The sequence below is a fragment of the Cryobacterium sp. TMT2-15-1 genome (assembly GCF_004402345.1).
Classification (GTDB): Bacteria; Actinomycetota; Actinomycetes; order Actinomycetales; family Microbacteriaceae; genus Cryobacterium; species Cryobacterium sandaracinum.
Window position 1 is genome coordinate 1 of sequence record NZ_SOGD01000019.1, and the last position, 57,671, is coordinate 57,671.

A 57,671-nucleotide genomic window follows, 5' to 3' on the forward strand; every position below is an offset into this window, starting at 1 on the left:
CGGGGCTGCCGGCTGGGCCGCCTGGGCCGGGGTGACCGGCCGTGACGCGGGCTGCTGTGCTGCGGGCTGGGGCGCGGGCTGCCGGGGCGTGCTCTTGCCGCCCGCGGCCTTCTGGGCGTCGGCTGCGGTCTTTTGGGCGGCCGCCGCCTGCGACCGGGCGAGGGCCTCCGTCGCCGCATCGGCATCCTGACCGGCTCGGTAGGCGCGTTCGGCCTCGGCCGTGGTGTCCTTCAACAGGGCCAGCTGCGCGAACAGCTCGGTGGAGCGCCGTTGCTCGGTCTCGTAGGCCGTCGCGGCGGCCTGCGCGGCCACATTCGCCGCCTCGTACCTGGCCAGCGATTCCGCGCTGAGCCGGGTGCGTTCCTCGGCAGCGGATGCCGCCTGCTCCCCGAGCGACTCGGAGGTGTTCTTATCCTGCAGCGCTTCGCGGTAGATCGTGTCCGACTGCTCACTCAGCTTGCTCGCGGTGCCGAGCCGCCCAAGCAACTCATCGGAGTTGTCGCCGTTGAGAAACAGGCTCAGCGACAGATCCTGGGCGCCGGTCTTCGCCAGGTGGGCTGCGATCAGGCCAGCCCGCAGCTTCGAGGTCGCGGCACGGGCCTCCGCCGTCTGGGCCTGCTTCGCCAGGCTCGCTTCACGGGCCGTGGCCGCTTCGAGGTCGTCCAGCGCGACCCGGTAGGCCTCCGCCGCGATCAGCGAGGCTTTGGTGGCCGCCGTCGCCGAAACCTGCAGGCCCTGGAGAAGCTCGGTGATCGATTCGATCTCGGCCTGCTTGGTTGCTTCGCTGAGCTTGGCCTTCGCCACCTCGTCCCAGCTGGGGTAGCCGGGCTCGGCGAACGCCGCCGGCGCCGCGACGCCCACGGATGCCGAGACCGCTCCGAGGGCGACCGCCGCGAACAGACGGGAGGGCTTCTTGCGCCACCCCCGTCGGTCGGTGTCCCTAGCCAAGGGACGCGCCCCGGTCCGACATGAACGGAACCGGGTTGATCTGGCTGCCGTTGGTGCGCACCTCGAAGTGGAGGTGGCAGCCGCTGGCCGCACCGGTCTCCCCAACGCTGGCAATGTTCTCCCCCGCGGAGACGCTCTCGCCGTTGGAGACGAAAATGCCGCCCGAGCGAATATGGGCATACCCGGTGGAGATGCCGTTCGCGTGCTGGATCAAAATGAAGTTGCCGTAGGTTCCGTAGAGACCGGCGTAGACGACGGTGCCGCTGCTGGCCGCGTAGATTCCCGAGCCGCAGCCGGCGCCGAGGTCCGTGCCGCTGTGGAAGCCCTTGCTGCAGCCGTCGTTGCCGCAGATCTGCGCACGCGGGCCGTAGCCGTCCGTGATTCGCCCGCCGGAGGGGACCGCCCAGCCACCGCCGCCGACGGAGCCGCCGGAGCTGCTGGACGAGCCTCCCCCGTTGCTCGGCCTCGCGGCCGCTGCAGCCGCGGCCGCTGCGGCCGCCCGCGCGCTGGCCGCAGCGCGCTCGACGCGCACCCGTTCCGCTTCGATGGCGGCCAGTCGCGCCCGCTCGACCACGCCGGCCTCGTAGCCGGCCGACGTGGTTGCCTGCGCATCCTGCATGAACGCCAGCTGGGCGTCGAGTTCGACTCTCTTCGCCTCCGATTCGGCCAGGGCATTGGCGGCCGCCTGCGCGGCGGCCTGCGCGGCGACGAGCGCTTCCTCCGCCGCGATGCGGAGCTTCTCGCGCTCGGCTTGGGCGACCTTGGCCTGGTCACCCAGAGACTCGGCCACGTTGGTGGCGGTCTGCGCCTGCTCGTAGACGCTGCTGCTGCGTTCGACGAGCTTACTCATGCTGCCGAGCTTGGACAGGAGCGCATCGGCGTCTTCGCCGCGCCCCTCGCCGTCGAGAAAGAGGTTCACGCTCAGGTCGGTGCCGCCGGTGCGGTAGAGCTGGGCGGCAAGTTGGCCGGCCTGGCGAGTCGCGGTCGCCGCCACCGCGGAGCTTGCAGCGGACTGCGCCTCGAGGTCGGCGGCGCGCCGGCTGGCCTCGTCGAACTTCTCTTGCGCCGCCTGCAGTTCCGCTCCGCGGGCCTCGGACTCGGCTTGGGTCTGCGCCACCTGGGTCTGCAGGTCGGCGATCAGACCCTGGATCTGGCTGACCTGCGCCGAGGCGGCGGCCGTGTTGGACTTGGCGTTCTGCACGTCCTGCCACGTTGGATAGTCGATGGCCTGGGCCGGGCCGGCCGGACCGATGAGGGAGATAAAGAGGGAGAGGGCAGCGACGAAACCGGTCGCCAGGCTGACACGGTAGCGGCGACTGCGCCTGCTGCCCGCGGATCCGTCACCCCCCTTTCCCGCTCGTGCTTCCCGGCTGAAGAGAACTGCCGTGCGCTTCATTACTCCCCGATCGGGCTCGTTACACACATCTGCTACTGCTTGAGAACGGCTCAGAGTAACAACTACAGGGCAAAATCACCCCCCTTGAATCTAGCGGCCCGTCAAGCGAAACCGGGGAAATTCACGGGCTCAATGCCTGCGACACCCCCGGGAGGAACACTTTTTGCTCTCGATTTGAGATTCCCGGGCGGTAGACAGTATGCTTATGCGTCGGAAGCCATGAGGTCTATGGCGTCTCGGCCCCATCGTTTAGCGGCCTAGGACGGCGCCCTTTCACGGCGTTAACACGGGTTCGAATCCCGTTGGGGCTACGCATCCTGCCGGTCTGGGATGTGCAAGAATAAGAAAGTACGAAAACAGCTAGACAAAGTTCCACTCTCGTTAGTTCTTCTTACGAGGCCCTGTAGCGCAGTTGGTTAGCGCGCCGCCCTGTCACGGCGGAGGTCGCCGGTTCAAGTCCGGTCAGGGTCGCACAGGCAACAAGCCCTTTCGGAAGAAAGGGTTTTTTTCCTTGGAGCGGCTTTTCGAAGCCACTTCTGGCCCTGTAGCTCAGTTGGTAGAGCGTTCGACTGAAAATCGAAAGGTCACCGGATCGACGCCGGTCGGGGCCACTGAAATCCTCGTAAGGCTCTACTTACGGGGATTTCTTTATTTGTGCGTGAGTTTTTCAGTCGGCCACCCCGCATAAACTCCGCACATTCAGATCAAGCCCCCAAGTTGCTGCCCCATCACTTCAGCAGCCCGCTTCGACCCCTTAATCGTGTTCATGTAGACGTCTTGAGTCATGGACGGGTTTTCGTGACCGAGGTAGTCGGCAATCTCAGTGGCTGACAACCCCGCGTTGTCGAGGATCGTCGCCACGGTCTTGCGAAATGAATGCGTGGAAAGTGCCGGATAACCAAGCACATCACGCCGGTCGCGAATCTCGCGCTGAGTGTTCGACGGATCGCGTAGGCGCATCAACGGCGTCGGAAATAGCAGCGTCGTGAACTCCCGCAGTACTTCGTGACGGCGGCGGAGCAGCTCCATCGTCTGCGCCGGCAGGGGCGTGATGCGTGCTGACTTCTCGGTCTTGGGGAAGTTCTGCCGCACAACGCCCTGGCCCTTCACCCGAACGTTGATGGCCTCAACGGTGGCCGTGCCGGCTTGAAAATCCACTGAGGCCACATCGAGGGCGCAGGCCTCCGCAACTCGCCAGCCTGACGAAAGCATGAACTCGATCAACCCGACAGTGTCCCACCTCGTCAAGTCTGCATCGGCTCGGACATGGGCGGAGAACGCGGGCAGTTCGTCAAGAGGGATGGCTGCACTGCCTCGCCTCTTTCCCCTGCTTCGGGAGATTCGCTCACGTACGGGGTTCTTGTCTATGGCCCCGTTGACTACAGCCATGGCCATCATTCCGCTCAGTGTCGAGCGGCAGTTTTTAGCAGCGCCAGCCCCGCTCTCTTTCTCGATGCGGTTGAGGAACGGCTGCAGACGCTCCGGCTTGGCCTCAGCGACCGTGAGGTCACCGATCTTCGGGATTATGTGGGCCGACACCGCATAGCCGGACGTTTCCAAGGTGCCTTCGGATCGCCCCACATCACGTTTGGCGTCCAGGAACATCTGCGCGAGGACGCGCAAGGAGGTGGTCGGCTTCAACTCGCCGCCCCAATCCGCTTCAATGGTCGTGATCGCTTGTTTCAGCGAAGAGGTCGCCTTTGCCCTACTTGCACCGTACTTTTCAACTTGGCGGGCCCTCCCATCACTGAATCGGTAGCGGGTGCGTGCGCGCCATTTCCCGGGCTGGACTTCACTCGTATTAATGGTGCCGTACGTTCCAATTCCCATCCTTTGTCTGGCCATCAGCGCACCTCCTCCATAGACCCACGGATCTCGTCAACGAGCACGCGAGTTGCACGGCCGCGCGTCTGCGGCGTGCTGTCAGTGCCGGCACGCCGCGACGACTCTTCTTCGCGCGAACGCGCCCAGAGGTCGAGAGCTAGCTGCCGGAGTTGGGCGATGCTTATGCCGAGTTTCTTGGCTGCGCGTTCCTCTGCCAGGCTGCCTGCATCGTCCTTGGCGGGGTTCCTTGTCGCCGGCTCAGGGGGCATCTGGGACTGGTCGAGGAGCTGAGCGACTTGGTCGGCCATCTCGGCACGCGTCGCCTCTCGACCGCGCATCTCGCGCATCTTGCGCAGAACCTCGGCCTCGAGCTCCTCGTCCACCTCGTGGTCGTCCTCGGCACCGACGCGCTCGACGGAGCGCATGGTCACCTCAGCGCCCTTCAACACTCCAGCGACCCACGAGCGCTTCACAGGGTGCTGGCCGCCGGATACCAGAGAGAACGTGGCCCGGTCGCCGTGTTACGAATTGGTAACAGGCCAATAAATAGGTTGTTCTCTCTTGCGCGCATTCTGTTCGTAAGGTTTACTAACAAACATGACAGCCATCGGCGCCCCGCAGATGATCCAGGACCGAGCCCTTCGCCCAACGGCGAAGGGCTTGCCGGAGCACATCCGTCTGAACAACCGCACCTTGGTTCTGCAGACGCTGTACCGCACCGGACTGCAGAGCCGCGCCGATCTGGCCCGCGAGACGGGCCTCACCCGGGTGACGGTGTCCGACCTGATCAGCGAGCTGATGGGGGAAAATCTGGTCGTCGAACTCGGCCAGCGCCAGGAACCCCGCCCCGGCAAGCCGGCCACGCTGCTGGACATCAACCGGGTCGCCTTCCAGATCGTCACGCTGGACCTCTCCGGTCACACGCGGTTGCGGGGTGCGGTGCTCAGCCTCGACGGCGCGGTGATGTCGAGCTCCGGACTCGACTTGTCTGGAGCGCGCGGCGAAGCAGCCTTCGACAAGGTCGCCGAGTTGCTGTTCGAGGTGATCGCCAGTGCCACCGCCCCGATCCTCGGTGTCGGGATCGGTTCCCCCGGCATCGTCGACCGGGCTGGTGTTGTGCGCAATGCGCCCAACCTCGGCTGGCGCGACGAGCCGCTTCAGACCCGCCTGCAAGATATCACCGGCCTGCCCGTGCGGGTTGTCAACGATGCGAACGCCGCGGTGCTCGCCGAACACAGCTTCGGCGGCGCCGATCACGACCTGCTGCTGGTCAAGGTCGGTCACGGTGTCGGCGCCGGCCTACTGATCGGCGGTCGGGCCATCTTCGGTGAGCGCTTCGCCGCCGGAGAGATCGGCCACGTCGTCGTCGGCACCGACGACGGCCCGATCTGCGTTTGCGGAAAATCCGGCTGCCTCGAGGCCTGGCTGTCGGTGCCGCGACTGACCAGTGCCATCCGGGACGCCACGGCCGCTGCCGCCACCGCGACGGATGCTGAGCTGGCCACCCACCAGATTCTTACCGAGGCAGGCCGCCGCCTCGGCATCATCCTCGCTCCGGTCGTCGGTGCCCTCAACCTGCTCGAGATCGTGCTGAGCGGACCACCCGAACTTCTCGATGGTCCGCTCTCCACAGCCACCGCCCAGACCATCCTGTCGAGAACGATGGCCACCGAAACCGGCGATCTCACTCTGCGAATGACCGCGCAAGGACAGGACATCGTTCTGCGCGGCGCGGCCGTCATGGTTCTCTCCGCACAACTCGGGGTTTCCTAACCGAATCCTCACCCCCGCACCAACGATGTGGCGCCCGCCCACGTCGGCAATCCACGAAAGGAAGATCTCATGAAGAGAAAGCTTGCATCTCTCGCCGCGCTGGCCACAGCCTCAGCCCTCGTGCTGGCCGGATGCTCGTCCAACGCCGATGGGGGCGCTGATGCCTCTGCCGACAACAGCGGCAAGACCATTACCCTGTGGCTCGCCGGCAGTGACACTCCCGATGAATTGCGTGAGTATCTCAAGACCGAATTTAACAAAGAGACTGGCGCCACGCTGAACATCCAGCAACAGGACTGGGGAGACCTTGTCACCAAGCTGACCACTTCACTACCGGACGCCAACAACACACCGGACGTGACCGAGCTGGGCAACACCCAGTCGTCGACCTTCACCAACGTTGGTGCGTTCCTGAACATCACCGACATGTACGACGAGCTCGGCGGCAGCAAACTTCTGCAGTCCTTCGTCGACGCCGGAATGGTGGGCGATAAAAACTACTCGTTGCCCTACTACTTCGGCTCCCGGGCCGTGTTCACCCGCTCCGACGTTTGGGCCGCTGCCGGAGTCGAGCAGCCCAAGACCCTCGACGAGTTCAACGCCGGTGTCGCCGCGATCAACGCAGCCAACCCGCTAAACATCCCGGATTTCTCCGGTTTCTACCTCGGCGGGCAAGACTGGCGTAACGGCATCTCCTGGATCTTCGCCAACGACGGCGAGCTCGCCACCGTCAAAGACGGCAAGTGGACCTCTACGCTCGCGTCGGAGAACACTCTGAAGGGCCTCGAACAGCTGCAGCAGCTGTACAAGTCCGCCTCCAACGCGCCCAATGACGCCAAGGACTCCAACCAGTACATCTACCTAAACGACAGCGACGAGATCAAGGATGCAGAGGGTGCCGTCACGGCAAGCACCTCGCTGTCCGCGGCCTCGATCATGGCGCCCACCTGGGCGCACTGGTCGATCGGAACACTCGGCACCGACGACGCCGGCAAGGCCACCCGTACTTGGGACGACACCAAGAACGCCGTCTTCGCCCTCCCAGGCAACGACGGCAAGCCCGCCCCGGTCTTCGCCGGTGGTTCTAACATCGGCATCTCAGCGAAGAGCAAGAACCCGGAACTAGCTAAGAAACTGATGAAGATCATCTTCTCCAAGGACTACCAGGCCATGCTCGGCACGAACGGCCTTGGCCCGGCGAATAGCGACCATGTGGACTCTCTCGGCGACGACCAGTTCGCCAAGGCCCTGATCGCGTCGGCCTCGAACTCGAAGCTCACCCCTGCAGCACCCGGCTGGGCCACGGTGGAAGGTTCACTCGTGATGGAGGAATTCTTCAACAAGATCGAAGCCTCGACCGACCTCAAGGCCCTCGCGCAGGAGTATGACAAGAAGCTCACTCCGATGCTAAACGGCGAGTAACCACGCGGCCCGGCAGGCTCGACCATTCACACTCGTCGAGCCTGTCGGCTCCCCGACCGCCTGCACCAAGACACCAGAACAACGAAAGGAGGCTCGGCGTGACCACAAAGAACCTAGTATTGGCCCAGGCCGATCCGCCTCGCCCCGCCAGGCCCCACAAGAAGGGCAGATTAACGCCGTACGTGCTGGTCATTCCGGCCTGCGCCATCCTGATCCTGGCGCTCGGCTATCCGCTGGTCTGGCAGTTCACCACCTCGATGCAGAAGTTCGGCCTCGCCCAGCAGTTCGGCCAGCCACCGGAGTTCGTCTGGTTCGACAACTACGTGACTTTGTTCACCGACCCGTACATGTGGGCCGTTGTCGCCCGGTCGCTGGCCTTCTGCCTAATCACCGCCGGAGTCACCATGGCCATCGGCACGCTGATGGCACTCCTCATGAACGCCGTGCACAACGCGGTGCGCATCACCCTGCAGATCTCCCTGCTGCTGGCCTGGGCGATGCCGGTCGTCGCGGCGATGACGGTCTGGAACTGGCTCATCGACTGGCGCCGCGGCGTGCTGAACTCGGTCTTGAGCGGAATGGGCCTGGACTTCCAGAACCACAACTGGCTGGCCAACCCGCTGTCCTTCTTCCTCATTGCGATGGTCATCGTGGTCTGGATGAGCGTGCCGTTCGTGGCCTTCTCCATCTACGCCGGCCTCACCCAGGTATCCACAGAGGTGCTCGAAGCCGCCCAACTCGACGGAGCCAGGCTGTCCCAGCGGCTCCGATTCATCATCGTTCCGATCATCCGGCCGGTGCTGGCCATCATCCTGCTGCTGCAGGTGATCTGGGACCTGCGGGTATTCACCCAGATCCGGCTGCTGCAGGATGCCGGATCGATCGCCTCGGAGACCAACCTGCTCGGTACCTATATCTACCAACTCGGCGTCGGCTCCAGTGACTTCGCGATGGCCAGCGCCGTCTCGATCTTCGTGCTCGTTCTAACCGTCGCGCTCAGCTGGTTCTACGTGCGCAGCATGCTCAAGGAGGACGAATCATGACCTCGACGGTCCAATCCACCGGAGCGGCCGCCGTGCCGAGCGGTACCCGACCTCAGCGCACCGCTCCTCCGGTGCGGCGGCAGCGCGTCGGCAGCGGAAACCGCAGCTTCCGACCCGGCCGGATTGTGCTCGGCGTCGTGGGTATCGTGGTCTCGCTGATCTGGGTCTTCCCGGTCTACTGGATGCTCAACTCCGCTCTACTGCCCAATGTGGTGCTGCAAAGTACCACCCCCACCTGGCTGCCGTTCGGCGGCTCCTTCGACAACTTCATCGCAGTCTTTTCGGGCGGCACGTTCCTGCCTGCCCTGGGCATGAGCACGGCCATCGCCATCATCACCGTAGTGTTCTGTCTGTTGTTCGCGTTCCTCGGGGCGCTGGCTATCAGTCGGTTCAGGTTCCGCGGCCGCAAGGCGTTCGTCCTGGCCGTGCTGCTCATCCAGATGCTGCCCGCAGAGGGACTCTTCATCGCCCAGTACAAGCTGATGGGCAGCCTGAATATGCTCAACTCGATCCTGGGTGTAAGCATCATCTACATCGCCGCCGTCGTTCCCTTCACCATCTGGATGCTGCGCGGTTTCGTCGCGGGTGTGCCGGCCGACCTTGAGGAGGCGGCCATGATCGACGGATTGAGCCGCACCCAAGCTTTCATGCGCATCACCTTCCCGCTGCTGGCGCCCGGGCTGGTCGCATCCGGCGTCTACGCGTTCCTGCAGGCTTGGAATGAGTTCACGGTGGCCCTGGTGCTGTTGCAAGACAACTCCAGCCAGACTCTTCCGCTCTGGCTGCGCGGCTTCATCCAGGCCAGCGCCAGCCGGGCCACCGACTGGGGCCAAGTGATGGCGGCCTCGACCCTGGTGGCCATCCCGGTGATCATTTTCTTCCTCTTCGTGCAGGGCAGGATGACCAGCGGACTGGTCAGCGGGGCGGTTAAGGGATGAGCGCAAACGAGACCGAGACCGAGACCACCAACACACTGCTGCGCCGAAACATCAGGGCCACCCTGATGCCGGGCTTCGTCGGCACCGTGCTGCCGGACTGGCTGGAGCTGCGCCTGCAGGACGGGCTCGGTGCCGTGTGCCTGTTCGGGCAGAACATTGTCTCGATCACGCAGGTGAAGGCCCTGACCGACGCGATTCGCGCCGCGAACCCGCTCGCGGTCATCGCGATCGACGAGGAGGGTGGTGACGTCACCCGGCTCTACTTCTCCTCAGGCTCGCCGTATCCCGGCAATGCCATCCTCGGCCGCATTGACGATGTCGACTGCACCGAGGAGGTCGGCCGGCTGGTCGGCTGGGAGCTGCGCAAGGCCGGCTGCACGCTCACCTTCGCGCCGGACACCGACATCAATTCCAACCCCGACAACCCAGTGATCGGCGTGCGGAGCTTCGGTACCGACCCGGCCAGGGTGGGCCTACACTCCGCCGCCTGGGTGCGCGGGGTGCAATCCACCGGCGTCGCCGCGTGCCCCAAGCACTTCCCGGGTCACGGTGACACCGCCCGGGACTCCCATCTCGCCATGCCCGTCGTCGATGTGCCCCTCGCGACCCTGCGCGAGCGGGAGCTGGTGCCCTTCCGGGCCGTGATCGCCGCGGGAGCGAAAACCATCATGACCTCGCACATCCTGCTCCCCCGGATCGACCCCGAGAACCCGGCAACGCTCTCGGCCGCGGTGCTCAACGGGTTGCTGCGCATCGAGCTGGGTTTCGAGGGGGTCATCGTCAGCGATGCCCTGGACATGAAGGGAGCCAGTGGCACCCTCGGCATACCGGGGGCCGCAGCATCCGCCCTCGCCGCCGGGTGCGACCTTCTCTGTATCGGCACCGAGAACACCGCAGAGCAGCTCGACCAGATCGAGGCCGCCGTGGTCGTCGCCGTCGGGGCCGGAACAATCGACCACGGCCGTCTTGCCGACGCCGCCGGTCGGGTTCACCGCCTGGCCGCCGGAACCATCGACGAGTTGCAGAACACTACAGTCCCGGCTGCCGCGCTGGCCATGTCAGAGCCGAGCTTCGATACCGGGCGCATTTTGGACTCCTTCGCCCTGAATGACTATGCGAAGAAGTGGCTCGCGTCGACGCCGGAGACCTTCACGGTAGTGCGACTGGACACCGTGACGAATATCGCCGTGGGCGGTGCGCCCTGGGGTCCCTTCGCCGAGGTGCACGCCAACCCGGACTCAGACCTAGCAGCGCTTTGGCGGGCCAAGCTCGTTTTCGAGCGGGCCGCAGACGACGGTTCAGAGCTCGTGCTCCCCGCGGCAGCGCCGGTCATTGTGATCGGAAAGGACAACCACCGACATCCATTCAGTCGCGACCTGGTCGATGCGCTGCGGGCCGGGCGCCGTGATGTGCTCGTCGTCGACATGGGCTGGCCATCTGACGACCTCCGGTACGCGGACATCGCGACCTACGGCGCGTCCAGGCTGGCGGGGCGGGCGCTGCTCGAACTGCTGGCATGCCGCCGCGCTGCTGCGGTCTAGCTCACCAGAGCGCGGGCGCGCAGGGCGCCACCGAGCAGGCCGGCGTTCTCGCCGATCGAGGCCGGCACGATCAGGGGCCGGCGGTGAAAGCTCAGCAGGGTAGTCATTCGCTCACGCAGGGGCACGAACAGCGTCTCTCCAGCCTGCGCCAGCCCACCGCCGATCACCACGGCTTCCGGGGCGAGAACGGCGGCAAGCTGGGCGATGCTGAGGGCGAGCGCGTCGAGTGCCTCGCTCCACACAGCTGTCGCTGCCACGTCGCCGGCCTCGGCGAGGGCCAGCACTTCCCGCGCACCGCGCAAGCGAGCGCCCGTGCGCTGCTCATAGCGACGCACGATGGCGCCGGCCGAGGCAATGGTCTCCAAGCAGCCCCGGGAGCCGCATCCGCACAGCGGACCGGCGGGATCGATGATGGCATGGCCGATCTCGCCGGCGTAGCCGCCGCCGGTGTGCGCGTGGCCATCGATGAAAAGCGATCCGGCGATACCGGTGCCGATGACCAACACGACTACGTTGCGGAACGGGCGGGCAGCACCGAGCCTGAACTCCGCTTCCCCAGCGGCACGCACATCGTGCGTGAACGTGGTGGGAAGGTGAATAAGTTCTTCGGTGAGTTCTTTGAAAGGAACGTTCGACCAGTGCAGGTTCGTGGACAGGACCCCGATACCGGCGTCATCGTCAACCACGCCCGGAACAAGCAGCCCCAGCGCGCGGGGACGGACCGCCGGGAACGTCGCGGCGAACTGCAGCCGGAGTTCCTCCACCCGGTGAATCACCGAAAGGGCCGTGCCTCCCCCGTCGCGTGGAGTCGGAGTGCGACTGAGACCGAGCATCCGGCCCGATTCGTCAAAGAGAGCGGCCTTAGTGTCGGTGCCGCCGACATCGACGGCGATCACGGCCTCGCCGTTGCCGAGGGGAAGCGCCTGGTCGACCATCAAAGCGAGGGTCACGGCAAGAGAGCGACTAGGCGCGTCACCGAGGTGCGAGCGCGGCCATGAGGTTTGGTGTGGACGGTCATGGCGGTCTCCTCAGCGGTGGGCGAGTGTGGCAAGGCAAGAAACCGGCCAAGAGTGCGTAAGTGCTGATCGTCAACTGCCTGTGAGGAGATTATCCCACGAGCCGAGCATGTTTGTAAAGAATGGTAACAATTCTCACGACTCGTTCCCAAACAGCACTCGTTCCCAAACAGCACTTGGAAACTAAGGCAGGACACGACTCATGCCCCTGATCGTGCCTACAGCTCAGGCACCCACCGGCGTTGGTCCGTCTCGCGACGCGTGCGGTGCTCTTGATCACGACGGTGCACGGCATAAGAATCAACCCGAGCACGACCAAAACAAAGACGACCACAACGCCGATCCACCACACATCGGAGGTATTCATTCGTGCTCCATATTTCATAACGCAAGCGCCGACGGTCCAGATGGCTGCCCTGGAAATGCACTACGCATGGCAGCCACCGAGTGCACCCGCCGCAGATGTGCACACAGGAGATTGGTCCCATAGTGATTGCGAAAACGAGAGGACCATGAGCGGAAGGGACAAGATCGAGAATGAAAATGGAAAAAGTCATCAGGATGACGAAGGAAGCGGTGGGTGCTGCCACGAGCAACGAGAAGCTCCAAGCCGAAGGCAAGACCGGTCACAAAATCCGAGCCAAAGCAAGCAGGAAAGATAGTCGCTTTTTCAAGAATGATCATGGGAGCGCGCCAGAACTAGGCGACTCCTCGGGAGGTCGCAGCGGACAAGGCGTCACTCTAAACGTTAGGCTTCCCAACAGAACCCCTGAGATCGGAGGACCAGCATGAATGGTGATGGCACACAGAATGAACCGATCCAAGACCAGCATTCTCAATCGGACGAGGACAAGGTGGCGGGGATTCTCGCACAGGAGGAAGCTGACCTCGCCGGCCACAGCGAACACCAAGTCCTCGACGCGCTGCGTGAACGATTCGCAGATGCTGGACACACTGTGAGCGAAGAAGCACTCCAAGACCATGCGCGTCGAATCGCCGGTCTCGACCCGAACGATTTCTCCAGCAAGACACGATGACTTCCTAGCGACGATGCAGCGCCACCATCGCGGAGGCCGACAGGTTCTGCGTGAGCACTCAGGAACGGCGTAGGAACCGAATCAGAACCGCGTACCCAGGCCAGCGACATACAATTGCGTCGCCGCTGACGGCCGAGCACCCCTCGACATGTGCGAGCCCTCAGCGCGCCGGCGTCGGGATCTGGACGGGGCAGCCTGGGTGCGAGCCTCCGCCGCCACCCCACTCTCGGCCAGCGGATACGGCTTACTGCCCATCGAGGTGGCTTCCAGTCGGCGGTGTTCCAACTGCGATGCTCACAGATCCGCGCTGGAGCTGCACGAACATCGCAGCTGCGCGATCGACTCATCAGCGAACATGCACGGATCTCAGAACAAGTCGACGCCTTGCGCGTAACGCTGGCATCCCTGGGCACCGTCGTGGGCGCACTGAGAACTAACGACTCGTCCAACTGATTCCATTACTGTGCCCGCAAGCGGAACGATAAGGCCACAACGGGTCGAATTGGCCGGGCTCGGATACCGGGATCAATCAATCACCCACGCATGTCACCCAACGTCCAGCCTGCAGAGTCGCCGTGACTCGAAGTCCTGCGCCGAGTACGTTCAGATCGGCGCGGTTGCCGGCCGCGAGGCGGCCCCGGTCCACGAGCCCGATCATGTCGGCGGGATTCTGGGTGGCCGCCCGCACGGCGACCTCCGTCGGCACGCCTGCCGTGTGCACGGCGTAGCGCACAGCATCGCTGAGGGTGAGCACGCTGCCAGCGATTGTGCCGTCCGCGAGGCGCGCTTGGCCACTGGAGACTCGCACGTCGAGGGCGCCGAGTTTATAGTCTCCCTCGTCCGCACCGGCGGCGGCCATGGCATCCGTCACAAGAACGGGACGCGAGGGGCTTTCGATGATGAAACGCACGATGTCCGGGTGCAGGTGCACCCCGTCGGCAATGAGCTCGGCGAACACCGCGGGGTCCTCGAGCAGGGCGAGCGCGGGCCCGGGCAAGCGGTGGTGGATCTGCCGCATCGCGTTGAACACGTGGGTGCCGGCCGTGGCCCCCGCGGCGATCGCCTGCCGGGTCATGTCGTAGTTCGCATCGGTGTGCCCGACCGCGGCCACGGCCCCGAAGCCGACTATCTGGCGCACGGCGGCGAGGCCGCCCTCCAGCTCGGGAGCGATTGTGACCATCCGCACGGTGCCACGGCCCGCGTGCATGAGCCGATCGACGCTCTCGGCATCCGGCACGCGCAAGAGGTTCTCGTCGTGGGCGCCGCGGTGGACCGGGCTCAGCCAAGGGCCCTCCAAGTGGATACCGGCCAGCACACCCGTCGCGACCAGCCCCGCCAGCGCGGATATGGTTTGATCGAACTCGTCGATCGGGCCAGTGACGAGGCTAGCCAACATCGTGGTCGTGCCGTGGGCGCGGTGGGTCGCTGTTATCCGTGCCACAGCTACGGCCGTATCCGCGTCGTTGAAGCTGCTGCCACCTCCGCCGTGGGTGTGGATGTCGACTTAGCCGGCGGCCAAGGTGCTGTCCGGAAAACTGAAGTCAGCCTCCCTGGGCGGCCCACCCGAACCGCAGCCGACGATCCGGTCAGCCGAGATGTCTACCCAGCCCGGCGAGTACACCGCATCCGGGGCGATCACCGTCCCGCCAGAGATCAGCATCGGCACCGCCCGGTCTACACCGCCCGCAATCAGCGTGTCGGAAAGCTCGGCCGGGGCCACTCCAGTCGTGGGGGAGGTGAACGGGGTCATGAAGGCTCCAAGAACTCAGGTATATGGTTCGGGCTCGAAGCTAGTAGACGGGCCCAGACAAGGTTCAGTGCGGGTGGAAACGTAAGGACCTAGATCCCCGGAAAGGGCTTGTGGGCCCAGGCGTACCGGTAGTAGTCCAGGCTTTCCAGCTTCGAGGCCGCGGCCTCGTCCACGATCACGGTCACGTGCGGATGCAGCTGGATCACAGAACCCGGCTTGCTTGAGCTGACCGGACCCTCGATAGCAGCCGCAATGGCGTCCGCCTTCTCTGTCCCGAAGGCCAACAGTATGAGGTGCCGCGCGCGGCGAATGGTGCCTAGGCCCTGCGTCATGCAGTGGATCGGCACCTCGTCGATCGAGGGGAAGAAGCGGGCATTGTCGATGCGCGTCTTCTCGGTCAGGGTCTTGATGCGGGTCAGGGAAGCGAACGATGAGCCGGGCTCGTTGAAGCCAACGTGACCTGTGCGGCCAATACTAAGGATCTGCACGTCGACGCCGCCGGCGGCGACTATGGCGGCTTCGTAGTCGAGGCCCGCCGTGCGGATGGCGGCCGGGTCACCGTTGGGAACCTGGATGTTCGCGGGGTTGAGTCCCAGCGGCACGACGGCGTCACGTGCAATGACCGAGCGATAGCTTTCGGGATGGGCGAAGGGTAGGCCGACGTATTCGTCGAGGGCGAAGCCGCGCACCCGGGACACGTCGATCGGGTCTGCATCGAAGGACGCGGCCAGCGCGGCGTAGACCGAGAGTGGCGTCGAGCCGGTCGCGAGGCCGAGCACGGCCTCGGGCTTTCGCAGGATCAATGAACGAATGGATTCTGCCGCGAGCGTCCCCGCCTCGGCTTTACTATCAACGAAAACAACTTCAGCCATCGCGTACTCCAGGTTCGAATTGCGGGCGTTTCGGTCAGTGCCGGCGTCCGAGGGTGAGGGCGGGCGAATTCAGGTCCCACGGGCGGACCCGGAGGTTGAGTTATCTAGTGCTTCCGGCCGTGGCTAGTTCGGTGACGTCCTCCTCCACGAGATCGGTCTCGGCCGAGGGTTCACTGTTCAGAGAGGCAAGGCTGTCACGGGTGAATCCGAAGAACCAGGTTGCAACGAAGCCAACGACGTAGGCGACGAGCAAGCCACAGGCGTAACCAAGAGCGGCGATTCCCTGGCCGTGATTTCCGGCAAGCAACGGGAAGAGTGAAAGGTCGCTCGCACCGATCGCAACCGAGCCGATCGTGTATCCGAGCTGGTCGGAGAGGCCGATGACCGCGCCGCCAAAGGCACCGCCAACACATGCCATCAGGAACGGGCGGCCGAGTGGAAGAGTGACGCCGTAGATAAGCGGCTCGCCGACACCGAGGAACCCGGCGGGCAAGGCGGACTTGATGATCTTCCTGATGCCGGTATTCCGGCGAAGCCGAAAGTAGACCGCGATCGCAGCACCAATTTGTCCCGCGCCGCCCATTGCGAGCACGGGAAGGAGGATGGTGTACCCGTTTTGCTCGATCAAGGTCGCATGGATGGGCGTCAGGGTCTGGTGCAGGCCGGTCATGACAAGTGGCAGAAATGCACCGCCGAGAATGAAGCCGGCACCGATACCTGCGTTGCTGAGCAGCCATGTCGCGCCTTCACCGATAAAGACCGAGAGTCGGCCGGCGATCGGCATCAGGAAAAACAGGGTCGCGAGGCCGGAGACGAGGATGGTCACGGTCGGAACCACAATAAGCGCGAGGACCTCAGGTGCCCAGCGGCGCGCCCACCGTTCCACGTAGGCGGCCAAGATCGCCGCGCCCAGCGCACCAAGGACACCGCCCTGCCCCGGAGCGAGCACCTGCCCAAACACTGTGACATTCGCGACGGCTGGAGCGACGATGATCGCACCGACAACACCGCCAAGAATCGGTGTGCCGCCGAATTCCTTGGCCGCGTTCATACCGACGAATACCGAGAGCAGCGCGAAGAATCCGGATGACATGACGGCGAAGAGCGGCGTTATTGCCGCCAGCCAGGGTACGCCCCCGCCCGCCGCGAGGTTCGTCAGAGTGCCATTGATACCAGCAATCAGACCACAGCCGATCAGCGCCGGAATAAGTGGAACGAAGATGTTCGAGATGCGGCGCAGGGCGTTCTTGACCGGGGTGTTGTTGCGCTCAGAATTGCGTTGCCTAATCGCGGCCCCGGCCGAAGCCAGCTCCTCGGCGGAGTTCCCGGACGGCGAGTGACTCGCCGTCAGTGTCTTGGCTGCGCGGGCGAGTGCCGCATTGAGGTCGTTTGCGACCTTGTCGACCAGCCCGGGGCCCAGGACGATCTGGCAGTTCAGTCCAGGTATATACGCGAGCACCTTGTCGGTTTCGCGGATTGACTGCGCGTTGATTGGGCGGAGATCGCGCACGCCGATTCGGAGTCGGGTCATGCAGTTTTCGACGTCGACGATGTTGTCGGCGCCACCCAAAGCGGCGAGGAGTCGCTCCGCGATTTGTTGTGAATCAGTCATGGTTTTATCCTTCTCAGCGGTGAGTGAATTTTGGGCGCGTCGGGACCAGCGCGTGGTTTAGTGGGTCGACGGGTCGATTGCGGCTCGGACGTGGCCGCCCGAGAGTCGAAGTCGCTCGGTGGCTTCCTCGGGACCCAGCTCGGCAAGCAGCATCACCACGGCCGTTTTCGCATGCCCGCCCGCCGAATCAATTGCTGCGGCCGAGGTATCGGTATCGGCGCCCGTGGCGGCGCTCACGATGCGCCGCGCGCGATCAACAAGCTTCGCGTTTGTGGGCTGAACATCAACCATGAGGTTCTGAAAGACCTTGCCGGTGCGGATCATGCTCGCGGTCGACAGCATGTTGCAGACCAGCTTTTGTGCCGACCCGGCCTTGAGACGGGTCGAACCGGTCAAAATCTCGGGCCCGGTATTGACCTCAATTGCCACGTCCGCATGGGCGCTTATCACCGAGCCAATGTTGCAGGAGAGCGACACTGTCGATGCCCCGATCTCTCGGGCATAGTCAAGGCCGCCGATGACGTAAGGAGTTCGCCCGCTGGCCGCGACGCCGACGACGACATCGGCGGCGCCCAGATCCACACTGAGCAGGTCGGCGATGGCGAGGTGAGGGTCGTCTTCTGCACCTTCGACCGCGCGGAGGAAGGCCATCTCGCCTCCCGCAATCAGGCCCAGCACTTCGCCAGGGTCGGTACCAAATGTCGGTGGACATTCGACGGCGTCGAGAATACCGAGTCGGCCGCTCGTCCCGGCCCCGATGTAGATCAATCGGCCACCGCGATGGCGAGCCGCGACGATCGCGTTTACAGCGAGCTCGATCTCGGGAAGCGCAACGCCCACAGCGAGCGGCACGGTGCGGTCTTCGTCGTTCATGACCGCCAAGAGGTTGGCGACGGACATCGTGTCGAGGTCGCCGGTGCGCTCATTGGCGGTCTCGGTGGTCAGTGCTGCGAGCATCATGCGTGGGGATCCTTCACATCGGCACGCATGCTTCGCTTTGCGCGGTGCGCGAGTGCGTCATGGGTGCGTTGCAGGGCCGAGCGGGCGCTCGGCAGAGACTGGGCGACGCCAATGAAGATGCCGTCGACGATAAGGAGCTGTCCGGTCCGGCTGGCCATCGCCGCCGACCGGAACCCGAACTCTCGTCCGGCAGTCGCGAGAACATGATCGGCGATCCGAGCGAGTGTTGACCGTTGTGCGCCTGTGATTGCCACTGTTGCTGCCCCGAGAGACCTGGCGAGTGCCAGTGGTTCGACCGCGCCCGGGTTCTCACCAGAGTGGGAGACACCGATCGCAACATCAAGCGGGCCGAGCAGGCTCGCACTCACCATCGCGGCGTCGTACTCGGTGTGCGCATGACAGGTCAGACCGATGCGGCCGAGCTTCTGGGCAAGGTCCGTTGCGACGAGCCCGGAGGCGCCAATGCCATGCACCGTGATGTGTCGTGCAGTGCTAACGAGGGCGATGACCTTCTCGAGCTCGACCGGATCGACGAGCTCGGCGGTTGCGCGTACCTGCTCGGCCTCAAACGATGCAAGCTTGGCAAGGGCCACAGCAACTGAGTCACCGTCGACGATATCCGCGCCGAGCGGGACGGTGGCCTCACCACTCACAGAACCAGTATGCGCGGCTAGGGCCAGGCGCAACTGGGGGTAGCCGCCGAATCCGAGACTCCGGGCCGCGCGAACCACTGTCGCCGTGCTGGTCTCGGCGCGTGCAGCAAGCAGGTTTACCGAAAGGGCGGCTACCGCCGCCGGGTCGGACGCGACAATGCGGACGATGCTGGCTTGGGCCGGGGAAAGAGTCGGCAGCACTGCACGGATGCGAGCCGCCAAGTCTATGGGGATCGGCGGGTTCGGGCCGGTGGCATCCTGTAAGACGACCATGAACTTCCTTCCGCTAATCGCAAGCACTGAACATCAGTGTGTCATGAAGTACCAACAGTATTGCAGATCTATGTCAACTATTTTCACATATGGGTGAAATTGTCCGCATGGGTAATGTCTGAATTCCTCCGCGGTCGAACGACACCCGAGAGCCACGGCGTCCATTTTCGCAAAAGGACTCGGCCCTTTCTCTACCTGATCCGCATGAAGGCTCACGTGGACGGACGAGGCGTTGACCTACACGGTTCCCACGAGGACGAATTTACGGTCACGACTTCGCTCGTCCGATCCGAGTTCTACCACTCGCGGCCGTCGTCGCTCATGCGCTGGCCCTCGTACGGTTTCGGCTCGTCGCACTGGGTGGCCTGACGGGCCTTCACAATGAGGCCGGCGGCACGCTGCGCGCTTCGCCGCCCGCATCGCGTCGAGCGCGGTGACCGGGGTCACGTCCCGCTGAGTGGTGGAGTTTCTCGACACTGTGCGGGTCAGTGGTTCCACTTTAGGCGGCGGCGAGTTCGGGGAGTATCACCGCCTCGTCGATGACCTCGATGGGGTTGTTCATGGTGGCCAGCTCGAGCATTGATGCTTCGGAGAAGTAGCGTCGTTCTCCGGCCTCCCACTCGTCGTGTTGCTCTATCAACACCGACCCGGCCAGGCGCAACAGAGCTGCAGCGTTGGGGAAAACGCCGACGACGTCGGTGCGGCGTTTGATCTCTTTGTTGACCCGTTCGAGCGGGTTGGTCGACCAGATCTGTCGCCAGTGCCGCCGCGGAAACCCGGCGAAGGCGAGTAGGTCGGGTTGCGCGTCGACGAGCATGGCAGCGACCTTCGGGTGCGATCGGCCGAGCATGGTCGTGACTTCTCGGAACTGCTTCTCGACGCGATCGCGGTCCGGCTGGGCGAAGATGGTGCGGATGATCGAGGCGACCATCTCCTGGGATTCCTTCGGCACCACGGCGAGGACGTTGCGCATGAAGTGCACCCGGCAGCGCTGCCAGCCGGCGCCCTGGAACACGGTCCCGATGGCCTTCTTCAGGCCGGTGTGAGCGTCAGACATGACCAGCTTGACCCCGTCGAGACCGCGAGTCTTCAACGACCGCAAGAAGCTGGTCCAGAAGCCCTCGTTCTCGCTGTCACCAACGTCGAAACCGAGTACTTCACGGCGTCCGTCGGCGGCGACGCCGACCGCGACGACGATGGCCTGGGACACGATCCGGTGGCCGACGCGCGCTTTGCAGTAGGTCGCGTCAAGGAACACGTAGGGGAAGTCTTGTGCGGCGAGGGTGCGGTCGCGGAACTCGGCCACTTCGGCGTCCAGGCCGGCGCAGATCCGGGACACTCCGGACTTGGAGATCCCGGTGTCCGCTCCGAGGGCTTTGACGAGGTCGTCGACTTTGCGGGTTGAGACGCCGTGGACGTAGGCCTCCATCACCACCGCGAACAGGGCCTGGTCGACCCGGCGGCGCCGCTCCAATAGCGCCGGGAAGAACGACCCGGCGCGCAGCTTCGGGATCTTCAGGTCGAGGTCCCCGGCCGTCGTCGTCAACGTCCGCGGCCGGGTGCCGTTGCGGTGGGTGGTGCGGTCACCGGAGCGCTCGAACGGGGCGGCACCGATGAACGCGGTCGCCTCCGCATCGATCAATTCTTGATACAGAGTTTCGGTCGCGACGCGGATGCGGTCGGTGACATCGGTGAGTTTGAGTTCTCCCAGCAGGTCAAGCAGGGCAAACTGGTCTAGAGCCATCGTGTGGTGTCCTTTGTGAGTTGCTTTAGTCGGTACTCACTGACCATCCCACGGTGGCTCTTCACGTTGACGAAGCAACACTCAAGAGCGGGAAACCACACCACTCACGGGGACGTAACCATCCCGCAAATTCAGTGGCAGCCAGTGAAAGCAGATAACAGCGGAAAACGGCAGTGATCAGGGAGGATCGAAGAAGCTGGCACTCCGCAGTAAGCCCTGAAAGAGCCGTACTCTTACTCGAAAGGTCACCGGATCGACGCCGGCCGGGGCCACTGAAGGTCACTCCCAGGCTGCTACTGGGGTGGCCTTCTTTTTTTCCTCGAAGCCCGGTCCGTAGGCCGCTCGGGGAAGACTCCGGCTCGCAGCGCGTTCATCTCCCGAACCAGGCTGTCCCCCGAAGAGGTCCTAGTAGCTCGCGTCCGAACGGGGGTACATTCCGTGCTGTGACACGCTGAGAAAACGTCAGATTGTTCGCAGATGTCGTGCGAGGATTCCCGGCAGCGGCGCACGCGGCACCCACCGCGGCAGCACTTCTCCGACCTGTAACCCGAAATGCAGGGAATCACCGTGAATACGCTTCTGCTGAGTCGATTCCTCCGCCCCCTCGCGGAGCACCCGACCCTTTTCCTGCCGCCCGAGGGGCCGTGATGGGAGTCGCGGCGTCGGCCGAGATCGATCCGAGCGCCGTCATCGGCCCCGGTTGCACGATCCGCCCGCTGGTGCAGGTGCGCGAATACGCGCGGTTGGGCCCCGAGTGCGTTCTCGCCCGCGGCGCCTATATCGGACCCGGCGTCGTGGTTGGGCGGCACTGTACGATCCAGGACTACGCCGTCATCTACGAGCCGACCCTCCTGGAAAACGGGGTCTTCGTGGGCGCCGCGGCGGTCTTCACCAATGACGCGCATCCTCGAGCCGTGACTCCCGACGGGACGATCCGCGTCATCGACGACCGCGATCTCGTGGGGGTGACCGTGCGTACCGGCGCTTCTATCGGCGCCCGCGCGGTTTGCATCGCCCCGCTGACGATCGGACGATGGGCCATGGTGGCAGCCGGCGCGGTCGTTACCGAGGATGTCCCGGACTACGCCCTCGTGGTCGGAGTGCCTGCCCGGCGCACCGGCTGGGTCGGGCGCAGCGGCCTGCCCCTGCGGGCCGAGGGCGACGGCCGGTTCGTGTGTCCGGTCACCGGCGAGGAGTACACCGAACTCGACGGCATACTCAGGCGAAACTGACCAGCCCGCTCTACAGCACCGCGTCGGCCGGAGCGAACGTGTCGCAGCTACCGGCGCCTTCGTCGAAGCCGGTCTGGAACCACCGCTGGCGCTGTTCGCTGGAGCCGTGGGTCCAGGCCTCCGGGTTGACCTGGCCTTGCATGGACTCCTGGATGCGGTCGTCGCCGATCGCGGATGCCGCACTGAGCGCATCGTGAATCTGTGCCGGGGTGATGGGCTTCAGGAAGGGCACTCCGCCGGTGTCGCGGGTGTCGGAGGCGGCCCCGGCCCAGGCGCCGGCGAAACAATCGGCCTGAAGTTCGACGCGCACCGCGCTGGAGCCGGCCCCGGTCTGTCCTTCCTGGGAGGCCGCGAGGGTTCCTTCGAGATTCTGGATGTGGTGGCCCCATTCGTGCGCCACGACGTACATTTCGGCGAGCGGGCCGCCCGACGAGCCGAAGCGGGTGCGCAGGTCGCCGAAGAACGCGGTGTCGATGTAGATGGTCGCATCCGGCGGGCAGTAGAACGGCCCGGTGGCGCTGGTGGCACCGCCGCACCCGGTTCCGACACTGTCGGTGAACAGCGCAACCGGCGGTTGCTGGTATTCGGCTCCGCGGGCGGGCAGTTCCTCAGCCCAGAATACGTCGAGGGACGCCGCGGCGCCCTTGATCCGGCACTCGACGTCTTCGTTCGCCTGGGCGCCGGTCGTGCACTCAGCCAGGTTCGACACGCTGCCGCTGTCGACGGGCTGCGTGCCGCCGCCGGCCAGGCCGCTCAGGTCGACACCCAGGAGCTGTGAGAGCAGAAAGAGGGCGATCGCACCCACGCCGCCGCCCACTGCGATGCCCGTGGTGCGGCCCCTTTTGCTGACCCGGCCGCCGCCGATGTTCGCGTTGTCGTTGAATGTCATGAGAAAAAGCTACCCGTCGAAGTGGTCCGCTGCCGCGATGATGGCGTCCGGGTTATGAAGCTCGCTAATGCAACAGCAGGTACCTTGCGCAAGATGTGCCCGCCCGCCAAAATTAGTGAGCTCCGCCCGCCCCGTTACTTTCTTCGTAGCCCTTGATCGCGTAGTTATGTGAGGGTGTTGGCCTGTCAGGCCCGGCATGGTTCTTGCCCCCAGTCGCCCATGATCCGGGGGGGGGTGTTGTCACCGGGCCTGACTGGCATCAGGTGATCGCTGATAGGGGCAGGACCGGGACTCGTCCCAGGCCATTCGTAACGTGGATGCCGAGACTTGATGCCGCGGTTCAGGCCGACTTGTCGAACCTGAGACGGAGGATTCATGATCGAGAACTACGACAGCTTCGACGTCTTCATCGGCGTGGACGTCGGCAAAGGAGAACACCACGCGGTCGCCCTCGACCGGGCCGGCAAGCAACTCTTCGACAAGGCACTGCCCAATGACGAAGCGAAGCTCCGCGAGCTGATCGGGCAGCTGAAACGACACGGCCAGGTCTTGTTCGTCGTCGATCAGCCCGCGACCATCGGCGCCCTGCCGATCGCCGTCGCCCAGGCCGAAGACGTGCTCGTGGGCTACGTGCCGGGGCTGGCAATGAGGCGCATCGCGGACCTGCACGCGGGCGAAGCCAAGACCGACGCCCGCGATGCCGCGATCATCGCCCAAGCCGCGAGGGGCCTCCCGCACGCGCTGCGGTCACTGCAGCTGGCCGATGAGCAGGTCGCTGAGCTCTCCATGCTCTGCGGCTTCGACGATGACGTCGTCGGCCAGATCACGGCCACGAGCAACCGTATCCGGGGCCTGCTCACCCAGATCCACCCTGCGTTGGAGCGGGTCCTAGGCCCGCACCTGGACCATCCGGCGGTGCTGGATCTGCTGCAGCGCTACCCAACGGCAGCGGCGATGAACGCGTTTGGCCCGACCCGCCTCGACAACCAGCTCGTGAAGCTAGCACCGCGCATGGGCCGCCGCCTCGCGGACAAAATCACCCAGGCACTGGCCGAGCAGACCGTCGTCGTGACAGGCACAAACGCGACCAGCATCGTGCTGCCCAAGCGCGCCGAACAGCTCGCCGCGCTCCGCCGGCAACGCGACGAGATTGCCATCGAAGTCGAACGGCTCGTGGAGGCACACCCTCTTCACCCCGTCCTGATCAGCATGCCCGGAGTCGGGATCAGGACCGCAGCCAGACTCCTCACCGAAGTCTCCGGCAAGGACTTCGCCACTGCCGGCCACCTCGCCGCCTATGTCGGCCTCGCCCCGGTAACCAGGCGCTCCGGCAGCTCCATCCGCGGCGAGCACCCGTCCAGGCGCGGGAACAAGATCCTCAAACGCGCCCTGTTCCTCTCCGCCTTCGCCGCGTTCCGCGACCCGGTCTCACGGGCCTACTACGACCGCAAGATCGCCCAAGGCAAGCGCCACAACCAAGCCCTGATAGCCCTCGCCCGACGACGCTGCGACGTCCTCTATGCCATGCTCCGCGACGGCACCCTCTATCAAACCGACCATCAACTCGCCGCTTGACAAGAACATAGGGGCACCCCCCCCATTCGGGGTCCGAGCCGACTTGGGCGTTCGGGGGTATGGTCACCTCGCAAGCAGTTGAAGATTCATCACTTGTTTGTTTGTTCGGGTTGTCTCGTTCCCTAGACAGGCTTCCCGGGCGAATCCCATCCCGCTCTGTACACCCGAAATGCAGAGGATTCACGTGAAGACGTTCGCGACGTGTCGACCTATTCGTCGACCCATATTCACCGGCCCCACCCAGGCCGAGTACCGAGCGCTCCACCGCGTCTTGCTGGCGGGGTGAGCAGACGGTGACGCACCCACAACCGCGCCTACCCCTCGCCGGGCGCCTCCCCATCGCCCAGCCTAAGCTTGCCCTGGTTCCGGCACCGGCTCTCGAGAACCCGGTCAGCGTCGACGCGAAGTCGTCCGGCCTGGTCTGGGCCAGACAGTTTCGGACGAAACTTCTGATGAGCGACGTGGGCATCGTTATGACCGCCGTCGCGACGGCCCTGCTCGTGAGATTCGGCGGAGAGGGTGCCCAGGCATCCGTCGGCGGATATCAGGCAGACTACTGGCTCGTCGCGCTGCTCATCGCGCTCAGCTGGATCGCGACCCTGGAGGCATTCCACACCCGGAACTCGCGCGTCATCGGCATCGGCGCCACCGAGTACAAGCAGGTGATCAACGCGAGCGCGCTCACTTTCGGGCTGCTTGCCATCGGCTTCCTGGCGTTTCAGGTCGATGTCGCGCGCGGCTTCTTCGTGCTCGCACTCCCCGTCGGTATGTGCGGCCTGGTCCTGGAACGCTGGCTGTGGCGACGGTGGCTGCTGCGCCAAAGGGCCTTCGGCCATTACCTTGCCCGAGTCATCGTGGTTGGGAATCGCGCCGATGTCGAATATGTGGTCGGCCAGATCGAGAACGCCGGCGCCACCTACTACGTGGTGGGGGTCGCACTCGCAAATGGCTCGAAGTCCCCGGTCAAGGTCCGAAACCGGACCATCCCGGTGGTTTCCGACCTGGCCCATGTCGGGGCCGCAGCCACGAATTTCGCCATCGACACGGTGATCGTCGCAGGCGCTCCCAGCGGAGGGAGCGAGTATATCCGCACCCTGGGCTGGGAGCTGGAGGGGACATCCGCCGAGCTGGTACTGTCCAACCAGCTCACGGACGTCGCCGGTCCCCGCATCCATTTCCGGCCGGTCGAGGGGCTGCCCTTGATCCACGTGGAGATCCCCCAATTCGAGGGCGCAAAGCACGTACTCAAGCGCATCCTCGATATCGGCGTGTCCGGGATCTCACTTCTTATCTTCTGGCCGCTCCTGGTGGCCATCGCGATCGTAGTGAAGCTCGACTCGCCTGGGCCCATCCTCTTCCACCAGGAGCGGTGCGGGCGCAATGAGCGTACTTTCCAAATGGTCAAGTTCCGTTCCATGGTGCAGACGGCGGAAGACGACCTGGCCGGCCTGCTCGACCAGAACGAGGCCTCCGGGGTGCTGTTCAAGATTCAGAACGACCCACGGATCACCAAGTGCGGGCGACTCCTGCGCAAATATTCGCTCGACGAACTTCCCCAGCTGTGGAACATTTTCGTCGGTGAGATGAGCCTGGTCGGGCCGCGCCCGCCGCTGCCCGAGGAAGTCAAATCCTATGACACTCACGTTCGGCGTCGCCTCTACATCAAGCCTGGCCTGACCGGCATGTGGCAGATCAACGGTCGGTCGAACCTGAGCTGGGAAGACAGCGTGCGCCTCGACCTGTATTACGTCGAGAACTGGTCGCTAACCGGCGACCTCTACATAATCTGGCGCACATTTCGCATGGTCATGCGGGCAGAAGGAGCGTACTGATGGCGAACGAAAGCGTCTCGATCAATGAAGGAAGCGCCTTAGCAAAAACGGTCGGCTACGCTGGCGGAGCTTTCGACCTCTTCCACATTGGCCATCTCAACATCCTCAAGCACGCGAGGAGCCAGTGCGATCATCTGATCGCCGGGGTAGCAACCGATGAGATGCTCCTCGTGACCAAGGGTTCGCTACCCGTGGTGCCGTTGGCTGAGAGGCTTGAGATCGTTCGTCATATCGACTTCGTCGATGAAGCGATAGCTGAAACGGACGAAGACAAGTTGGATACCTGGCGCATGCTTCGTTTCGACGTTTATTTCAAGGGCGACGATTGGAAGGGCACGGAGAAGGGTCGCCGACTTGAGCGCCGATTCGCCGAGGTGGGCGTAGAAATCATCTACTTTCCGTATACCGTTTCGACCTCGAGCACGGCCCTCCGCCTTGCGCTGAAGGCCCTGTCCTCCAACGCGCCGAGCAACCAACCGGTTCATGACTTCAGCAACAGCGAGCGATAGGACGACCATGGTTCCGAAAAGGGCACTCATCACCGGGGTGACTGGCCAGGATGGTTCGTATCTGGCCGAGTTTCTCCTGTCCAAAGGCTACGAGGTTCACGGCCTCAAGCGCCGGTCGTCGCAGCTCAACACACAGCGAATCGACCACATCTATCAGGACCCGCACGAGCAAACCGCGCGTTTCTTCCTCCATTTCGGGGATCTTTCCGACTCATCAAACCTCACCCGGATTATCCAGGACGTGCAGCCGGACGAGATCTACAATTTGGGTGCACAGTCCCATGTGGCGGTGAGCTTCGAAATGCCCGAATATACCGCTGACATCGATGCTCTGGGCACCCTGCGCCTACTGGAGGCGGTGAGATTGCTGGGGATGACGGACAGGGTCCGGTTCTACCAAGCCTCGACATCTGAATTGTACGGACTGGTCAGGGAGACACCTCAGAGCGAGATCACGCCCTTCTATCCCCGTTCTCCGTACGCGGTCGCCAAGCTGTATGCCTATTGGATGACCGTGAATTACCGAGAGTCCTACGGGATGTACGCCTGCAACGGGATTCTTTTCAATCACGAATCCCCACGCCGCGGTGAGACGTTCGTGACGAGGAAAATCACCCGGGCCATCGCCAACATCGCGCAAGGTCTCGAGTCCTGCCTGTTCCTCGGAAACCTGAACTCTCTTCGCGACTGGGGCCACGCACGCGACTACGTTCGGCTGCAATGGATGATGCTCCAGCAGGGTTCACCGGAGGACTTCGTGATTGCCACGGGAGTCCAGTATTCTGTGCGCGAATTCGTCGAATGGTCGGCGAGCGAGCTCGGTATCACCCTGAGATTCGAGGGTGAGGGACTGAACGAGATCGGCATCGTCGACAGCGTCGTCGGCGACATCTCGCCTGCCGTTCACCCCGGTGACGTCATCGTGCGAGTCGATCCTCGTTACTTCAGGCCAGCCGAAGTCGACACCCTGCTCGGCGACTCGACACGCGCGCGGCTCAAGCTCGGCTGGCTGCCGGAGATCAGCGTGCGGGAGATGTGCGCGGAAATGGTCGCCTCCGACCTGATGATCGCGCAGAAGGCCGCCCTCCTGAAAAGTCTTGGTTTTCCCTCCCTCGTTTCCTTGGAAAGCTGGTGAACCGCAACACCGGCGCTGCTGTCTATGTCGCGGGGCACAACGGAATGGTGGGCTCGGCGATCGTGCGCCGACTCACGTCGTTGGGTTACGTCAACATCGTGACCGCCAGTCATTCGGAACTCGACCTTGTCGACCAGCGAGCCGTTCGGGCCTTCTTCGCGGGCAATCGCATCGATCAGGCCTATCTCGCTGCCGCGAGAGTCGGCGGGATTGAAGCCAACAACTCCTCGCCGGCGGATTTTATCTACGACAACCTCCTGATAGAGGCCAACATTATCAAGTCAGCACACGACTTCGGCGTTCCGAGGCTCCTCTTCCTCGGCTCGTCCTGCATCTATCCCAAGTTCGCCAACCAGCCGATGGCCGAAGATGCGCTCCTGACCGGCGCACTCGAAGCCACCAACGAACCGTATGCCATCGCCAAGATCGCCGGAATCAAACTGTGCGAGAGCTTCAATCGCCAGTACGGGCGGGACTACCGAAGCGTGATGCCCACAAATCTCTATGGTCCCGGGGACAACTATCACGCATCCTTCAGCCATGTCATCCCCGGTTTACTCAGGCGGTTCCACGACGCACGAGAAGGCGGGGAGGATAAGGTCGTCATCTGGGGCAGCGGCAGCCCGCGACGGGAATTCCTTCATGTAGACGATATGGCGGCGGCCAGCGTGCACATCATGGAACTGGACCGGGAGGTGTACCAGACCAGTACTACGCCGATGCTGTCGCACGTCAACGTCGGGACCGGCTCTGACTGCAGCATCAGCGACCTGGCATCGGCGATCGCGAAAGTCACCCGCTTCACCGGCCGTCTGACCTTCGACACCAGCAAGCCCGATGGCGCTCCTCGGAAGTTGATGGACGTCACTCGCATCCAGGCGCTCGGATGGAAGCCGACGATCGACCTCGAAGACGGCTTGGAAGACGCTTACGCCTGGTTTGTTTCCCATCAAGCAGATTTACGCGGGCGGTGAGCGGGCAGATGAAGGTCACCATCATTGGACTCAACTATTCCCCCGAGCCAACCGGCATCGCCGTCTACACCGCTGGGCTCTCGGAAGCACTGACCGCGACCGGTCACCCGGTCACGGTGATCACCGGCAATCCCCATTACCCGCAATGGCGGATCTACGACGGCTACGGCGGCCACAAGCGCGGAGACGGGCGCGAGCATGAGCACGAAAGAATTAGAGGCGTCAACGTCACCAGGGTCCCTCACGGTGTGCCGTCTAAACCGCGTCTGTGGAACCGCCTGGGCTTGGAACTCAGCTTCGGGATTCGGGCAGTATTCAGCAAGTGGGACAAGCCCGACGTAGCCGTGCTGGTTACACCTGCCTTATTCTCCGTGGGCGCGGCAATGCTGCGCGCGCGCCTGGTCCATACCAAAACCTGTATTTGGGTGCAGGACATTTATAGCCTCGGAGTGTCCGAAAGCGGAACAGGGGGCCACCTGGCCACTTGGCTGCTCCGTGGGATCGAGCGGTCCATCCTCCGCAGTGCAAATACAGTCGTCGTGATCCACGAGCGGTTCAAGCGCTATCTGGTTGAGGAGATGGCCATCGACGCCGACTCCGTCGAGGTCGTTCGCAATTGGTGCCACACCGGCTACCCGAACGGTGACCGTCGGGAAGAAGTGCGCACCACACGCGGCTGGAAATCGGATGATATCGTCGTTCTCCACGCGGGGAACATGGGTGCCAAACAGGCCCTCGAGAACGTTGTCCACGCTTCGAAGATCGCAGAGCAGCGGGGATCGAAAGTGAGATTCGTTCTCCTCGGCGACGGAAACAAGCGTCATCAACTCGAAGCCATGGGCGTAAATCGCCGTCTTGAATTCATCGATCCCCTACCCGAAGAAGCGTTCCAGGCGACCCTCTCAGCCGCGGACATCCTGCTCGTCAATGAGCGGCCTGGCTTGACGGAAATGTGCGTACCGAGCAAACTCACGACGTACTTCAACACCGGGTTACCTGTCATCGCGGCAACTGATGAATTCAGTGTCACCGCCGATGAGCTGGCGTTGGCCGGCGGCGGAATCAGAATCAACGCCGCGGTCCCCGGCGACCTTGTGGACGCAGCGGAGATGCTCGGTCGTGATGCAGAGTCTTCAGCCGCCTACGGAGCGGCCGGGCGGCGGTTCTCTGCCGACTTCCTTTCCTCAGACGCTACAATCAGCCGGTTTCGGCGAATTCTCGAGCAGGGAGCATGTGACAGCGGCGTCGAGAGAGGTCGGTTGGCACGTCCGTTTCTGACCGGAGCGACGGATGCTGTCGAACCGAAGTGAAGCGGAAATGGACAGCCCAGAACGAATGGTCATCAACTGACGAGGATTGACCTGAATTCGACCGGCGGTCCGTCCTGGTAGTTCTTGCACAGCCAGAAATAGCCTCCCCGGTAGCTCGCATCATCGATGTCCATCGACCAGCCCTCACCGTCAAGTCGCAAAATGCGAATACTGTTTGCGAGGACTTCGATCTGGAGACGCACCCATTCCGAAGCCCGGGGTGGGGCAGTCAGCACCGCTTTCAACCGCGTGCCCTCGGTCGTCCCCGCGACCCGGCTGAACAATTCAAGGGAGCCATTCGCCCGAAGAATCATGTGGTACCCGGGCACATCGCTAGCCGCCCTGACTCGGTAGGGCCGGTCGTCTGCGGCACCAAAGGCGATCCCGGCGTGCTGCTCCGCCCTCGGGAGCGACTCCGGCCAACGGAGCTCACACGTGATCCGATACGAGCCGGGACTCACCGGGCACATTGAGCCCATTAGGTAGCTCTGCACCTCCCGGTGGCCCAGTGCCACGGATGCGGCGCCCGCATCGATCAGGGGCTGCACCTGGGTGCCCTCGTCAATGGTCCAGGGCAGGTCGCCGGCGGCCCGCAGCCCGGTTCCGAAGGAGTCACCTTGACTCCCCGCGGTCGTCCCGGTCACGTAGGGCAGATTGGAGCACATCATCCCGGCCACGCCCAGGTCGCTCATCCGGTCACGCATCGAGCGATAGTGCACCTCCCACGCAATAACCGGTTTTCCGAAGCCCACCAACATGGCCACCTGCGCATCCGTCGCCCGGTGTGAGACCCCGAGCAGATCGAAACGCGGTGCAAGTTCATCTGCACGCTCGAAAAGTTCCGGAGTGAAGTATCCCCAGGTTGTGTAACCGTGCTTGTCGGCCAGTGTGTATTGGGTTGCACCTGCCCATTGTTTCCAGACGAAATGGTCCGTGGAGTGCGAGTAGCTGTCCATGACCTTGAGCAGGGCTTCCGTGTTGGTGCCTTGCTTGTCTTCGAGAAAGATCACGTGCGTTGTGGCGAAGGCATCCAATACGTCCGCGAGCAACGGCAGCGGCTCCTTTTCAGCCGCTGGGCCGAGCCAGGCTCTCGCGTCGCTGCGAAGTTGCGACAGTTCCTCCCAGGTGACTTCCGCGATCGAGCGGTCGACACCCGTCATCCGCTTGGTCGTCAGATCGTGATGGCACACGAAGACGCCATCGGAGGTGGCGCTGACCGAGACTTCGATCGCTTCGGCCCCACTGGCGATCGAGCGGCTGTACGAATCGAAGCTGTGCTCAACCCAGTTGTCTCCGGAGCCACGGTGAGCTACATAGAACGGTGTCGTTCCGAGGAGATCTCCGATCGCATATCGTGCCGCAGCAGCCGGGGGAACGGAGACCGCGGGCGTTGGCACTGGTGCGGCTTGGCAAGCCGACAGCAGCAGCGTCGAGGCGCCGGCCAGGAGGAGCTGTCTGCGGTTCATCGACGGCAGGAACGGAGCACGGCTGGTGTCAGCCGTGCTCCGCCCCTCGGTACCGCTGGACATTCAGCCCGCTGTGTAGGTCAGGGTGAGCAGTGGGCGATAGGTGGCGCTGGTGCTGTTGGTCGACCACAGCCGGAGGTTGTCCAGGCCGGCACTGACCAGCGCGACGGACACCGTTGAACCAGTGAGAGCTCTCAGCTGCGCCGCATCGAGCGGGACCGAGTAAGCCGTGTTCGTCGCCGATGCGCCGGTGAGGCTCCCCAGGTCCGGTCCCAGACCGGTGGGTCGGTTGTTCCAGTTCACCGTGCCCTCCGTCCAATTCCCACTCAGCAGCTTGAACATCTGGGCGTCCACCGAGGCGGCGGTCGAGTCGGTCGAGGTTCGAACCCGCAGGGTCGCCCCGCTGAGCACAGTGCCCACCGGCGCCGCCGGGATTGCGAACTTCAGGTACGACTCGATCAGCGACGTGCCCGCCCCCCGGGACGACAACTGGCTATTGGACCCGAAGTTGGTCGTGGGAAGCACCTGGTACGTCGTCGAGTCTTCGCTGGCACCGGTCGTAAGGACCACCGGTCCCACAGGGGCGGCCTGAACCGTCGCCTCCACGGCACCAGAGGCAGCACTCACATTGCCGGCGGCATCACGCGCCACCACCTTGTAGAAGTAAACCCCCGCAGCCAGACCGGGATCCGAATACGACGCACCCGAGACATCCGCGATCTTGCTTGACGCATCAGCGACGAACTCGGCCGTAGTCCCTCGGTACACCGAGTAACCCGTCACCGTGACATTGTCTGTCGACGCCGTCCAGGCCAACGAAACCGCACTCCCCGACACCGACGCCGTCAGACCAGTCGGAACGCTTGGTGCGACAGTGTCGGGGGTCGCCACCGTCGCGGGAACCGACGCGGAAGCCGGACTGGCGTTGCCTCTGGCGTCGTAGGCGATCACGACGTAATGATACGTACCGTCGGCGAGCCCCGGATCCGTATAGGACGAAGCTGTCACGTCGGCGATCTTGTTGGTGGCGTCAGCGACGAAGCCGGATGCAGACCCGCGGTGCACCGCGTAGCCGGTGACGCCGACATTGTCTGTTGACGGAATCCAGGCCAACGCGACGGAGCCGTTTGAGACGGTTGACGTCAGGCCGGAGGGAGCGCTCGGCGCCATGACGTCGGGAGCGGTGTTGGAGCCCAGCTCATAGTGAGCCGCGACGGCCGCCGCGCTCAGGGCCGACGGATAGACCGCCATTTCGTCGAGCGTGCCCGCAAAGTAGGGACTCGCGGGCTGCGAGGGCCAGCTGTTGAGGTTGCCACCACCGGCACGCCAGTAGCCGTCAAACGCCTGGTTGAAGTTGGTAGGGTTCGAGCCGACCTCTGTGCCATCCAGGTAGAGCTTCATCCCATCGGGTCCCTGCGTGCCCACTACGTGATGCCAGGCGTTGTTGTTGAATCCCGCCGGTGATTCGATGAGTTGGAAGCCCCCGACGTACACGCCGAAGATGATGCTCCCGGAATTGGTCATGTAGATCTGCTTGTCGTAATTCGAACCCTGCCCGGTTGCGACATTCTCAAAGCCGACGATCTTCCCGCCGGATGTCGTGTCCGTCTTGAACCAAGCTTCCGTGGAGAACTGGGCAACCGATGAGCGTGCGGTCTTGGTCGCAATGCCGCCGTCCTGAGTTCCGCTGGTCTGCACGGCAGTCCCGACCTTGATCGCCTTCGGCTGCTGCAGCTGGACTGCAGCGCCGTAATCTCCTTCGCTCTGGGCGTCGGACGATGAGTCTTTCGCCGTGCTTCCAGAGGTTTCGTCGAGGCGCCAGTACACATCAGGCTCGTCCGTGTAGATCCTGGCTCCGTACGCGTCTGTCGGGGCCGGCGGAACGGCGAGGGTTCCCCCAGCGAGAGTGTAGTGCTGGGCGATCTGCGCGGCGCTCAGGGCGGATGCATAGACCGCGGTGTCGTCTATCTGGCCGCCGAAGAAAGCGCTAGACGGCTGGCTGGGCCAGCCATTCAGGTTGTCGCCACCGACATGCCAGTTACCGCTGTATTGCTGGCTGGTGCTGGTGGCGTTCTGGCCCACCCGGACGCCGTCCACGAACAACTTCATCCCGGACCCGCTCTGGGTTGCCACGATGTGGTGCCACTTATCATCATTGTACGACGAGGCCGTCTTGATCGTTTCGGTGCGACCGATGTAGACACCGAAGGTCAGGCGACCCTGGTTATCCATGTAGATGTGTTTATCGTAATTCCCGCTCAGGTTCGTGTTGCCAGTCCCGGTGCTCGGCCGACCATCCCCGAATCCGATGATCTTCCCCCCTTGGGTGGATGTCGTCTTGATCCAGGTTTCGATCGAGTAAGTGGTGGGTGCCGGTTTCTGCTGGTCGCTCCAGATGTAGCTATCAGTCCCATTGAACGTAGCGGAGGTGTTGGTGTCACCGACGATCGCGCCAGGCGCCCGGTAGGTGACGCCGTTCTTGTATAGGCCGTTCAGGCCGGTGACCGTCGCACCGGACTTGTCCTGTGCCCAGGGACCGGAAACCTCATCCAGACGCCAATACAGCCTGGCTCCGTCCTGGATCACCTGAGTGGGATAGTCAACCCCCTTGGTGACGGCGCGGGCTGCTACTGACGCCGACAGCGGACTGGTGTTGACCCCGTCATTCGCCGTCACCCGGTAGGTGTAATTCGTGCCCGCGGCGACATTCGTGTCAACGACGGTCACCTGGGGACGGGTCCACCACAGCGAGTTGGCTGGTCCGGTCCAGATTGGGGTCGCTCCGCCGTTCCGGTAGACGTTGTACGTCAAGGCACTGTCGTCAGGGTCGACCACGGTGCGGAAGCGAATCTGATTGGCACCCGAAGTGAGCGCCTCGGCTGCAACGACCGGGGTGGGCGGCGCACCGACGTCATCCGGACCGAAGCGTGTGAGTCCCTGTTGGACTACGCCGTTGATGACAGTGAACTCACCGCCGTACCAGAGGTACTTCTTTCCCGTTGTGGCGCCGGTGGCAATGGTGAGAGCACGCGGGCCGATTCCTTCGCCCGTACCGTCATTGGAAGTCGGGAACCATCCCAGCAAAGCCGCGTCCGAGGTGTTCTGTGCCATCAAAAACATCCGTCTCCCGTCAGGAAAGGCGTTGTTCGATGAGCAGTCGTGCGCGTGACTCGCGGAATACAGGGTGCCCTGGTATTCGAGCACCGCCTGCGTTGCGCCCAGGCAGTTGTCCCGCCAGGTCTGGTCGAGTGTGCTCCAATTGACGGCGAAGCGACCGTCGAAGACTCCGCCCCCCGTTCCTTCGTTGCCCCCGTAGAACGCCGTGCCGTCCGACCACAGGGTCTTGGTCACCGAGGTACGCGGGATGAAGCCGAGGGGGTAATTACGCACGTTTGCGCCGGTGGTCGCATCGACGACCGCGATGGAGTGGGAATCCTGGTCATTGACCGTGAAAAAGTCCCCACCGATGGCTACCCTGCTGCGGTCGGGAGAGACGGCCACGGCCCGCCCGACAGTGTCAGCCGCCGGGGCCCAGGGCAGAAGCGCGCCCGACGTCGCGTCCACCGCTGCAAAGCGCTTGCGCGCCTGGCCGCCGACGGTCTGGAACTCCCCAGCCAGGTACAGGGTGGACGAGGTGGCAGCCATGCCGCGGACGAGGGAAGACACCCCCGCCACCCGGAACGGCTTGACGGTGCAGGCGACCGGGTCGATCGCGGCTACCCGCGCGGCGTTCACCCCGCCGACGGAGGAGAAATTGCCCCCGATGTAGATGGTGTTGCCGTCGGGTGAGGCAACCACCGACCGCACGGTCGGCGTGGCCCCATTAAGGGTCATGGCGAACTGACAGCTGTCAGGGGCTCCTGTCTCCGCGTTGAAAATCGCAAGCGTTCCCTGGTTCCTCGGCACTCCCGCACCGCCGCTGGGCGGCCTGATCTGAGAAAATGTTCCGCCCGCCACGACTTTTCCGTGCACCGTTCCGACTCCGTAGACAACGCCGTTCGTCTGCCAGGTCGACAGGTTGTCCGCACTGAAGGCGACGCCGCCGGAGAGCGCCGACGCCGGTTGTGGCACGGGACTCGCTATGACGAGTCCGGCCACGACAGCCACGGTCGTGAAAATTGCGGCAAGCTTACGCATAGCTACCTATCCCTCGGGTGAACAGCCTCATCGCCGAAAAGCTCTGATGACCGCGAATGAACTATGGAATCCAGCCTCACGCGGCCTTGGAGCGCTTTGGGTAAGAAAGCATTGCTCACGTTCAGCGAAAAGTGGGATCGGCGGAAACGTACGCCCTGTGCGCCACACCCGCAATGCCCCGGAGGAGTGACGTCCGACGAGGGGCTAACATGTGCCGAGGACGGGGCACGCTGCCCACGCTCAATCAATCCGAGGATGGCCCGTGATGACACAGTTTCGTGAAGCTCACGCACAGCTTGCGAGTGCGCAGAAGGCACAGACCGGGGTGTCGCTGTACACGCGATACGTCAATCGACCGTTGGGGCGCGTGCTGGCCTCGGTGTGTTTTGGGCTCAGGATGACGCCCAATCAGGTGACCGGGCTGTCGGCCCTTGCGACCGGGGCGGGTCTTGTTCTCCTGGTCAGCGGAGAACCAAGCCCGATCCGAGCCGTCGGCGTTGCGGTCCTCCTCGTTCTCGGCTTTGCGCTGGATTCGGCAGACGGTCAGGTCGCGCGCCTGACCGGCCGCGGTTCCCCCGCTGGCGAGTGGCTCGACCACGTCGTGGACGCCGGCAAGATCGTCGCCGTCCACGCAGCGATCCTCATCACGGCGTACCGCTTCTGGTCCACGGAGCCGATCTGGTATCTCGTGCCCCTCGCATTCCAGGTCGTGTCCGTTGTCACCTTCGTGGGTGGCCTGCTGACTGAGCTGCTCCTGCGCCGTTCAGCCAACGCAACCTCCACGACCTCGGCCATCGGCGAGGGCGGGGCTCGTCGCCCCTCGAGAGCCAGGGCCATTGCTCTGCTGCCGGCCGACTACGGGATCCTCTCGCTCAGCTTCATCCTCACTGGCTGGCCCGGTGCTTTCGTGGTGGTCTACAGCCTTCTCTTGGCCGCCAACGCGCTGATCATGGCGTTACTGCTCGGCAAATGGTTCCGGGCACTGTCTGCCCGCGGCTAAAGCGCGTCTTCCACCGTTTCTCCCGTAGCCGGGATGAAGACCCGACTGGTTCCCGTGGTCGAACGCTCGAACCACTCACCGTCGATCGGCCCGCGGAGCGCGGCCGGAACACCCGCCCATAGTCCGGGCAACCCGCCCGATCTCGCACGGGCGAGCACCGATCCTCCCGCCAGGACCGACCGATCCGGCAAGATAGCGCCGCCGAAGAGCAGACAGCGCGCTCCGACGAAACTCCGGGCTCCAATTCGCACCGGATATGCCGCCTGAGCATTTCGTCGAACGTCGATGCTGTGCGTCACAATCTTGGTTTCGTGCCCGGCGACACTGGAGTACTCGCCGATCACTATGGAGCCGGAGCAATCGAACTGATGCCGGCTCGTAATTTTTGAATGAGGCCCCATTTCCAGTGCCGCGCCGTCCGGGTAGAGCCGCTTGTACACGGGGTGGGATGAAAAAACGTTCAAGCGGCCGATGGTTGCGTGATCACCGATTGACACCCGGCGCATGTTTTTGAGCAGGTTCCATCGGCCTATCCGGCTGTTCGCTCCCATCGAGACCTGTGTGACCCGAAGGACGAGACAGGATCGCGCCATTGCGGTCGGATGAATGTCGTGGCCGATCGAGCGAAGGAGCCGGTTCTTAGCCGTGCTCGCCGGCAGCGCCCAAGCCAGCGCCCTCATCGCGTCTTTGATCTGACTCAAGAGCCGCTCACCCCGATTTCCGGAACCATTGTCACGTCGAGCGCATCCTCGCTGCGCTGGGCGATTGCGCGGCGCATGCCCATGAGTTCAAGCAGAAGCCTGAGCGAAAGCCCAGCGAAAATACCACAGAGCGCCCCCTCTGCCCCCCAGGACACGGCTCCGATCGCGACGCAGGGTAGACCGACCAGAGTTCCGATGGCCGTCGCCCTGGTCACCACATCGAGTCTGCGCAATGCCGCCAGGCAGGCCTTGCTGACGACCGCCTCGATCAGGCTCACTCCGGTGATCAGCGCCATCAGTATCAAGGTGACAAAGGACGGTTTGATCTGGCCGCCGCCGAGCCAACGCACCAGTTCCGGGGCTACGGCCAGCATGAGACCGGCGAGCGCAACCGCGAACACCACGGCGGCGACCAGCCCCGTCCTGACTCGGCGGACGAGGTCCTGCCTTCGAGCTTTGGGCACCCAGCCCTGGAGGATCGTGACGAATGGGCCGAGTCCCACGATCACCTGGCGCTGCACCTTCTCGACAACGGCGTAAACCGGCTGCGCGCCCGGGGCGATCAACGACACAATGACAATCGGGGTCGAGGTATACAGCGAGGAAAGCACGGTCGAGGTGACACCCAGCCGCTGCGAAGAAAGCACCATCCCTATCCGCCTGCGCGGAAGCGACCGGAGTTGACGGAGCCTCCACGGTTGCAGGATCCATATGGTGGAGGCCACGAATGCCGTCACCATACCGATCAGCTGCCAGAGCACACCCACGAGAGCACTCGACCCGTGAGTCATGTAGAAAATGCCGATGCCGGTCCCGAGAACCCGCGGGACGGTTTCGAAAACCAAGAGTCGGTACGGTTGCATGAGACCGACGAACCACCAGTTCGCGGTCAGTCCCACGGTCGCCGTGGACAGGGCACCGACTCCGGCGAAGATGGCGTAGTCGCGACCGACACCCCAGGCCACCAAAAAAACAAGAAGGCCGACGGGCACAATGATCAGCAGCTTGCAGATAACCGACTCCGCATATGCGGTGAGTCGCATGTTCGCGTCTGCCCTCGCCACGGAGGCCGGCCCGGAGAGACCCCAGCCGTAAGCCACGATAACCGCACCCACGCCGCCGATGGACTGGCCTGCCGCAATCATTCCCCACGCTGCCGCGCCGCTTGCCATGACCATTGAGGGGATGACCGCAAGCGAGACGACAGCCAGGAGCACCATCGAAATCGAGTATCCAACGATGGTGTTCATGCTGGCGCGAACGCGCCTCAGCCGTCTACCCCTCGGCGCACCTGCCTTCATCGGACCCTCATCTCGCCTGCCCACGCTCAGTTCGACGGGGTTGCATGCGAACAAGCTAGCAGCACATGGTTCAACGGGATATCTAGCCGCTGATCGGTTGTCTGCGTACACTGACCGTCATGTCAGTCAGCGACGCGAGACCACCGATGGCCCAACCGTCAGGTCTCCCTCGCCGGAACCTGGCCGGATTCTCCGGCGCAGGCTACGAACGGGGGCGGAATTCGCTCTGGCAGATCGCCTGGCTTCTCCTCTCCGGACTCGTTGTTGTCCGGTGGTGGTGCCCGCCCCGTCTCCGCGTGGCGCTCCTTCGGCTTTTCGGCGCCACGATCGGTGACAATGTTTTGATCCGCCATCGCGTGCGCATCCACTGGCCATGGAAACTGGTCGTCGGTGACAACTCGTGGATCGGTGAAGAGGTCTGGATTCTGAATCTCGAGCCGGTGATCATTGGCAGTGACGTGTGCATTTCCCAGGGTGTCATGCTGTGCACGGGCAGCCATGACCGCACCTCGCAGACATTCGAATTCGACAATGCGCCGATTATCGTGGAAGACGGCGCCTGGATCGCGGCCAGGGCAACAGTTCTCCGAGGAAGCCGGATCGGCCATGACAGCGTTATCGGCGCGACGGCTCTCGTCTCCGGGACCGTGCCCGCCCGGGCACTTCTGCGAGCTCCGCGCGCGGAACGACCAGCACTCTCACAGGACCGGGACCAGACCTGAATGCGTGTGCTCTCCATCGTGACGCTCGTCAGTCCCAACGGTGAGTATGGAGGTCCCGTTCGCGTCGCGTTGAACCAGGCCAAAGCCCTCCGTGAAGCAGGCCACGACGTAGTGGTAGCCGGCGGCGCCCGCGGATTCGGCGAAGCGGCCCCCCATGAATTCGACGGGGTGCCGCTCCGTCTGTTCCCCGCCCGAACGATCATCCCAGGTATCGGTTTCGCCGGCCTGTGCGCACCCGCCCTGCAGCACTGGCTCAAGCAGGCCGCGCGCTCGTTCGACGTTGTGCACATTCATGCCGCCCGTGACCTCGTCACGCTCCCTGCGGCGCGCTGGTTGCGCAAGGCCGGGATACCGTACGTGGTGCAGACTCACGGAATGATCGACCCTTCAGACAGTCCATTGGCGATTCCTCTGGACGCGTTCGTCACCCGACCGGCTCTGAGGGGGGCGAAGGTGGTGTTCTACCTCACCGACCAGGAACGGAATGATCTCAGTGCCGTTGCGGGCACGGCGCTCAATCTGAAGCATCTCGCCAATGGCGTACCGGCGCCGGGGAGCGCGAACGGTCCCGCTGAGGGCACGGAAGTTCTCTACCTAGCCCGACTCGCCCGCCGGAAACGCCCGCAGCTCTTCGTGAAAATGGCGCTCGCACTCGCTGATGAATTCCCGACGGTGTCGTTTACCCTGGTCGGTCCCGATGAGGGAGAGGGGCCAGCGGTACAGCGCCTCATCGACGCGGCCGGTCGTAAAGGCGTACTGTCCTGGGAGGGACCCCTGGCCCCGGGTGCAACCAACGAACGGTTGTCGCGGGCCGCCGTATACGTTCTGCCTTCCATCGATGAACCGTATCCGATGTCAGTTCTCGAAGCCATGTCACTCGGCGTGCCAGTGGTCATCACGGATAGCTGCGGACTCGCTCCGGCGGTCACTGAGATCGGATGCGGAATTGTGGTGGATGACTCTCTCGAGGCTCTCGTCGGCGCCGTTGCAACGGTTCTACGCGACGACGTTCTGACTCACAGCATGGGCCGCGCCGGCGCGCTGGCTAGCCGGAACCGGTTCGGGATGCAGGCGATCGCTGAAGCTCTGGCCACTTCGTACCGCTGAGCGAGTCGCTTCCGGGGGGCCTGCCCGGCTGTCGGACGAAAAGCAGACACGCCAACGCGACCGCCACCACTCCCGTCGCCTGCAGCAGCGAACCGCGCAAGAGAATTGTCATATAGACCGGAAAGATCGCGCCGACAATGGCCCAATAGCCCGCGGCATTGAACGCGGGGAGAAGTCGACTGTCCATGACACGCAGGGAGTAGCCCAGCAGGAGAAAACCCACGATGAGTACGCTGATACCTCCATTGACCAGGAATTCCGCCCAGAGTGGGGCAGAGAGGTTCTGAAAGCTGTAGCCGCGATATTGGGCAAGCAGAATTCCCGTGTCCACAGGCTTGTCCGACCAGACGCCTCGGGGCACCCAGAAGAGAACACTGCCGAGCGCCTGGCGCCCCGGTTCAATCAGCCCGTCAAGGCCGTACGAGAATGCATTGGCGACTTGCCAGAATGCGTCATAGTCAGGGTTCCCCTCGTACTCCCCGAAGAAACCGTTGCGCACCAAGTTGACTTCCGGGCGCCGGAAGGCATCCGCCAGAGGGAACAGAAAAATCAATCCGACGAGTGCTGCAGTCAGGGTCGCTCGAACACGCGCGACGGTGAGCAGGGCTCCCGCGAAAACGGCGAGGGCGAAGAGGACAGTGCCCAGGCTGTAGCGTGCACTGCTGACCGGATTCACGACGGTGAGAAGGAGTGCAATCCCGACAACGATCAGGCCGCGATATGCCATCGACAGCGGCCCCGTCGTCCTCCGCCTCAGCTGCACGAGCGCACCGATGCCCACCAACAACGGATAGATAGCACCGGCGTACATGATCGAGCGCACCGCGGGGTCCGTCCACGCCGCTGAACGCGCGGCAAAGGCTTGATCCCTGCTACCGAAAAGCGATCCCGCACCGACCCTGGAGATGAAATACAAGCTGAGTACGATGCCCGCGCCGACGAGCACCAGGGTCGGCCAGGTTCGCACCTGGGTCACCACCCGAACGGGGGCACTCCCCCGTTCTCGAATCCCGGTCGTCAGCTTGTTGCGCTCATGCCCGTAGGCACCCAATCGCCCGATTTCATAGCAGGCGACGCCGAGACAGACCAAGGCGGCCGTAGGGAGCTCGAGCGACTCGTCGATACCTTGCGTCGTCCGCGAGATGAGACCACTTCGGATCTGGACGGTTGGAGCAATCCCCATGAAGACGTAGACGAACATCCAGAAGAAGAAGTCGAACAGCATCGGACGGCCGACAACGATGATGAGGGCGAGTCGCAGACCCGCCCACACGACGAGGATCAGAGTCAGAATCCACGCCTGTCCTCTGCCGACGTCTGGCACCTGTACCAGGAGAGCCAGCGGCACGACAGCGGCAAGGATTGCACCGAGAACGGTGACCCCGAGGACGGTGCGAAAAGTCGTTGCCGACCCCGACGTCCCGACGGTTGCGCCGGGTCCAGGTTCCGTCACGAAAGCGCAGTTTTCACACGGACTGCAATTGCGGCATGACCTGCTTCGTTCACACTGACACCGTCACTTGCGACCATCGATGGATCGAGAACATTCGGTTCGAGCAGACTAACGTACGTGGCGCCGACGCGCGCCGCGGCGGCGCTAACCTCACTGTCCAATTCGGCTGCCCGACTATCGTCCATACCGTTGAGCGCCGCCGGGCCGACTACGACCAGAGTAGCATCGGGCACTCCGACGCGCAGGGCGGCAAGTGCGGCATTGATGGTTGCCACTGCTTCAGGCAGATCCACATTCGTGCCGGCCCGCTCCGCCGCCACCACGACGACGGAGGGATTCAGGCCGACGGTCTTGGCCACCAAGTCCTGGTAGCTCGGACACGGCGAGGGCCCACAGGTTCCGGGTGTGACTCCAAACGCGATGACACCTTCTTTTGTCGCGAGATTGACCTCTTGCCAGCCCTTGTCTGCAGCGAGCCCAGTCGACCAACGGGTGGCCTGGCCGCTGACTCCGGCTCCCGAGGTCGATGCCCCACCGAGGAACACGGCCGTAGGAGCACGTGGAACGGCGGTGATGGTGGGGTATGGGTCTTTCGGCGCTCCTGCGTCTTCCGTGCCGACCGGTTGCAGCGCGAGGAGTGCAAGCCCGATGGCACCCACGAAAAGCACGGCGACGACGAGAAATTTCCACCACCGAGGCCGCATGAGACGTCGGGCTATCATGTGCTCATAGTGGCACGCATATGCCCCCCCTACGTGGGTCGCTGTGATAACGAGGTTCTTGATAGAGTCTCAGTATTGGCTGGTCAATCCGGTGCCGCTCGACACGGTGAAGGGCGAACGCGTGGATCAACGTGGATTCTGGAACCTCTTGCGATCTCGATGGGTTGCGCTCGTCACATTCACCATTCTTGGCGTCATCGCCGCTTCGGTCTACGTGCTGACCACCGAGCCTGAGTACTCCGCGGAAGCAGAGTTATTCGTTTCGGCAATCGGTAGCGATAACACCAGTGACCTCGCGCAGGGCAGCAATTATTCACAACAGCAGGCCCGCAATTACAGCATCATGGCGACCCGCCAGATCGTCTTGGACCCTGTGATAACCGCGCTTGGATTGAAAACCACTGTCGGTGAACTTGGTGATCGGGTATCTGCCTCGGTGCCACTGAACACGTCTCTCATTTCGATCGCTGTCACGGATACCTCGCCGGACCGCGCCGCCGCCACTGCCGACGCGGTGGCGACGAGTCTGGTCAATACGGTGATCCGTCTGGTCCCGAAAAGGAGCGACGGCACTACACCATTACGCCTCGAGTCCGTGCAGAGTGCGACGACACCCACCGCGCCTTCCGCCCCCAGCCCGTCGATCGCACTGGCATCCGGATTGCTGGGCGGCTTCGTTGCCGGGCTCGGCTTCATTCTCCTGCGGGAGCTGACGAGCGCAAAAGTGAGAACCGCGGAACAGCTCAGGCAGTTCGGTCTGACACTTCTCGGGACGATTGTGTACGACCGCGGGAGTGTCAACAACCCGCTGGTCCCGCAACGAGGCTTCAGCCCCATTCGGGCCGAGGAATTCAAGCAGGTCAGAACGAACCTGCATTTCCTCCAGGCGAATGAGCGCCACAAGGTGTTCGTCGTCACCTCGTCCATTCCCGGCGAAGGAAAATCCGTCACGGCGGCGAACCTCGCCATCACACTCGCGGCCTCCGGCAGCCTGGTGTGTCTGGTCGAAGCGGACCTGCGGAGACCGTCCCTGGCCGACTATTTCGACCTCGAGGGATCGGTCGGTCTTTCGACTATTCTGGCCCACGACGCCGACGTGGATGATGTCCTCCAATCCTGGGGGCCGGACGGCCTCCAGATCCTGTTGTCAGGGCAGGTTCCCCCGAACCCGAGCGAACTGCTTTCCTCCACACACGCCCAACAGGTTTTCGCCTCGCTGCGCGACCGGTTCAACGTCGTCGTCATTGACTGCCCGCCTCTCCTGCCCGTGACTGACGCAGCTATCCTCGGAAGGTATTTCGGCGGGGCAGTTCTCGTCGTCGGGTCGGGAAAGGTCGAAACGCGGGAACTCCGGAAAGCCGTCGAGAGCCTCAAAACGGCAGGGACTCCGGTGCTCGGCGCGATCCTGAACCTGGCACCCGCTCGGCTTCTCGGTCGAAATCGAGGCAGGTATTACATGCCGCACACGGCGGCGGAGCAGGAGCCGTCACGTGAGGAACAATCCGTCCGCAGCCACGAGGAAGAAGTCGCACTCCGCAAACGGTAGCGATGTCACACGATCTACTCGACACAAAAGGGTGCTGCCGACCCGCAGGCAGTTCGGCAGCACCCGGCTATGTTCCGATGATCCTGGTTACTGGGTCCTGCTGCTTGCGGCGTAATACTGCAGATCCTGCACGACAGGGCGCGCAACGACTGTGTGAGGAGAGGTGACCGCGGCGATCTGCGCCCCGTTCCGGTCTGCACTCGCACCGACCGTGCCCAGCGCCAGCGGGAACGTCCTGCTTGATTCTCCTGCCGGCGCCTCGAACGATGTCTTTTTTCCTCCGATTGAGACCGTGACCGTCGCCGGTGCCGTGAGGAATGTGAGCACTCCGACGGTATCCCGAGGCTTCATGGCTGTTCCGCTCAACGTGGGCGACATGAGCTGCTGCGGCGTGGTCGGCGTCGCTGCATAGGGCTGAATCCGGTGCGTCAAGTAGATCGAGTCGTTGACGATAGCCGGCGCCGAGCCCTTCTTGAACTGGCTCAGGTAGTACGCGTTGATATCCAGGAAGGCCTCGCCGTGCGCTGCCGAAGGAGCAAACGACGTCCCCTCGGAGTAGTCGTTCCACGTGACCAGTTGCACCAATTCAGAACCGTTCGACAGCGCCCGTTTCCAAGACGCCTTCAGGGTTTCCGTATTGCCGGCTTCGTCATAGAGGTAGCTTCGGGGCCGGACGTCCTGGACGGCAACGGGAGACATCCACTTCACGCCGAGTGCTCGTGCCTTCGCCGCGTAGTCGGGACCGTTCTCGATGGTCACCGGCGTCCGGGTTCCCCAGTTGCTCAACGCATAACTGATCGGTGCAAAACTCTTCAGGTTCTCGTCACTGGCATTAAGGAATACGGCGATGAACGCCGTCTTGATTCCATACTGCGAAGCCAACGTCGACTTCAACTGCCCCCACCAGACCGCGTTCTGACGCTCGGCGGCGAAGGAGGAGAGAACGAATTCGCCTGTACTCAGACGATAGGTGGCCGGGGACTTGTATAATTCGGCAAGTTTCGCCGCGATGGTCGCGATGCTGGCCTTTCCGGCGCTGGCCGTCATATCCAGGTTCGGGACAATGGTGAAGTTTCTGCCGGACTGCTCCGCGCCCTGCACCAAATCGAGTGTTCGCTCCCAGTTGAGGCCGGACAGACTCATGATGTCGACGGTGAAGCCATCGATACCGGCATCTGCCGCGTCGGTGACTTCCTCTTTCATATCAGTGAGTTTCCAATCCCCCGAGCGCGGAGCGCGAGCCTCAGGGCGGTCGCGCAGCAATCCGCCGTAGTTGGCGTGGATGCCTCCCTCGCCCTGCGAGGTGAGGTAGTTGATCGCGTAGTAATCGGATGCGGGTGCCTTGTTCTCGATGGAGATGGGGTACGGCGGAAAGTAGTGTGCAAAGACCTTTTTGCCGGTGGTGTTCGGCCCGGGAACCGCGAATGACAGGTTGTCGGATCCGGTGGCCGAGCCGGTCGCCGAGCCGGTTGCCGCGAGGACGAGCTTCAGCGTGGGGCGCGCCTCCCCTTTGCCTACGAACGAGGTGCTGACAAACTTCTGGGCGAAGCGCACCTCGAACGCAGTCGACCCGGACAACGCTGTACCGTTCAGACCCGAGAGCGGCACAGAAATTGTCTGTCCGGTCAGAGCCCGAACCGATGCCCCACTCAGTTCCGTGTCGATGTGGGCCGGGCGGTTCGACTCAGTCAGAGACGACGCGCTCCAGTCCGAGGAGACCGGATAGACCTGCACGCCAGGTGCGGTAGAGGTGGTGCTGGCGACTTTCAAGTCCAATGTCGCCGACACGACGCTCATGCCCGTGTACTGTGCCGTGTCGAATTTGAGGAAGGTCTTGTCAGCCAGCGACGTGGCGCTGACGTACGGCGTGGCGTTCTGGGGTGTGCTGGGTTCGCGGATAGTGGTCCAGGTGGCCTCCCCCGCTTTCACTGCGATCGGGGCAGCGGCGACAGCCTGGGGAGAGGTCACCGCCGACGCGGGCAACGGAACGAAAGCCGATAGGGCCAGCACTGTCGCCGCAAGGACGGCCGTGAGTTGCCATAGCTTGGCGAGACGTGGCTTGCCATTGGGGTGCCGGTTCAGGAATTTGATCGGGGATTTTTGGGCAGCATACAGAGCAGACATACAACATCTCAAGATTGTGCGCGATCGAGAGCGCGAGGGACGTGACCCCCGAAGAGGGGCCACCTGAGCAATATTCGAATGCTATCGAAGGGTAGTGCGATTACCAAATAAAACGAGAGTGTCAAGGGCCTGGACAGACCACCGGCAGAGATTATTTCGACGGGAGCGAGCACATATTCAGGACCGCCGTCCGACCGGTCTGGGCCTGCTGTCGCCGGGATTCTCCCGGCCGGCCTCAGGCCGCGAAGCGGTCCGTCGCCTCGATGATCGCGTCCAGGTTGCCCGGCTCGTCGAAGGAGTGACCGGCATCCGGGATCAGCCTGAAATCGGCCTCCGGCCAGTTCTGGTGCAGCTCCCAGGCGGTGAACGCGGGGGTGCACATGTCATAGCGGCCCTGCACGATGACGCCGGGAATGTCTTTCAGCCGGTCCGCGTCGCGGATCAGCTGGTTCGGTTCGAACCAGCCGGAGTTGGTGAAGTAGTGGTTCTCGATCCGGGCGAAGGCCACCGCGAACGCCGGCTCGGTGAAGCGCTCGATCGTGTCGGGCTGCTGCAACAGCGTGATTGTGGAGGACTCCCAGGTGGACCAGGCCACGCCGGCCCGCTCGCGCACGTACTGATCGGGGTCGTGCAGCAGGCGCTTGTAGGCCTTGATCAGGTGGCCGCGCTCCTCCACCGGAACCGGGGCGATGAAGCTCTCCCAGAGATCCGGATAGATCGCCGCGGCGCCGCCCTCGTAGAACCAGTCGAGTTCCATCGGGCGCAGCGTGAAGATGCCGCGCAGCACGAGCTCGGTGACCCGGGCCGGGTGCTTCTCGGCGTACGCGAGGCTGAGGGTGCTGCCCCAGGACCCGCCGCAGACCAGCCAGCGATCGATGTCGAGGTGCTCACGCAGTTTCTCGAGGTCGGACACGAGGTGCCAGGTGGTGTTGGTGGTGAGGTCGGCGTCCGCCGCGCTCGCGTGCGGCGTGCTCTGACCGCAGCCACGCTGGTCGAAAAGGATGATGCGGTACTTTTCCGGGTCGAACACACGGCGCTGCTTCGGGCTCGATCCGCCGCCCGGCCCTCCGTGCAGGTAGACGGCCGGCTTGCCGTCGGGGTTGCCGGATGTCTCCCAGTAGATGGTCTGCCCGTCACCGACCTCGAGAAGTCCGGTTTCGTAGGGTTCGATCTCGGGGTAGAAGGTGCGCATACCCCCGAGCCTATTCGCCGGGTGCGCCGGCGCGGAATCGGGCCGGTCACGGAGTGACGAGGCCGAGCCTGTGGGCGAGGATGACGACCTGCACTCGGTCACGCAGCTCAAGCTTGGCAAGGATGCGTCCGACGTGGCTCTTGACGGTGGACTCGGATAGGAAGAAACGTTCGGCGAGTTCCGGGTTCGACAGACCCTCCGCGACCGCGAGGAACACCTCGTGCTCCCGCTCGGTGAGCAGGCCGAGTCGGCCGGCGTCGGCATCCGCTTCGGTGACGTCGGTCTCCCGCTCTGCCCCCGGAAGCTTTGCTCCGAACAGGTCCAGCATGCGCCGGGTCACACGCGCCGAAACGGAGGCGTCGCCCGAGGCCACGGCCCGGATAGCCGCGGTGAGTTCAGCGGGCTGGGCGTCTTTCAGCAGGAACCCGCGCGCGCCCGCGCGGAGGCCACCGAAGGCGTACTCGTCGAGGTCGAAAGTGGTGAGAATGATGATCCGGCTGTCGGGGCACGCGGCGGTGATCCGCCGTGTGGCCTCGATACCGTCGATTCCGGGCATCCGCACATCCATCAGAATGACGTCGGGATGCAGGCCGGCGGCGAGTGCGATCGCCGCGGCGCCGTCGCCGGCCTCGGCCACCACGGTGAAATCGTCCTCGGCCTCGAGCACCATCCGGAAGCCCGTGCGCAGCAGCGCCTGGTCGTCGACGAGCAAGATCCGGATCGGCGTCATGCCCGTTCCCCCGTCTCGTCGACCGTCATCGTCGCGCGCACCTGCCAGCCGCCGCCGGGACGGCTCCCGGCCACGAGGGTGCCGTCGTAGAGCGCAACGCGCTCACGCAGCCCGATGATGCCCCGCCCGGCAGTCGACGACGGCACTGTGGCCGACGCGTTCCGGCCGTCGTCGGCGATGACCACCTCGAGCCGACCCGGCACCCGGGTCAGTCGCACGGTCACCGCGCTCGGATGCGCCGAATACCGCAGCGCGTTGGTCAGCGATTCCTGCACGATCCGGTAGACCGTCAACTGCAGACTCTGGCTCCCGGGAATGCGCCCGGTGAGTTCCAGCCGGGCGGGCAGCCCGGCGGCGCGGAACGATTCGACCAGGTCGACGAGCTGGTCGGCGCCGGGTTGGGGCCGGAGGGGGACATCCGTCCCCTCGGGGTCGCCCTGCTCCTGAGGACCCTCACTCAGCACGCCGAGCAGCCGGCGCATCTCGGACATCGAGCCACGGCCGGTCCGGGCCACCTCGCGCAGCGCAGCGCGCGAACGTTCCGGGTCTTTGACGAGCAGCGCGTCGGCCCCGTCGGCGAGCGCGACCATGACCGAGAGGCTGTGCGCGATGATGTCGTGCATTTCCCGAGCGATGCGCCCGCGTTCGGTGATGCGGGCGAGCTGGGCCTGCTGGTCGCGCTCCCGAGCCAGCTGTGCGGCCAGTTCGACCAGCGCGGCCACGTAACGCTTGCGATCGCCGACCGTGACGCCGATCAGGGTGGCCGCGAGCATGAGGACCGCGGATTGGGAGGCGACCGCGAGCCAGGATGCGTAGCTGCTCGCGCCCAGAAAAGCACCCAGGGCGCCGATGCCGATCGCCACGGCGAGGCCGAACCATGCGCTTCGCACGCCACGGTAGACCGCGGCGGTGTAAAGCGCGATCAGCACGGGCAGGGTGTCGCCCTGGCCGGGGAAAGCGGCGACCAGTCCGGCGCAGGTCACCCCGAGCACGAGAAGCGGGGCGTGCCGTCGGACCAGCAGTGCGGCCGTGATGACCATCACCACGGCGGCGGTGATGAGGGCCTGCGGCGGCAGTCCGGGCCCGGCCTGCCGTGTCAGGTCGATCAGGAAGCCGACGGCCATCGGCACGAAATAGGCGCCCGCGACCAGCGCGTCGCTGAGCCACGGATGCCGCGCCCAGAACCGTCCGGCCACCCCCGGCGGTGTCGGCAGACGCAGTTCACCCTCGGTCGGCACAAGCTGCCGACCGAGGGTGAGCTGTGATTCGGTCATTCAGAGGACTCTACGCGTCCCTCCGCTTCAACACCGCAGCGGCACCGACCAGGCTGACCGCGAGCCAGCCGAGGACCACCAGCAGGTTGACCCACCACTCGATCGGCACCGGGCTGAACGACATCAACCCGAACATGTTGATGCCCGCGTTCGACACCAGATACGGCAGCACCGTGGCGGCCCACGGGGCAGCGATCACCTGGAACACCATCGGCAGCAGCAGCACGATGCCGAGCACGACGGCGATGCCGCCGGCCCCGCTGCGCACGATGGTGCCGATGCCGAGGGCGAAGACCGCGATCAGGGCCAGGTAGAGCGCCCCGCCGAGCACCGGCAGGAACACGGCTGGATCCGCGATGCTGACGCCCAAGCCCTGCCGGGAAAGCACCAGCGACGCCACCAGATAGGAACCGAGGTTGGCGGCCAGCCCAACCGCGAAGGTCATGACGAACAGCACGGCGGCCTTCGCCGCGAGGGCGGGCAGCCGGCGCGGCACCGCGGTCAACGTGGACCGAATCATGCCAGTGGAGTATTCGCCGCTGATGGTCAGCGCGCCGAGGACGGCCACGATGAGTTGGCCGAAGAACACCCCGAATGTCGCGGTCTGGGCGATGAAAGTCGCCTGGTCCGCCGCGGGGATCATCGAGGCGTCCGCACCCTGCAGGTCGAGAGTGGAGGACATGACCGCCGCGAGGGCGAGCGAGACCACTACGAGCAGGGCGTACGACCAGGCCGTCGAGCGCACGCTGCGCAGCTTGATCCACTCCGACCGCAGCAACCCCGTCGCGCTCAGGCCGTGCACAGCGGATGCGGCGCCGGGCACGGTGCCGTCCGCGGCCGGGGAGGAGGAAGCAGCGGGCGCGGGCGTCTTGGTCGCGGTTGTCTCGGTCATCGTCCGGCCTCCTGCAGTTGCGCGGAGCCGCTGGCGCGGTACTCCACCTCGTCTTGGGTCAGGGCCAGGTAAGCCTCCTCGAGTGACGCGCTCACGCCGGTCAGCTCGTGCAGCACGATACCCGCGGCGGCGGCCTGTTCGCCGATGTCACCGGCCGAAATGCCGGCTACCTCGAGCAGGTCCTGCTCTCCGGTAGTGACGGTGACGTCGGGCTGGGCGAGCAGGGCCGCGAGCTGGGCGGACTGAGGGGTGCGCACGCGCACCCGGTGCGTGCCGGCCATGCCGATAATCTCGGAGGCCGGGGCATTCGCGATCAGCTTTCCCCGGCCCAGCATGATCAGGTGGTCGGCCGTGAGAGCCATTTCGCTCATCATGTGCGAGGACAGCAGCACGGTGCGGCCCTCCGCGGCGAGGTGCCGCATCAGCTGGCGCACCCACTGCACGCCCTCGGGGTCGAGCCCGTTGACGGGCTCGTCGAGAATCAGCACCGCAGGGTCGCCGAGCAGCGCCGCTGCGATACCGAGGCGCTGGCCCATGCCGAGGGAGAAGCGGCCGACGCGCGTGCGGGCGACGGCTCCAATCCCGGTGAGCTCGATCACCTCGTCGACCCGGGCGGCCGGGATGCCGTGGGTGGCCGCCAGGGCCAGCAGGTGGTTGCGGGCCGAGCGGCCGGTGTGCACGGCCCTCGCGTCGAGCAGCACGCCCACCTCGCACAGCGGCGCTCGGTGCTCGCTGTAATGCTTGCCGTTGACCGTGACCGATCCGGCGGTCGGCCGGTCGAGTCCGACGATCATGCGCATGATGGTGCTCTTGCCGGCGCCGTTCGGACCCAGCAGGCCGGTCACCTTGCCGGGCTGCACGGTGAAGTCGATCGCGTCGACCGCGGTCTTGCCGCCGTGCCGTTTGGTCAGGGACTGTGCCTGAATCATCCGTCTCCTCGTTGTACATCGGTGGGGCCGGTCTCACCGTGTGAGATCGGCACGTCATCGACGCTACGGGGGGACGGATGCTGCACGCATCGGCCCGGCGGACGCTTGTGCGCCCGCCGGCCTCGTACCTGGGTACGACACGACGGTGCCCGTTCCGGTAGAGAGCGGCCGGCGGAACGGGCACTCTTCACCGGATCGGGGCTACCTCTTGGCGGGAGCCTTCTCGGCGCGGGGAGCGGTGCCGTTGGCACGCTGGGTTTGGTAGTAGTCCCTGGCCTCGTTCTGGCGCTCCTGCTCGGCACCGCTGGCGATTGCCGACCGGAGGTGGTCCTGGCTGTAGCCGAAGGCGTCGACCAGGTCGACGGAGTGGGGACGGAGCCGGGCGATGATGCGGTCGATGTAGGCCGTGACCGACTGTGCCCGCTTGGCCGACAGGCGCCCGTGGATCAGGTACCAGGCCAGGTGCTTCTCTACCAGCCCGAGGCCGAACAGGTCGCGCAGCCAGGTCAGGACCTGCTTCGTGCCGGCGTCTTCGGCGGTCTCCACCGCCCGGGTGAACGCCTCCCACTGCAGCAGCTCGCCGTGCGAACGGGCCGCCTCGATCAGCTGGTCCTGGTTGGCGTTGAAGAGGGCCGCGGCTTCCTTCGGTGCCAGCTTGCCGGCCGAGCGGAGCTTGCCCGCTATCTCGGCGATCATGGTTTCGACCCGGTTGGTGAGCAGCTCCCGCTGCACCGCGGTGTCGCGGAGGTGGCCCACGGAGCGAGCGGTGGAGCCGAAGTCGGAGACCGCCTGGCCCAGGGTGCGGAGCCCGGTACCGTGGTAGGCGCGGCCGGCAGCTTGCTGCACGACGTAGCGGGCGAGCACGCCCGGGCCGGCTGACGCGAACTTGCGGCTGTAGTCGGTGAGCAGACGCTTCGCGACGAGTTGCAGGAGCACGTTGTTGTCGCCCTCGAAGGTGGCGAAGACGTCCAGGTCGGCGCGCAGGCCGACCAGCCGGTTCTCGGCCAGGAATCCGGCGCCGCCGCAGGCTTCGCGGGCCTCCTGCAGGGTGTCGAGAGCGTGCCAGGTCGAGAGCGGCTTGAGGGCGGCGGCAAGGGTTTCGAGGTCCTGCCGGTCGGCATCCGTGTCGGCCTGGCCACTGAAGACCTGATCGAACTTGACCAGGAACTCGTCGTGGGCGAACGTGTGCGCGTAGGTCGTGGCCAGGCGCGGCAGCAGACGGCGCTGGTGGCGCTGGTAGTCGAGGATGACCTCCTCGTCGGTGTCGCTACCGGCGTTGAACTGGCGGCGCTGGCTGCCGTAGGTGATGGCGATCGTGAGGGCCATCGCCGAAGCCTGGGTGGCGGCGCCGTCGAGCGAGACGCGGCCCTGCACGAGGGTGCCGAGCATGGTGAAAAAGCGGCGGCCGGGGCTGGAGATCGGGCTGGTGTAGGTCCCGTCCTGGGCGACGTCGCCATAGCGGTTGAGCAGGTTTTCGCGGGGGATGCGCACCCCGTCGAAGTGGAGCCGCCCGTTGTCGATGCCGTTGAGGCCGCCCTTGAGTCCGTCGTCCTCGCCACCGATGCCGGGGAGGAAATCCCCGGACTCGTCGCGGATCGGCACCCAGAATGCGTGCACTCCATGGTTGACGCCCGCGGTGATCAGCTGCGCGAAGAGAACGGCGGCGATGCCGTCCTTCGCGGCGTTTCCGAGGTAGTCCTTCCACGCCGCGCGGAACGGGGTGTCGATAACGAATTCCTGCGTGGCAGGGTCGTAGGTCGAAGTCGTGCCAATGGCCGCGACATCCGAGCCGTGGCCGGTTTCGGTCATCGCGAAGACGCCCGGGACCTGCATGGTCATGATGCCCGGCAGGTAGGCGTCGTGGTGCTTCTTGGTGCCGAGGTGCAGCACGGCCGCGCCGAACAGACCCCACTGCACGCCCGCCTTGATCTGCAGGCTGGGGTCGGCGGTGACGAGTTCCTCGAACCCGGCGATGTTTCCGCCGTGGTCGTCGGCGCCGCCCAGGTGCGTCGGGAACGCGCGGTGCACGTGCCCGTTCTCGGCCAGGATCAGGAGCTGGCCCAGCACGCGTTCGCGGTGCTCGGCCATGGATTGGCCCTCGATGCGCTGCAGTTCGGGCTTGGCCGTGAGCTCGCGGGCCAGCAGGCGCACGTCGGCCCAGGTGCCGAGCAGCTGTCGGTGCAGCGACTCGATGTTGACCGTGGGTGCACCGGCCTGGCCGGCGATCATGACCGGGCCGGTGTCGACGCCGGGCGCCACGGGGGGCGTGACGGCGACGGTCGTGGCCAGGGTCGCGTCCGTCTTCTTGTCCGTCTTGGCGGGGGTAGTGCTGTTGGAGCGCTGAGCAGTGTCAACCATCATTGGTCCTTCGTCTTCGCGCGAACTCGAAATTTTCTTACACGCTAGGCGGCTCTCACGAAGCGGGGAAATAGTGCGTGACGGGCCTACAACGAAGCATGCTCCGCCCGGCATTCGTCTTGTAGGTTTCCTCAGCGCTAAAGGGTATGACGGAACGGTTACCCACAAACGGGGCACCACCTCTGCCGGAGCGAGGGCCCGGCCGCTCCTGACGGCACAGGTCGTCGGGGTGCGGGCGGTGACGTGGAAGAGGTGCCAGTGGCGAGGGCCGAATGCGGACTGGCCGGGGCGGTCGTCTTCGACGAGGCCGACGACGTGCAGCCCGGCCAGGAGCGCCTCGACCTGGCCGCGGTCATGGAAGTTCATGTCTGCGCGGCCGGCCCATTCATCGTGGGGGCCGAAGAATTCTCCGGCAAACCAGGCGCCGGGCGTCAGCGCCGCGCGGATGCCCGCCCACAGGTCGGGGAACACCGCGGGGTCGCAGAAGGGCAGGGAAAACCCCGCATAGACGAGGTCTGCGGCGGGCAGCTCGGGGAGGTCCTCGAAGCGGGACCGGTGAAAGACCAAGCGGGACTGCTCTGCGGCGCGCAGGCCCGTCCGGACCCTGACCTCGGAGCCCGGGTCGGCGTCGAACGCGTGTACGGTCCAGCCGGCGGCGAGCAGGTGCCGGGTCTCGGTGCCCGCACCGCAGCCCAAGTCGATCGCAGTGCCGGGTGGGGCGGGTGACGCGTCGGCACGGAGGTCGAGGGCACGGAGCAGCACCGCACGCGGAGGGCGACCGGCCTGAGCGTTGAAGTACTCGGTCCAGTCCATTACCCAGTTCTACCCGGTTTCGCGGGATGCTGCGGGTTGGGGCAGGGACGGGAGGCGTCAGGTTCCGGCGGACACGACCTCGAGGAGGGCGGCACCGTAGGCGTCGAGCTTCTTGGCTCCGACGCCGGAGATGCCGTCGAGGTCGGCCAGAGTGGCCGGCTTCGTCGCGGCGATCGCCAGCAGCGTTGCGTCGCCGAAGATAATGTAGGCCGGCACGCCCTGCTCTTTGGACTGGGCGGAGCGCCAGACCCGCAGCGCCTCGAACAGGGCCTCCTGCTCGGGGCTGAGATCGGCCGCGGCCGCCTTCGCGGCGCTTTTGCGGGCCCCGGCCGCGGGGCGGACGGCCCGTTCGGGCTCGGTGCGGAGCTCCACTGTGCGGCGACCAGCGAGGACCTCCGCGGCGGCATCCGTCAGCACCAGGGTACCGTATTCGCCGGAGGTGGCCAGGAAACCCTGGGCGAGGAGCTGCCTCACGACGCCGCGCCACTGCTGGTCGCTGAGGTCGGCGCCGATGCCCCAGGTGGCCAGCCGGTCGTGGCCGTGCTGAGTGGTGCGCGGGGTCACCTTGCCGCGCAGGATGTCGATAAGCTGCCCGGCGCCGAAGCGCTGATTACGCTCGCGCAGCAGGCGCACCACGGTGGAGAGCAGTTTCTGTGCGGGGACGGTGCCGTCCCAGCCGACGGGGGGTTCAAGGCAGGTGTCGCAGTTGCCGCACGGCTCGCTGGACTGGCCGAAGTAGCGCAGCAGGTTGACCCGGCGGCAGCTGACGGTCTCACAGAGCGCGAGCATGGCGTCGAGGTGGGCGGAGAGCTTGCGCCGGTGGCCGAGGTCGCCAGGCGACTCGTCGATCATGCGGCGCTGCTGCACGACGTCTTGCAGGCCATAGGTGAGCCAGCCGGTGGAGGGCAGGCCGTCGCGGCCCGCGCGGCCGGTCTCCTGGTAGTAGCCCTCGACGGACTTGGGCAGGTCGATGTGGGCGACGAAACGCACGTCCGGTTTGTCGATGCCCATGCCGAACGCGATCGTGGCGACGATGATGACGCCCTCCTCACGGAGGAACCGGGACTGGGTGCGGGCGCGCACCCCCTGGTCGAGGCCCGCGTGGTAGGGCAGCGCGTTGAGCCCATTCTGGCGCAGGAAGTCGGCGGTCGCCTCGACGGTCTTGCGACTGAGGGCATAGACAATGCCGGCATCCGTGGGGTGCTCGGCCTTGATGAAGGCCAGAAGCTGCTTGCGCGGCTCGGCCTTGCCGACGATGCGGTATTGGATGTTGGGCCGGTCGAAGCTGGCGACGAAGTGCCGGGCAGCGCCCATCTGTAGCCGGGTGGTGATCTCTTTATGGGTGGCGTCGGTGGCCGTGGCGGTGAGAGCGATGCGCGGAACGTCGGGCCAGCGGTCGGCCAGGTCGGACAGGGCCAGGTAGTCGGGCCGGAAGTCGTGCCCCCACTGCGACACGCAGTGGGCCTCGTCGATGGCGAAGAGGGCGATGGTGCCGCGGTCGAGGAAACGCTTGGTGGCCTCGGAGGAGAGTCGCTCGGGGGCGACGTAAAGCAGGTCGAGGTTGCCGGCGAGATAGTCGCGCTCGACCGTGCCCCGCGCAGCGGAGTCCTGGCTGGAGTTGAGGAACGCGGCGCGCACGCCCACGGCGGTGAGCGCGTCGACCTGGTCTTGCATGAGGGCGATCAGCGGCGAGATGACGATGCCGGTGCCCTCCCGCACGAGCGAGGGGATCTGATAGCACAGGCTCTTACCGCCCCCGGTGGGCATCAGCACGACGGCGTCGTTGCCGTTGATGACCTGGTCGATGATGGCGGCCTGCTCGCCGCGGAAGGAGTCGTAGCCGAAGACCGTGCGCAGGGCCTCGCCAGCCGTCGCGAACTTCGCGGTGGCGCGGCGGGGCGGGGTGGCGGGTACGCGAAGGGCGGATGCGCCGGCACCGGCGCGGCCTGCCGGGCCCGGCCGGTCCGGGGCAGGTTCCCACTCCCTGGCTCCGCCGGCATAGCCGTCGGGCGGTGGCGGGGCGTCGAATTCGTCGGGTGGTTCGAACTCGTCAGGATTCCACGGTATTTCGGCGTTCCAACTCACCCGGCAACTCTACCTTCGCCCTCCGATGGTGCGGGTCGGCTACGCGGGCTGGTCGGGCCGCTCGGGCTGATTCGGTGGGCGAGGCGCGCGTCGGCGGATGGCGAGGAGGGTTCCCGCCACGGCGACGAGGACGGCACCGAGGGCGGCGGCGAACCAGACGGCGACGAGGGGGGCTTCGGCGGGGGCGATGGCGCGTGTGTCCGTGGAATCCGGGGGAGCAGCATCCGCGGCGGCGTCCGCGGTCTCGGCGCAGACCGGCTTGGCCGGGGACCCTTCAGCCAATGCCTGGTCGGCGGCCGGTTGCCAGGTGAAGGTGAAGTCGCCGGACACCGGATGCCCGTCGATCGAGACCCCCTGCCAGGTCACCGTGTACTTGCCCGGCTGGCCCAGCTGGGCCTCGGTCTCGACGGTTGGACCGAGCAGGCTGATACAGCCGTCACCGTAGTAGAGAGGCGTGGCCACACCGGAGGGCCCGCTGATGAGCATCCCGCTGCCCGCTCCCCCGTCTCCGAGGTCAAGCAGGGCATCGTTCGTCGTCACTGTGAACAGCGAAGGCTGTTCAGTCACGACGGCGCCCGCGGCCGGGGAGGACCCGCCCACGGAGTTGTGGGCCGATGCCGGGGCGGCGGACCACCCCAGCACCGCGGCGCCCAGCGCGAGCGCTGCCCACTGCCGTGCCCTGTTTCCTCGTTTCACAGCGACCTGTCTCCCCGCCTCACACAGTTGTGGGTTTCAGGATACCGGCCACTCGCTAAGCTCACTTTCTATGCTTACCGCGGTCCTCGGCCTCACCGGCGCACTCATCTTCGGGAGTGCCGACTTCCTTGGCGGGCTCGCCGCCAAGCGCATGAGTTCCCTGCT

Annotated in this window: 46 protein-coding genes, 3 tRNA genes and 1 pseudogene (1 of these 50 running past the window's edge); 21 read left to right on the plus strand and 29 right to left on the minus strand. The window is 64.7% G+C overall.

From position 1 onward, the window contains the following. Positions 1–948, minus strand: a 948-nt coding sequence (locus E3O62_RS03765; protein ID WP_134397590.1) for an NlpC/P60 family protein, incomplete at its 3' end; no start/stop codon positions are given. Then, complete coding sequence (locus E3O62_RS03770; protein ID WP_134397591.1) at positions 941–2,344, minus strand: M23 family metallopeptidase; 1,404 nt, start codon at positions 2,342–2,344, stop codon at positions 941–943. The genes E3O62_RS03770 and E3O62_RS03765, both read right to left, overlap by 8 nt. Before the next feature lie 238 nt (positions 2,345–2,582). Between E3O62_RS03770 and E3O62_RS03775 the strand changes: the two genes are divergently transcribed. The 3 genes from E3O62_RS03775 (at position 2,583) to E3O62_RS03785 (ending at position 2,955) form a co-directional block, all read left to right on the plus strand. Further along, a tRNA-Glu gene (locus E3O62_RS03775) sits at positions 2,583–2,655 on the plus strand. An 86-nt stretch (positions 2,656–2,741) separates the two neighbouring features. Then, positions 2,742–2,815, plus strand: a tRNA-Asp gene (locus tag E3O62_RS03780). A gap of 67 nt (positions 2,816–2,882) precedes the next feature. Next, a tRNA-Phe gene (locus E3O62_RS03785) sits at positions 2,883–2,955 on the plus strand. An 88-nt stretch (positions 2,956–3,043) separates the two neighbouring features. Here the strand turns inward: E3O62_RS03785 and xerC are convergent. Together xerC and E3O62_RS03795 are read right to left on the minus strand one after the other, a co-directional pair. Continuing rightward, a complete protein-coding gene (gene xerC, locus E3O62_RS03790; RefSeq protein WP_134397592.1) occupies positions 3,044–4,189 on the minus strand; it encodes a tyrosine recombinase XerC in 1,146 nt (381 codons plus the stop codon). Continuing rightward, the gene (locus E3O62_RS03795) at positions 4,189–4,599 is read right to left on the minus strand and encodes a hypothetical protein (protein WP_134397593.1); all 411 of its coding nucleotides are present in this window, start codon (positions 4,597–4,599) and stop codon (positions 4,189–4,191) included. The genes xerC and E3O62_RS03795 overlap by 1 nt, the downstream gene beginning before the upstream one ends. Before the next feature lie 166 nt (positions 4,600–4,765). On the opposite strand from E3O62_RS03795, the gene E3O62_RS03800 reads away from it, so the two are divergent. From E3O62_RS03800 to E3O62_RS03820, 5 genes are all read left to right on the plus strand, one after another. Next, entirely contained in the window at positions 4,766–5,941 is a 1,176-nt protein-coding gene (locus E3O62_RS03800; RefSeq protein WP_241973299.1) for an ROK family transcriptional regulator, read from the plus strand. Positions 5,942–6,010: 69 nt separating this feature from the next. Continuing rightward, positions 6,011–7,363, plus strand: coding sequence for an extracellular solute-binding protein (locus tag E3O62_RS03805; RefSeq protein WP_134397594.1), 1,353 nt, complete (start codon positions 6,011–6,013; stop codon positions 7,361–7,363). A gap of 98 nt (positions 7,364–7,461) precedes the next feature. Next, on the plus strand, positions 7,462–8,406 hold the full coding sequence (locus tag E3O62_RS03810) for a carbohydrate ABC transporter permease (RefSeq protein WP_134397595.1): 945 nt from the start codon (positions 7,462–7,464) through the stop codon (positions 8,404–8,406). Continuing rightward, positions 8,403–9,344 (plus strand): carbohydrate ABC transporter permease, encoded by a 942-nt coding sequence (locus tag E3O62_RS03815; RefSeq protein ID WP_134397596.1) that lies wholly within the window; start codon positions 8,403–8,405, stop codon positions 9,342–9,344. The genes E3O62_RS03810 and E3O62_RS03815 overlap by 4 nt, the downstream gene beginning before the upstream one ends. Further along, positions 9,341–10,885, plus strand: coding sequence for a glycoside hydrolase family 3 protein (locus E3O62_RS03820; protein ID WP_134397597.1), 1,545 nt, complete (start codon positions 9,341–9,343; stop codon positions 10,883–10,885). Before E3O62_RS03815 ends, E3O62_RS03820 begins: the two co-directional genes overlap by 4 nt. Here E3O62_RS03820 and E3O62_RS03825 read toward each other — a convergent pair. Beyond that, positions 10,882–11,835: an ROK family protein gene (locus tag E3O62_RS03825; protein WP_241973300.1), complete on the minus strand. Its 954-nt coding sequence runs from the start codon at positions 11,833–11,835 to the stop codon at positions 10,882–10,884. The genes E3O62_RS03820 and E3O62_RS03825 overlap by 4 nt on opposite strands. A gap of 854 nt (positions 11,836–12,689) precedes the next feature. On the opposite strand from E3O62_RS03825, the gene E3O62_RS03835 reads away from it, so the two are divergent. Continuing rightward, positions 12,690–12,938 carry a hypothetical protein gene (locus tag E3O62_RS03835; RefSeq protein WP_134396027.1) on the plus strand — a complete coding sequence of 83 codons (249 nt, stop codon included), beginning with the start codon at positions 12,690–12,692 and terminating at the stop codon, positions 12,936–12,938. Positions 12,939–13,467: 529 nt separating this feature from the next. Here E3O62_RS03835 and nagA read toward each other — a convergent pair. From nagA to E3O62_RS03865, 7 genes are all read right to left on the minus strand, one after another. Next, on the minus strand, positions 13,468–14,436 hold the full coding sequence (gene nagA, locus E3O62_RS03840; RefSeq protein WP_198413756.1) for an N-acetylglucosamine-6-phosphate deacetylase: 969 nt from the start codon (positions 14,434–14,436) through the stop codon (positions 13,468–13,470). A 6-nt stretch (positions 14,437–14,442) separates the two neighbouring features. Next, entirely contained in the window at positions 14,443–14,688 is a 246-nt protein-coding gene (locus tag E3O62_RS16780; RefSeq protein WP_198413754.1) for a hypothetical protein, read from the minus strand. Positions 14,689–14,777: 89 nt separating this feature from the next. Then, positions 14,778–15,560, minus strand: a complete 783-nt coding sequence (locus E3O62_RS03845; RefSeq protein WP_134397599.1) for a glucosamine-6-phosphate deaminase — start codon at positions 15,558–15,560, stop codon at positions 14,778–14,780. Between the two features lie 100 nt (positions 15,561–15,660). Next, positions 15,661–17,172, minus strand: coding sequence for a PTS transporter subunit EIIC (locus E3O62_RS03850; RefSeq protein ID WP_134397600.1), 1,512 nt, complete (start codon positions 17,170–17,172; stop codon positions 15,661–15,663). A gap of 57 nt (positions 17,173–17,229) precedes the next feature. Further along, entirely contained in the window at positions 17,230–18,132 is a 903-nt protein-coding gene (gene murQ / locus E3O62_RS03855) for an N-acetylmuramic acid 6-phosphate etherase (RefSeq protein ID WP_134397601.1), read from the minus strand. Beyond that, the gene (locus tag E3O62_RS03860) at positions 18,129–19,058 is read right to left on the minus strand and encodes a MurR/RpiR family transcriptional regulator (RefSeq protein ID WP_134397602.1); all 930 of its coding nucleotides are present in this window, start codon (positions 19,056–19,058) and stop codon (positions 18,129–18,131) included. The genes murQ and E3O62_RS03860 overlap by 4 nt, the downstream gene beginning before the upstream one ends. Before the next feature lie 499 nt (positions 19,059–19,557). Next, on the minus strand, positions 19,558–20,802 hold the full coding sequence (locus E3O62_RS03865) for an IS256 family transposase (protein ID WP_134397603.1): 1,245 nt from the start codon (positions 20,800–20,802) through the stop codon (positions 19,558–19,560). Positions 20,803–21,449: 647 nt separating this feature from the next. Here E3O62_RS03865 and E3O62_RS03870 point away from each other — a divergent pair. Beyond that, on the plus strand, positions 21,450–22,034 hold the full coding sequence (locus tag E3O62_RS03870; RefSeq protein ID WP_134397653.1) for an acyltransferase: 585 nt from the start codon (positions 21,450–21,452) through the stop codon (positions 22,032–22,034). A 10-nt stretch (positions 22,035–22,044) separates the two neighbouring features. Here E3O62_RS03870 and E3O62_RS03875 read toward each other — a convergent pair whose 3' ends face one another. Further along, a complete protein-coding gene (locus tag E3O62_RS03875; RefSeq protein ID WP_134397604.1) occupies positions 22,045–22,923 on the minus strand; it encodes a neutral zinc metallopeptidase in 879 nt (292 codons plus the stop codon). A 375-nt stretch (positions 22,924–23,298) separates the two neighbouring features. On the opposite strand from E3O62_RS03875, the gene E3O62_RS03880 reads away from it, so the two are divergent. The 6 genes from E3O62_RS03880 to E3O62_RS03905 all read left to right on the plus strand — a co-directional run bounded on the left by E3O62_RS03880 (position 23,299) and on the right by E3O62_RS03905 (position 30,258). Then, positions 23,299–24,498 (plus strand): IS110 family transposase, encoded by a 1,200-nt coding sequence (locus tag E3O62_RS03880; RefSeq protein ID WP_134397605.1) that lies wholly within the window; start codon positions 23,299–23,301, stop codon positions 24,496–24,498. A gap of 293 nt (positions 24,499–24,791) precedes the next feature. After that, the gene (locus E3O62_RS03885; RefSeq protein WP_241973302.1) at positions 24,792–26,330 is read left to right on the plus strand and encodes a sugar transferase; all 1,539 of its coding nucleotides are present in this window, start codon (positions 24,792–24,794) and stop codon (positions 26,328–26,330) included. After that, positions 26,330–26,839, plus strand: coding sequence for an adenylyltransferase/cytidyltransferase family protein (locus E3O62_RS03890; protein WP_134397606.1), 510 nt, complete (start codon positions 26,330–26,332; stop codon positions 26,837–26,839). The genes E3O62_RS03885 and E3O62_RS03890 overlap by 1 nt, the downstream gene beginning before the upstream one ends. Positions 26,840–26,846: 7 nt before the next feature. After that, positions 26,847–27,974 (plus strand): GDP-mannose 4,6-dehydratase, encoded by a 1,128-nt coding sequence (gene gmd / locus E3O62_RS03895; RefSeq protein WP_134393988.1) that lies wholly within the window; start codon positions 26,847–26,849, stop codon positions 27,972–27,974. After that, positions 27,971–28,948, plus strand: a complete 978-nt coding sequence (locus E3O62_RS03900) for a GDP-L-fucose synthase (RefSeq protein WP_134393989.1) — start codon at positions 27,971–27,973, stop codon at positions 28,946–28,948. Before gmd ends, E3O62_RS03900 begins: the two co-directional genes overlap by 4 nt. A gap of 8 nt (positions 28,949–28,956) precedes the next feature. Further along, positions 28,957–30,258: a glycosyltransferase gene (locus E3O62_RS03905; protein ID WP_166786409.1), complete on the plus strand. Its 1,302-nt coding sequence runs from the start codon at positions 28,957–28,959 to the stop codon at positions 30,256–30,258. A 32-nt stretch (positions 30,259–30,290) separates the two neighbouring features. On the opposite strand, the gene E3O62_RS03910 is transcribed toward E3O62_RS03905, so the two are convergent. Both E3O62_RS03910 and E3O62_RS03915 read right to left on the minus strand, forming a co-directional pair. Continuing rightward, a complete protein-coding gene (locus tag E3O62_RS03910; RefSeq protein ID WP_134397608.1) occupies positions 30,291–31,787 on the minus strand; it encodes a glycerophosphodiester phosphodiesterase family protein in 1,497 nt (498 codons plus the stop codon). Then, positions 31,788–35,861: a LamG-like jellyroll fold domain-containing protein gene (locus tag E3O62_RS03915; RefSeq protein ID WP_134397609.1), complete on the minus strand. Its 4,074-nt coding sequence runs from the start codon at positions 35,859–35,861 to the stop codon at positions 31,788–31,790. A 397-nt stretch (positions 35,862–36,258) separates the two neighbouring features. Here E3O62_RS03915 and E3O62_RS03920 point away from each other — a divergent pair, with 397 nt between their 5' ends. After that, positions 36,259–36,861 (plus strand): CDP-alcohol phosphatidyltransferase family protein, encoded by a 603-nt coding sequence (locus E3O62_RS03920; protein WP_233191494.1) that lies wholly within the window; start codon positions 36,259–36,261, stop codon positions 36,859–36,861. Here E3O62_RS03920 and E3O62_RS03925 read toward each other — a convergent pair. Both E3O62_RS03925 and E3O62_RS03930 read right to left on the minus strand, forming a co-directional pair. After that, positions 36,858–37,562: a DapH/DapD/GlmU-related protein gene (locus E3O62_RS03925; protein ID WP_104102499.1), complete on the minus strand. Its 705-nt coding sequence runs from the start codon at positions 37,560–37,562 to the stop codon at positions 36,858–36,860. The genes E3O62_RS03920 and E3O62_RS03925 overlap by 4 nt on opposite strands. Beyond that, positions 37,559–38,812: a lipopolysaccharide biosynthesis protein gene (locus E3O62_RS03930; RefSeq protein WP_134397610.1), complete on the minus strand. Its 1,254-nt coding sequence runs from the start codon at positions 38,810–38,812 to the stop codon at positions 37,559–37,561. The genes E3O62_RS03925 and E3O62_RS03930 overlap by 4 nt, the downstream gene beginning before the upstream one ends. Before the next feature lie 170 nt (positions 38,813–38,982). On the opposite strand from E3O62_RS03930, the gene E3O62_RS03935 reads away from it, so the two are divergent. Continuing rightward, positions 38,983–39,585 (plus strand): putative colanic acid biosynthesis acetyltransferase, encoded by a 603-nt coding sequence (locus E3O62_RS03935; RefSeq protein WP_233191495.1) that lies wholly within the window; start codon positions 38,983–38,985, stop codon positions 39,583–39,585. After that, positions 39,586–40,692 (plus strand): glycosyltransferase, encoded by a 1,107-nt coding sequence (locus E3O62_RS03940; RefSeq protein ID WP_134393994.1) that lies wholly within the window; start codon positions 39,586–39,588, stop codon positions 40,690–40,692. It begins immediately after the preceding gene. Here the strand turns inward: E3O62_RS03940 and E3O62_RS03945 are convergent. Next, on the minus strand, positions 40,631–42,145 hold the full coding sequence (locus E3O62_RS03945; RefSeq protein ID WP_134397611.1) for a hypothetical protein: 1,515 nt from the start codon (positions 42,143–42,145) through the stop codon (positions 40,631–40,633). The two genes, E3O62_RS03940 and E3O62_RS03945, sit on opposite strands and share 62 nt — an antisense overlap. After that, the gene (locus E3O62_RS03950; protein WP_134397612.1) at positions 42,142–42,504 is read right to left on the minus strand and encodes an SGNH/GDSL hydrolase family protein; all 363 of its coding nucleotides are present in this window, start codon (positions 42,502–42,504) and stop codon (positions 42,142–42,144) included. The genes E3O62_RS03945 and E3O62_RS03950 overlap by 4 nt, the downstream gene beginning before the upstream one ends. Positions 42,505–42,958: 454 nt before the next feature. Between E3O62_RS03950 and E3O62_RS03955 the strand changes: the two genes are divergently transcribed. Then, positions 42,959–44,413 (plus strand): polysaccharide biosynthesis tyrosine autokinase, encoded by a 1,455-nt coding sequence (locus E3O62_RS03955; protein WP_166786410.1) that lies wholly within the window; start codon positions 42,959–42,961, stop codon positions 44,411–44,413. Between the two features lie 87 nt (positions 44,414–44,500). Here E3O62_RS03955 and E3O62_RS03960 read toward each other — a convergent pair whose 3' ends face one another. From E3O62_RS03960 to E3O62_RS04000, 10 genes and pseudogenes are all read right to left on the minus strand, one after another. Then, positions 44,501–46,537: an endo-1,3-alpha-glucanase family glycosylhydrolase gene (locus E3O62_RS03960; protein WP_134397614.1), complete on the minus strand. Its 2,037-nt coding sequence runs from the start codon at positions 46,535–46,537 to the stop codon at positions 44,501–44,503. Positions 46,538–46,772: 235 nt separating this feature from the next. Further along, positions 46,773–47,729 (minus strand): prolyl aminopeptidase, encoded by a 957-nt coding sequence (gene pip, locus E3O62_RS03965; RefSeq protein WP_134397615.1) that lies wholly within the window; start codon positions 47,727–47,729, stop codon positions 46,773–46,775. Between the two features lie 46 nt (positions 47,730–47,775). Continuing rightward, positions 47,776–48,459 carry a response regulator transcription factor gene (locus tag E3O62_RS03970; RefSeq protein ID WP_134397616.1) on the minus strand — a complete coding sequence of 228 codons (684 nt, stop codon included), beginning with the start codon at positions 48,457–48,459 and terminating at the stop codon, positions 47,776–47,778. Then, complete coding sequence (locus tag E3O62_RS03975) at positions 48,456–49,733, minus strand: sensor histidine kinase (protein WP_241973303.1); 1,278 nt, start codon at positions 49,731–49,733, stop codon at positions 48,456–48,458. The genes E3O62_RS03970 and E3O62_RS03975 overlap by 4 nt, the downstream gene beginning before the upstream one ends. A gap of 10 nt (positions 49,734–49,743) precedes the next feature. Then, positions 49,744–50,625: an ABC transporter permease gene (locus tag E3O62_RS03980; RefSeq protein ID WP_134397617.1), complete on the minus strand. Its 882-nt coding sequence runs from the start codon at positions 50,623–50,625 to the stop codon at positions 49,744–49,746. Beyond that, positions 50,622–51,554 carry an ABC transporter ATP-binding protein gene (locus tag E3O62_RS03985; protein ID WP_134397618.1) on the minus strand — a complete coding sequence of 311 codons (933 nt, stop codon included), beginning with the start codon at positions 51,552–51,554 and terminating at the stop codon, positions 50,622–50,624. The genes E3O62_RS03980 and E3O62_RS03985 overlap by 4 nt, the downstream gene beginning before the upstream one ends. Before the next feature lie 201 nt (positions 51,555–51,755). Beyond that, complete coding sequence (locus E3O62_RS03990; RefSeq protein WP_166784565.1) at positions 51,756–53,912, minus strand: acyl-CoA dehydrogenase; 2,157 nt, start codon at positions 53,910–53,912, stop codon at positions 51,756–51,758. A gap of 474 nt (positions 53,913–54,386) precedes the next feature. Next, a pseudogene (locus E3O62_RS17485) lies at positions 54,387–54,725 on the minus strand (class I SAM-dependent methyltransferase); the annotation flags it as partial. Positions 54,726–54,782: 57 nt separating this feature from the next. After that, positions 54,783–56,810, minus strand: a complete 2,028-nt coding sequence (gene recQ / locus E3O62_RS03995; RefSeq protein ID WP_166786411.1) for a DNA helicase RecQ — start codon at positions 56,808–56,810, stop codon at positions 54,783–54,785. A 39-nt stretch (positions 56,811–56,849) separates the two neighbouring features. Continuing rightward, complete coding sequence (locus tag E3O62_RS04000) at positions 56,850–57,506, minus strand: copper resistance CopC family protein (RefSeq protein ID WP_166784940.1); 657 nt, start codon at positions 57,504–57,506, stop codon at positions 56,850–56,852. A gap of 70 nt (positions 57,507–57,576) precedes the next feature. Between E3O62_RS04000 and E3O62_RS04005 the strand changes: the two genes are divergently transcribed. Beyond that, positions 57,577–57,671: the beginning of an EamA family transporter gene (locus E3O62_RS04005; protein WP_134397621.1), read on the plus strand. It continues 826 nt past the right edge of the window; only the first 95 of its 921 coding nucleotides appear in the window; the start codon lies at positions 57,577–57,579; the stop codon falls past the right edge of the window.

Coding starts and splice junctions, on each gene's coding strand:
- E3O62_RS03770 (WP_134397591.1), bottom strand. CDS start 2,344: ATGAAGCGCACGGCAGTTCTCTTCAGCCGGGAAGCACGAGCGGGAAAG.
- xerC (WP_134397592.1), bottom strand. CDS start 4,189: ATGGCCAGACAAAGGATGGGAATTGGAACGTACGGCACCATTAATACG.
- E3O62_RS03800 (WP_241973299.1), top strand. CDS start 4,766: ATGACAGCCATCGGCGCCCCGCAGATGATCCAGGACCGAGCCCTTCGC.
- E3O62_RS03805 (WP_134397594.1), top strand. CDS start 6,011: ATGAAGAGAAAGCTTGCATCTCTCGCCGCGCTGGCCACAGCCTCAGCC.
- E3O62_RS03815 (WP_134397596.1), top strand. CDS start 8,403: ATGACCTCGACGGTCCAATCCACCGGAGCGGCCGCCGTGCCGAGCGGT.
- E3O62_RS03820 (WP_134397597.1), top strand. CDS start 9,341: ATGAGCGCAAACGAGACCGAGACCGAGACCACCAACACACTGCTGCGC.
- E3O62_RS03835 (WP_134396027.1), top strand. CDS start 12,690: ATGAATGGTGATGGCACACAGAATGAACCGATCCAAGACCAGCATTCT.
- E3O62_RS16780 (WP_198413754.1), bottom strand. CDS start 14,688: ATGACCCCGTTCACCTCCCCCACGACTGGAGTGGCCCCGGCCGAGCTT.
- E3O62_RS03845 (WP_134397599.1), bottom strand. CDS start 15,560: ATGGCTGAAGTTGTTTTCGTTGATAGTAAAGCCGAGGCGGGGACGCTC.
- E3O62_RS03850 (WP_134397600.1), bottom strand. CDS start 17,172: ATGACTGATTCACAACAAATCGCGGAGCGACTCCTCGCCGCTTTGGGT.
- murQ (WP_134397601.1), bottom strand. CDS start 18,132: ATGATGCTCGCAGCACTGACCACCGAGACCGCCAATGAGCGCACCGGC.
- E3O62_RS03860 (WP_134397602.1), bottom strand. CDS start 19,058: ATGGTCGTCTTACAGGATGCCACCGGCCCGAACCCGCCGATCCCCATA.
- E3O62_RS03865 (WP_134397603.1), bottom strand. CDS start 20,802: ATGGCTCTAGACCAGTTTGCCCTGCTTGACCTGCTGGGAGAACTCAAA.
- E3O62_RS03870 (WP_134397653.1), top strand. CDS start 21,450: ATGGGAGTCGCGGCGTCGGCCGAGATCGATCCGAGCGCCGTCATCGGC.
- E3O62_RS03875 (WP_134397604.1), bottom strand. CDS start 22,923: ATGACATTCAACGACAACGCGAACATCGGCGGCGGCCGGGTCAGCAAA.
- E3O62_RS03880 (WP_134397605.1), top strand. CDS start 23,299: ATGATCGAGAACTACGACAGCTTCGACGTCTTCATCGGCGTGGACGTC.
- E3O62_RS03890 (WP_134397606.1), top strand. CDS start 26,330: ATGGCGAACGAAAGCGTCTCGATCAATGAAGGAAGCGCCTTAGCAAAA.
- gmd (WP_134393988.1), top strand. CDS start 26,847: ATGGTTCCGAAAAGGGCACTCATCACCGGGGTGACTGGCCAGGATGGT.
- E3O62_RS03905 (WP_166786409.1), top strand. CDS start 28,957: ATGAAGGTCACCATCATTGGACTCAACTATTCCCCCGAGCCAACCGGC.
- E3O62_RS03910 (WP_134397608.1), bottom strand. CDS start 31,787: ATGTCCAGCGGTACCGAGGGGCGGAGCACGGCTGACACCAGCCGTGCT.
- E3O62_RS03915 (WP_134397609.1), bottom strand. CDS start 35,861: ATGCGTAAGCTTGCCGCAATTTTCACGACCGTGGCTGTCGTGGCCGGA.
- E3O62_RS03920 (WP_233191494.1), top strand. CDS start 36,259: ATGACGCCCAATCAGGTGACCGGGCTGTCGGCCCTTGCGACCGGGGCG.
- E3O62_RS03930 (WP_134397610.1), bottom strand. CDS start 38,812: ATGAACACCATCGTTGGATACTCGATTTCGATGGTGCTCCTGGCTGTC.
- E3O62_RS03935 (WP_233191495.1), top strand. CDS start 38,983: ATGTCAGTCAGCGACGCGAGACCACCGATGGCCCAACCGTCAGGTCTC.
- E3O62_RS03940 (WP_134393994.1), top strand. CDS start 39,586: ATGCGTGTGCTCTCCATCGTGACGCTCGTCAGTCCCAACGGTGAGTAT.
- E3O62_RS03960 (WP_134397614.1), bottom strand. CDS start 46,537: ATGTCTGCTCTGTATGCTGCCCAAAAATCCCCGATCAAATTCCTGAAC.
- pip (WP_134397615.1), bottom strand. CDS start 47,729: ATGCGCACCTTCTACCCCGAGATCGAACCCTACGAAACCGGACTTCTC.
- E3O62_RS03970 (WP_134397616.1), bottom strand. CDS start 48,459: ATGACGCCGATCCGGATCTTGCTCGTCGACGACCAGGCGCTGCTGCGC.
- E3O62_RS03975 (WP_241973303.1), bottom strand. CDS start 49,733: ATGACCGAATCACAGCTCACCCTCGGTCGGCAGCTTGTGCCGACCGAG.
- E3O62_RS03980 (WP_134397617.1), bottom strand. CDS start 50,625: ATGACCGAGACAACCGCGACCAAGACGCCCGCGCCCGCTGCTTCCTCC.
- E3O62_RS03985 (WP_134397618.1), bottom strand. CDS start 51,554: ATGATTCAGGCACAGTCCCTGACCAAACGGCACGGCGGCAAGACCGCG.
- E3O62_RS03990 (WP_166784565.1), bottom strand. CDS start 53,912: ATGGTTGACACTGCTCAGCGCTCCAACAGCACTACCCCCGCCAAGACG.